General features: G+C 36.8%; 50 protein-coding genes and 2 pseudogenes (1 of these 52 running past the window's edge). 11 read left to right on the forward strand and 41 right to left on the reverse strand.

Annotated features, from left to right (window positions below):
- Positions 1–283 (forward strand): transposase (locus G3O09_RS04385; protein ID WP_205439604.1); only part of this gene is annotated, 283 nt, incomplete at its 5' end.
- Positions 284–431: 148 nt separating this feature from the next.
- Here G3O09_RS04385 and hflX read toward each other — a convergent pair.
- The 4 genes and pseudogenes from hflX to G3O09_RS04405 form a co-directional block, all read right to left on the reverse strand.
- Entirely contained in the window at positions 432–1,697 is a 1,266-nt protein-coding gene (gene hflX / locus G3O09_RS04390; protein ID WP_163100284.1) for a GTPase HflX, read from the reverse strand.
- Between the two features lie 418 nt (positions 1,698–2,115).
- Positions 2,116–2,775: pseudogene (locus G3O09_RS04395) on the reverse strand (HAD family hydrolase).
- A complete protein-coding gene (locus G3O09_RS04400; protein WP_163100285.1) occupies positions 2,768–3,322 on the reverse strand; it encodes a competence protein ComK in 555 nt (184 codons plus the stop codon). Before G3O09_RS04400 ends, G3O09_RS04395 begins: the two are co-directional and overlap by 8 nt.
- A gap of 361 nt (positions 3,323–3,683) precedes the next feature.
- Positions 3,684–4,277, reverse strand: coding sequence for a DedA family protein (locus tag G3O09_RS04405; RefSeq protein ID WP_163100286.1), 594 nt, complete (start codon positions 4,275–4,277; stop codon positions 3,684–3,686).
- Positions 4,278–4,506: 229 nt separating this feature from the next.
- Between G3O09_RS04405 and G3O09_RS04410 the strand changes: the two genes are divergently transcribed.
- On the forward strand, positions 4,507–5,061 hold the full coding sequence (locus tag G3O09_RS04410) for a TVP38/TMEM64 family protein (protein ID WP_163100287.1): 555 nt from the start codon (positions 4,507–4,509) through the stop codon (positions 5,059–5,061).
- 83 nt (positions 5,062–5,144) lie between these two features.
- Positions 5,145–6,101: a nucleoside hydrolase gene (locus tag G3O09_RS04415; RefSeq protein WP_163100288.1), complete on the forward strand. Its 957-nt coding sequence runs from the start codon at positions 5,145–5,147 to the stop codon at positions 6,099–6,101.
- 34 nt (positions 6,102–6,135) lie between these two features.
- Here G3O09_RS04415 and G3O09_RS04420 read toward each other — a convergent pair whose 3' ends face one another.
- The 15 genes and pseudogenes from G3O09_RS04420 to G3O09_RS04490 form a co-directional block, all read right to left on the reverse strand.
- Positions 6,136–7,248 carry a Ger(x)C family spore germination protein gene (locus G3O09_RS04420; protein ID WP_163100289.1) on the reverse strand — a complete coding sequence of 371 codons (1,113 nt, stop codon included), beginning with the start codon at positions 7,246–7,248 and terminating at the stop codon, positions 6,136–6,138.
- On the reverse strand, positions 7,245–8,720 hold the full coding sequence (locus G3O09_RS04425) for a spore germination protein (RefSeq protein ID WP_163100290.1): 1,476 nt from the start codon (positions 8,718–8,720) through the stop codon (positions 7,245–7,247). Before G3O09_RS04425 ends, G3O09_RS04420 begins: the two co-directional genes overlap by 4 nt.
- The gene (locus tag G3O09_RS04430; protein ID WP_163100291.1) at positions 8,701–9,792 is read right to left on the reverse strand and encodes an endospore germination permease; all 1,092 of its coding nucleotides are present in this window, start codon (positions 9,790–9,792) and stop codon (positions 8,701–8,703) included. The genes G3O09_RS04425 and G3O09_RS04430 overlap by 20 nt, the downstream gene beginning before the upstream one ends.
- A 181-nt stretch (positions 9,793–9,973) precedes the next feature.
- The gene (locus G3O09_RS04435; RefSeq protein WP_163100292.1) at positions 9,974–11,263 is read right to left on the reverse strand and encodes a hemolysin family protein; all 1,290 of its coding nucleotides are present in this window, start codon (positions 11,261–11,263) and stop codon (positions 9,974–9,976) included.
- Positions 11,264–11,329: 66 nt separating this feature from the next.
- Positions 11,330–11,524 (reverse strand): hypothetical protein, encoded by a 195-nt coding sequence (locus G3O09_RS22390; protein WP_240338334.1) that lies wholly within the window; start codon positions 11,522–11,524, stop codon positions 11,330–11,332.
- A 6-nt stretch (positions 11,525–11,530) separates the two neighbouring features.
- Positions 11,531–11,710, reverse strand: a pseudogene (locus G3O09_RS22710) (MerR family transcriptional regulator); the annotation flags it as partial.
- 333 nt (positions 11,711–12,043) lie between these two features.
- The gene (locus G3O09_RS04445; RefSeq protein WP_163100293.1) at positions 12,044–12,988 is read right to left on the reverse strand and encodes an L-threonine 3-dehydrogenase; all 945 of its coding nucleotides are present in this window, start codon (positions 12,986–12,988) and stop codon (positions 12,044–12,046) included.
- A 58-nt stretch (positions 12,989–13,046) separates the two neighbouring features.
- The gene (locus G3O09_RS04450) at positions 13,047–14,237 is read right to left on the reverse strand and encodes a glycine C-acetyltransferase (RefSeq protein WP_163100294.1); all 1,191 of its coding nucleotides are present in this window, start codon (positions 14,235–14,237) and stop codon (positions 13,047–13,049) included.
- A 360-nt stretch (positions 14,238–14,597) separates the two neighbouring features.
- The gene (locus G3O09_RS04455; RefSeq protein ID WP_163100295.1) at positions 14,598–15,086 is read right to left on the reverse strand and encodes a GNAT family N-acetyltransferase; all 489 of its coding nucleotides are present in this window, start codon (positions 15,084–15,086) and stop codon (positions 14,598–14,600) included.
- A gap of 406 nt (positions 15,087–15,492) precedes the next feature.
- Positions 15,493–17,790 (reverse strand): RNA polymerase recycling motor HelD, encoded by a 2,298-nt coding sequence (gene helD, locus G3O09_RS04465; protein ID WP_163100297.1) that lies wholly within the window; start codon positions 17,788–17,790, stop codon positions 15,493–15,495.
- A 311-nt stretch (positions 17,791–18,101) separates the two neighbouring features.
- Positions 18,102–19,187 carry a metallophosphoesterase gene (locus tag G3O09_RS04470; protein ID WP_163100298.1) on the reverse strand — a complete coding sequence of 362 codons (1,086 nt, stop codon included), beginning with the start codon at positions 19,185–19,187 and terminating at the stop codon, positions 18,102–18,104.
- Positions 19,188–19,336: 149 nt separating this feature from the next.
- Positions 19,337–19,612 carry a hypothetical protein gene (locus G3O09_RS04475; protein ID WP_163100299.1) on the reverse strand — a complete coding sequence of 92 codons (276 nt, stop codon included), beginning with the start codon at positions 19,610–19,612 and terminating at the stop codon, positions 19,337–19,339.
- A gap of 146 nt (positions 19,613–19,758) precedes the next feature.
- Complete coding sequence (locus tag G3O09_RS22970; RefSeq protein ID WP_420850328.1) at positions 19,759–19,857, reverse strand: CGNR zinc finger domain-containing protein; 99 nt, start codon at positions 19,855–19,857, stop codon at positions 19,759–19,761.
- Between the two features lie 169 nt (positions 19,858–20,026).
- Positions 20,027–21,094 (reverse strand): undecaprenyldiphospho-muramoylpentapeptide beta-N-acetylglucosaminyltransferase, encoded by a 1,068-nt coding sequence (locus G3O09_RS04485; RefSeq protein WP_163100301.1) that lies wholly within the window; start codon positions 21,092–21,094, stop codon positions 20,027–20,029.
- A gap of 142 nt (positions 21,095–21,236) precedes the next feature.
- A complete protein-coding gene (locus G3O09_RS04490; RefSeq protein ID WP_163100302.1) occupies positions 21,237–21,776 on the reverse strand; it encodes a GNAT family N-acetyltransferase in 540 nt (179 codons plus the stop codon).
- Between the two features lie 223 nt (positions 21,777–21,999).
- Between G3O09_RS04490 and G3O09_RS04495 the strand changes: the two genes are divergently transcribed.
- Positions 22,000–22,350 carry a glyoxalase superfamily protein gene (locus G3O09_RS04495; protein ID WP_163100303.1) on the forward strand — a complete coding sequence of 117 codons (351 nt, stop codon included), beginning with the start codon at positions 22,000–22,002 and terminating at the stop codon, positions 22,348–22,350.
- Positions 22,351–22,541: 191 nt separating this feature from the next.
- Here G3O09_RS04495 and pstA read toward each other — a convergent pair whose 3' ends face one another.
- From pstA to G3O09_RS04525, 6 genes are all read right to left on the reverse strand, one after another.
- Complete coding sequence (gene pstA / locus G3O09_RS04500; RefSeq protein ID WP_163100304.1) at positions 22,542–23,432, reverse strand: phosphate ABC transporter permease PstA; 891 nt, start codon at positions 23,430–23,432, stop codon at positions 22,542–22,544.
- Positions 23,429–24,364 carry a phosphate ABC transporter permease subunit PstC gene (pstC, locus tag G3O09_RS04505; protein ID WP_163100305.1) on the reverse strand — a complete coding sequence of 312 codons (936 nt, stop codon included), beginning with the start codon at positions 24,362–24,364 and terminating at the stop codon, positions 23,429–23,431. The genes pstA and pstC overlap by 4 nt, the downstream gene beginning before the upstream one ends.
- Positions 24,365–24,442: 78 nt before the next feature.
- Positions 24,443–25,309, reverse strand: coding sequence for a phosphate ABC transporter substrate-binding protein (locus G3O09_RS04510; protein ID WP_163100306.1), 867 nt, complete (start codon positions 25,307–25,309; stop codon positions 24,443–24,445).
- 23 nt (positions 25,310–25,332) lie between these two features.
- Positions 25,333–27,114 carry a stalk domain-containing protein gene (locus G3O09_RS04515; protein WP_163100307.1) on the reverse strand — a complete coding sequence of 594 codons (1,782 nt, stop codon included), beginning with the start codon at positions 27,112–27,114 and terminating at the stop codon, positions 25,333–25,335.
- A gap of 258 nt (positions 27,115–27,372) precedes the next feature.
- Entirely contained in the window at positions 27,373–27,843 is a 471-nt protein-coding gene (locus G3O09_RS04520) for a tetratricopeptide repeat protein (RefSeq protein WP_240338335.1), read from the reverse strand.
- Between the two features lie 287 nt (positions 27,844–28,130).
- Positions 28,131–29,459 carry a Na+/H+ antiporter NhaC family protein gene (locus G3O09_RS04525; RefSeq protein WP_163100308.1) on the reverse strand — a complete coding sequence of 443 codons (1,329 nt, stop codon included), beginning with the start codon at positions 29,457–29,459 and terminating at the stop codon, positions 28,131–28,133.
- Between the two features lie 444 nt (positions 29,460–29,903).
- Here G3O09_RS04525 and dptF point away from each other — a divergent pair, with 444 nt between their 5' ends.
- The 4 genes from dptF (at position 29,904) to G3O09_RS04545 (ending at position 42,235) form a co-directional block, all read left to right on the forward strand.
- Positions 29,904–32,192 carry a DNA phosphorothioation-dependent restriction protein DptF gene (gene dptF / locus G3O09_RS04530; RefSeq protein WP_163100309.1) on the forward strand — a complete coding sequence of 763 codons (2,289 nt, stop codon included), beginning with the start codon at positions 29,904–29,906 and terminating at the stop codon, positions 32,190–32,192.
- Between the two features lie 5 nt (positions 32,193–32,197).
- Entirely contained in the window at positions 32,198–33,565 is a 1,368-nt protein-coding gene (gene dptG, locus G3O09_RS04535) for a DNA phosphorothioation-dependent restriction protein DptG (protein ID WP_163100310.1), read from the forward strand.
- On the forward strand, positions 33,546–38,963 hold the full coding sequence (dptH, locus tag G3O09_RS22400; protein ID WP_240338336.1) for a DNA phosphorothioation-dependent restriction protein DptH: 5,418 nt from the start codon (positions 33,546–33,548) through the stop codon (positions 38,961–38,963). Before dptG ends, dptH begins: the two co-directional genes overlap by 20 nt.
- 119 nt (positions 38,964–39,082) lie before the next feature.
- Positions 39,083–42,235: a DUF3427 domain-containing protein gene (locus G3O09_RS04545; RefSeq protein ID WP_476742323.1), complete on the forward strand. Its 3,153-nt coding sequence runs from the start codon at positions 39,083–39,085 to the stop codon at positions 42,233–42,235.
- On the opposite strand, the gene G3O09_RS04550 is transcribed toward G3O09_RS04545, so the two are convergent.
- The 6 genes from G3O09_RS04550 to G3O09_RS04575 form a co-directional block, all read right to left on the reverse strand.
- Positions 42,212–42,616 (reverse strand): (deoxy)nucleoside triphosphate pyrophosphohydrolase, encoded by a 405-nt coding sequence (locus tag G3O09_RS04550; RefSeq protein WP_163100311.1) that lies wholly within the window; start codon positions 42,614–42,616, stop codon positions 42,212–42,214. The two genes, G3O09_RS04545 and G3O09_RS04550, sit on opposite strands and share 24 nt — an antisense overlap.
- Positions 42,617–42,765: 149 nt before the next feature.
- Complete coding sequence (locus G3O09_RS22405) at positions 42,766–42,993, reverse strand: N-acetyltransferase (RefSeq protein WP_240338337.1); 228 nt, start codon at positions 42,991–42,993, stop codon at positions 42,766–42,768.
- Between the two features lie 101 nt (positions 42,994–43,094).
- A complete protein-coding gene (locus G3O09_RS04560) occupies positions 43,095–43,634 on the reverse strand; it encodes a DUF3231 family protein (protein ID WP_163100312.1) in 540 nt (179 codons plus the stop codon).
- A gap of 185 nt (positions 43,635–43,819) precedes the next feature.
- Positions 43,820–44,434 carry a class I SAM-dependent methyltransferase gene (locus G3O09_RS04565; RefSeq protein ID WP_163100313.1) on the reverse strand — a complete coding sequence of 205 codons (615 nt, stop codon included), beginning with the start codon at positions 44,432–44,434 and terminating at the stop codon, positions 43,820–43,822.
- 268 nt (positions 44,435–44,702) lie between these two features.
- On the reverse strand, positions 44,703–46,814 hold the full coding sequence (locus tag G3O09_RS04570) for a heavy metal translocating P-type ATPase (protein ID WP_163100314.1): 2,112 nt from the start codon (positions 46,812–46,814) through the stop codon (positions 44,703–44,705).
- On the reverse strand, positions 46,807–47,175 hold the full coding sequence (locus G3O09_RS04575) for an ArsR/SmtB family transcription factor (RefSeq protein ID WP_163100315.1): 369 nt from the start codon (positions 47,173–47,175) through the stop codon (positions 46,807–46,809). The genes G3O09_RS04570 and G3O09_RS04575 overlap by 8 nt, the downstream gene beginning before the upstream one ends.
- A 146-nt stretch (positions 47,176–47,321) precedes the next feature.
- Between G3O09_RS04575 and G3O09_RS04580 the strand changes: the two genes are divergently transcribed.
- Positions 47,322–47,648: a YnfA family protein gene (locus tag G3O09_RS04580; protein ID WP_163100316.1), complete on the forward strand. Its 327-nt coding sequence runs from the start codon at positions 47,322–47,324 to the stop codon at positions 47,646–47,648.
- Between the two features lie 206 nt (positions 47,649–47,854).
- Here the strand turns inward: G3O09_RS04580 and G3O09_RS04585 are convergent, their stop codons facing one another.
- On the reverse strand, positions 47,855–48,031 hold the full coding sequence (locus tag G3O09_RS04585; protein WP_163100317.1) for a hypothetical protein: 177 nt from the start codon (positions 48,029–48,031) through the stop codon (positions 47,855–47,857).
- Positions 48,032–48,202: 171 nt separating this feature from the next.
- Here G3O09_RS04585 and G3O09_RS04590 point away from each other — a divergent pair, with 171 nt between their 5' ends.
- The gene (locus G3O09_RS04590; protein WP_163100318.1) at positions 48,203–48,496 is read left to right on the forward strand and encodes a hypothetical protein; all 294 of its coding nucleotides are present in this window, start codon (positions 48,203–48,205) and stop codon (positions 48,494–48,496) included.
- 40 nt (positions 48,497–48,536) lie between these two features.
- Here the strand turns inward: G3O09_RS04590 and G3O09_RS04595 are convergent, their stop codons facing one another.
- The 3 genes from G3O09_RS04595 to G3O09_RS04605 are packed head-to-tail and all read right to left on the reverse strand — an operon-like array spanning position 48,537 to position 52,238.
- A complete protein-coding gene (locus G3O09_RS04595) occupies positions 48,537–49,652 on the reverse strand; it encodes a Ger(x)C family spore germination protein (protein ID WP_163100319.1) in 1,116 nt (371 codons plus the stop codon).
- Entirely contained in the window at positions 49,649–50,740 is a 1,092-nt protein-coding gene (locus G3O09_RS04600) for a GerAB/ArcD/ProY family transporter (protein ID WP_163100320.1), read from the reverse strand. The genes G3O09_RS04595 and G3O09_RS04600 overlap by 4 nt, the downstream gene beginning before the upstream one ends.
- Complete coding sequence (locus tag G3O09_RS04605; RefSeq protein ID WP_163100321.1) at positions 50,733–52,238, reverse strand: spore germination protein; 1,506 nt, start codon at positions 52,236–52,238, stop codon at positions 50,733–50,735. Before G3O09_RS04605 ends, G3O09_RS04600 begins: the two co-directional genes overlap by 8 nt.
- 208 nt (positions 52,239–52,446) lie before the next feature.
- On the opposite strand from G3O09_RS04605, the gene G3O09_RS04610 reads away from it, so the two are divergent.
- Positions 52,447–53,274: an undecaprenyl-diphosphate phosphatase gene (locus G3O09_RS04610; protein ID WP_275898300.1), complete on the forward strand. Its 828-nt coding sequence runs from the start codon at positions 52,447–52,449 to the stop codon at positions 53,272–53,274.
- Positions 53,275–53,581: 307 nt separating this feature from the next.
- Here G3O09_RS04610 and G3O09_RS04615 read toward each other — a convergent pair whose 3' ends face one another.
- The 6 genes from G3O09_RS04615 to G3O09_RS04640 all read right to left on the reverse strand — a co-directional run.
- The gene (locus tag G3O09_RS04615; RefSeq protein WP_163100323.1) at positions 53,582–54,010 is read right to left on the reverse strand and encodes a protein-tyrosine phosphatase family protein; all 429 of its coding nucleotides are present in this window, start codon (positions 54,008–54,010) and stop codon (positions 53,582–53,584) included.
- An 11-nt stretch (positions 54,011–54,021) separates the two neighbouring features.
- Positions 54,022–54,441 carry an arsenate reductase (thioredoxin) gene (gene arsC, locus G3O09_RS04620; RefSeq protein ID WP_163100324.1) on the reverse strand — a complete coding sequence of 140 codons (420 nt, stop codon included), beginning with the start codon at positions 54,439–54,441 and terminating at the stop codon, positions 54,022–54,024.
- A gap of 15 nt (positions 54,442–54,456) precedes the next feature.
- Positions 54,457–55,755, reverse strand: coding sequence for an arsenic transporter (locus G3O09_RS04625; protein ID WP_163100325.1), 1,299 nt, complete (start codon positions 55,753–55,755; stop codon positions 54,457–54,459).
- Positions 55,756–55,773: 18 nt separating this feature from the next.
- Entirely contained in the window at positions 55,774–56,109 is a 336-nt protein-coding gene (locus G3O09_RS04630) for an ArsR/SmtB family transcription factor (RefSeq protein ID WP_420850330.1), read from the reverse strand.
- Positions 56,110–56,184: 75 nt separating this feature from the next.
- A complete protein-coding gene (locus G3O09_RS04635) occupies positions 56,185–56,427 on the reverse strand; it encodes a helix-turn-helix domain-containing protein (RefSeq protein WP_163100326.1) in 243 nt (80 codons plus the stop codon).
- Between the two features lie 453 nt (positions 56,428–56,880).
- Positions 56,881–57,671, reverse strand: the 3' portion of a protein-coding gene (locus G3O09_RS04640) for a DMT family transporter (RefSeq protein ID WP_163100327.1). The gene runs 163 nt beyond the window's last position; 791 of the gene's 954 nt are visible here — the last part of the coding sequence; its start codon lies off the right edge, out of view; its stop codon occupies positions 56,881–56,883.

Raw genomic sequence — 57,671 nt, forward strand, 5'->3', positions numbered from 1 at the left:
CCGTGAAGGATGTTATACAGAAGGGGCGAAGAGTAAAACATATTCGGTGACAATTAAATCGACCGAACATAAGGAACAAGAAACGTTTCAAAATAGTGAAGAGTTTAAGGAACAGGCTCGTTCACGCTATAAAATTGAAGCCAAGAATAGTGAATTAAAACATGGACACGGGTATGATACAGCATCATCTGCGGGTCTATTCGGCATGGGAATTCAGGGTGCCACGACAATATTCGCCGTCAATCTCAAGAGAATTCTCACGCTTCTGAAAGAAAAGGAATAAAGAAAAGGAATAAAGAAAAGGGATAAAAAAGAGCAATTTCTTGTTCTAAATCGAACGAGAAATTGCCCTTTTTTTTATCTCACCATGTTTACATTTTTAAAAACGCAAGTTTTTCAGTGCCCTCAATTCCTCCGGTCGGCACAAAAAACTATTTATTCACTATATACCTCTTAAATTTCTCAGCATCCGACGCCTTACATTCCACTTTCATTAATGTGCCTTCTTCTTCGTAGCTGACTTCTTTTACGTTCGCGACCTCGTTCAAATATGAAACGACGCCTCCTTGGTCATACGGGATGACCAATTCGCAGTTGACGTATTGAGCGAATAGGTGTGAACGAATCATACTTGTCAGCTCTTCGATTCCGATACCGTTTTTCGCTGAAAAATAAATGTCATCCTGGTGGACAACCGGTAAATCATCGCGAACTATCTCAGCCTTGTTGTAGGCATAGATAGTCGGGATTCCTTTTACTCCAATATCTTCAAGAGTTTGATTGGTTATGTCAATCAATTGACGGTAATTCGGATTCGAGTAATCAACCACGTGGATGAGCAAGTCTGCTTCTGCCACCTCTTCTAGCGTAGATCGGAATGCTTTGACAAGGTGATGGGGAAGTTTGCTTACAAAGCCAACTGTATCCGTCAAAAGGAAAGATTTATTGTCTGGTAGCGTAATGTTACGCACCGATGTTTCCAATGTTGCGAACAGCATATCCTTTTCAAATACCTTTTTTTCCACGTCTGGCATATAGGTTTGTAGCATGCTGTTCATGACTGTAGATTTCCCAGCATTCGTGTAACCGACTAATGCCACAACAGGAACCTCGAGCTTTTTGCGTTTTTTACGCTGGATTTGGCGTTGGGCTACCATGATTTCTAAATCTTTTTTCAGGACGGAAATCTTTTCTTCAATACGACGGCGGTCGAGTTCAATTTTCTTCTCCCCGGTACCTTTGTTCTTCGTACCTACCCCACCGCTTTGTCGGCCCAATGACTGGCCTAAGCCAACCAATCTTGGCAGCATATATTGAAGCTCTGCCACTTCTACCTGCAGCTGGGCTTCCTTCGTTTTGGCACGGTTCGCGAAAATATCCAGTATTAAAATCGTTCGATCAATGACTTTACAATCCAATTCCCTTTCCAGGTTACGGATTTGTGAGGGCGATAATTCATCATTAAAGATGACCAGGTTCGCATCTTTTTCTTCAACAAGGTGACGAACCTCCTCCACCTTCCCTTTACCGATATAATGCGACGGATTTACGCGTTGCAAACTTTGAGTGATGCGTCCTAATACTTCTACATCACATGCATGCGTCAAGTTTACAAGCTCTTCCATTGAATATTCAAAATCCTCGGTATGCCCGAGATTCACTCCTACTAGTATCGCTTTTTCCACTATAGCTTCCATTTGCTACCTCCAAAAAATATATTTGTATAAGTTCAACTAGCCGCAAATGAAAAGTGGTACAGCGGACATCAGGCGTTTCAAACCAAATAAAAAGCACAGATGAACTGTGCTTAATAAACGGAATATGAGAAAGAAGCCAAAACCGTTGGACGGTTTTGGAACAGCTTCTCAACACGTATGGAATTGACTATTTCCGCAAAATTCTAGACCTTGCGTTTGGTTTTCAAAAATAGACAGACCAATCCCGCTTACTCTGAACACGCACCAGAGTCCTTGAGCACTATTCAATTAGCGGCACAAAGCTTGTAGTCGGATTCTTCCAGATAGGAAGCAAGCAGTCTGAATCATTTCGAAAACCCTCCGTTCCTTAAGATTATGGTCATTTTAACATATGTATTTCAATGATACAATGTTCCTTCTATAAATTAACGGGAATTTTATCCAACAAATCTTCCAGGGTCATTTCCCCCATAGATGATATGCGGACTTGATAATCTTCGAATTCTAAATGTTTCGTTACCCCATTTGGTACAATCGCACAGTGAAGCCCAGCTTTTCGGGCAGCGATTAAGCCATTCAGTGAATCTTCAAATGCCAGCGCTTCATTTGGTTCGATCCCTAGAGCCTCCACTGCCTTCATATATTATTCTGGATCAGGCTTTACCTTGGACACATCATCACGTGTTTTGACTGTTTCGAAATACTTTAAAATTCCTAGCTGCCTTAAATAGCCTTCTACCCATTGACGAGAAGAACTCGACGCAAGTGCAATTCGTAAGCCTCTGTCCTGTGCGGATTTAAGGTAATTTTCTACTCCTTCCCGCAATTCTGGCTCACCCATTTTTTTGTGATAAATCTCATGTGCTGTCTTTTCAATTACGCCCCGATCAATTGGAGATGTAGCATGTTGCCTTATATGTTGATACAAGACCTCATCAGTTGTCCCAATTACCTTTGAAAAATCCTCTATTTTCAAATCCATACCATATTCCAACAGTACTTCGCGATACGAATCGTACCAAACGGATTCAGTATCTATGATTAATCCGTCAAAATCAAAAACAAGTGCTTTAATCATCTTTTTTCTCCTTATACTCTATCTTCAGCCTTTCCTTCACAATCATGAGTCCCTTCTTAGGTTCTAAATAGAATTGACACTTTTCTTCTACTTTTTGCTTTAAATCCCTTGCCAGGAATTTACGATTTTGAAATAATCGTTCCTTCATATTGATGGTTAATACATGTCCGTGCGTAAATGTTATCTCTGTATTGTAAATTTCAACAGCTCTATGTTTTATTATATGATGCAAAGCAAACCAACCACAATCGATATTGTTCGGAGAAGAGTGTGGAAACCAGTAAAGATTGTGAAGAGAACTGATCATGACAGGTTGACTATAACCATTTCCTAAATGGAATATTGCTGCTCTTCTTGCTCCTTCAAAATCGCTTCCATAGTGTAATAGACTGTCTTTTATGATCTGCATCGGGCTTTTATTAACCACATAGATTTGGACTCCCTCCAAAACTAAAGAAATCAAATTTCCATATTGGTCTAACTTAGGTAAAATAAGAATCGTATCTAAATTGATACAATATTCAACACGATATTTAGCATTTAACATTATTTAACCACCTTTCGAATTTGTTTATTTCCAATTCCTCTAAAAAGGGGTATACTAACCTTGGAGCAAGAGTTGGTATACCCCAGCTATTGCACGGCCTTAAGCAACGTCCTGCCAGACAATTGCTTAAGGCCATCTTATTTTCTCACCCACATATTTTTAACCTCCCATTCCCCGGGCAATGTTTGACAATGATACGACATCATTCATCAAATTCCCCTGCCATTAGACCCATTATCTAAATTTTGGTATTTGTTGTAAATATAAAATTCAGAATTTTCTTTACTATATTTATAAAAATTCATTTTTTTGACAAAAATAGCTACTAATACAAAAAACTGATTTCTTAAAGAAACCAGCACTATCTATTTATTCTTCTTTTGTTGTTTCGAAAGGTATGTACGAAAATAATAACAAATATGATTAAACCAACTATCAATCCATATTTAGTCGATAACTCCACGATTGCTTCTATATTCTCTCCAAACAGAGAACCAAGAGTGAAATACAGTACGGTCCAAACAAACCCTGTTGAATAGGAATAAATTGCATATGACCTGAAGGACATTTTATTGATCCCAACGATGTAAGGTACTATATGTCGTACAACAGGTATGAAATAGCTGATTACTAGAGCATATTCCCTGTACTTTTCAATCATTTGATGGGATTTGTCAATGTACATGACTTTTGATTTCTTCTTAATAGTATCTAATATTCTCACACCTACTGTTCTACCAAGGAAATATCCTAACGAAAGTCCAGACACGACCCCAAGGTAAGTCAGCAAAAAAGCGATAACAGGATTTAATATTCCAATGGATGATACAAAACCCCCACTCATTACAATCATCTCATCTGGTATCGGCATACCAATAATTCCGAGCCATAAACAAAAAAACAATGCTAAATATCCAAAATGATTGATATATTGTAACAAGTCCTGTAAATCCAACACATCCACCCTCATCCATTTCGATATGGATTAAAGCGTATCTAACATTTATTAAGAATTACTGAGATTAAATCTTAAGATTTATTAAAATTCGATAAAATAGTCCAATATTTACCATAAGATTTAGCTATTGGTTAATTAGAAAACTAGGTGTATATTTACATAGGGTCAATGAGATAATCCCACGCTATTAATGGACAAGGACACTTGAAAATTAGGAGATTAATAAATGCAGGAACTATTAGATTTTTTATTGGCTTTACCTTTAGAATTAGCAGCGATAATAAGCATCCTTTTAAATATTGGAATTAGCATTGTCGGGGTAGTTCCAAGTGCATTTCTAACCGTTATCAACATTCAATTATTCGGTTTAACTGTAGGAGTATTTGTTTCTTTTTTAGGGGAATTACTTGGAGGAATTGTTTCATTTTGGTTATATCGAAAGGGATTCCATAGATTCATCAGTCAAAAGTCCTTTAATTATCCAAGATTGCATCAATTATTGAATGTTAAAGGTAAGGATGCCTTCTTCCTTGTATTTACTTTCCGCCTATTGATTTTCGTACCATCCAGTGCAGTTACCTTCTTCGCTGCTGTGGGTAAGATGTCATTGGTGACCTTCTTAGTGGCGAGTACTCTTGGTAAAGCCCCGGCTTTAGCGATAGAAACTTATTCGACCTATCAAATATTACACTGGACCCTACAAGGGAAAATCATCTTGTTTCTATTATCTGCGTTACTTATTATCATTATTTTAAGAAAATGGAAAACTAGTTCCACATAAGCCCTTTGTTAAGGGTATTTTTTTTGTAATAAAACGTGACATTTAACCAAATAGGGTCATATTTTAAGAGGAGGTGATAACAATTGAAAAAAATCCTCTTGTTTTGTGATCCTGGCATTGATGACGCAATAGCGATTATGTACTGTCTGTTACATCCTGGGTTAGATTTAGTTGGTCTGGTCACAAGCTATGGCAATGTCACGGAAAAACAAGCGACAGACAATGCCGCTTACCTGCTATCGTTAGCTGGGCGTCAGGATATTCCCGTTATTCGAGGGGCAAAAGGGCCTTTTTCGGGTGAAATAGCAACATACTACCCAGAAATCCATGGTAGTGAAGGGTTGGGGCCGATTAAAACACCACAAGATTTCAATCCAACGGTTTATCCGTTTCAAAAAGCCCTTGATCTTATTTTAAAGCATGGTAACGAACTAACTATTGTCGACGTAGGGAGATCCACATCATTGGCGATGGCATTTTTATTACTTGGAGCAGAAACAATGAATAAAGTGGAACAAATCTTTATCATGGGGGGCGCCTTTCTGCATCCTGGTAATGTAACTGCAGTGGCAGAAGCGAATTTTCATGGAGATTCCATCGCAACTGATTTAGTATTGGGACAAGGTAGAAATGTGACGATCATCCCTTTGAATATCACCAATAAAGCAATCATTACATCTGAAATAATTGATAGAATCATTATAAAAGCTAATAATCCTTTTAAAGCATTATTGAAACCAACCATAGAGTACTATTCTGATGCGTACAAAAAATTAATCCCTGGTATCCAAGGCTCCCCTCTGCATGATGTTGTTACTTTATATGCGGTAGTTGCTCCAAATCAGTTCAACTATATAGAACGAAGGGTTAGGGTAGAGATATGGCAATCTAGGGGAATGGCCATCGCAGATTTTAGAGGAACCCCAAAAGAAGAACCTCCTGAAACAATAGACAAGGTAGCTTTTGATTTTAATTATGAGGCATTTAAAGAGGATTTCATCAAGATCATGATGAATCCGATTTATTACAGAAGAAATTAATGGCCGACATCCCTCCAATGTCGGCCTAACAAAGTCATTTTACATCTCCTTCATTTTGAATATGTACTTTCACTTGTACCTTTTGTAAAGACTCTTCATTTAAATTCTCCAACTGTTCAATGGACCATTTATCTGGTTTAAATCGAAAAGGCTTTTCAGCTAAACTGAATACATCGTGTTTTACTTTTATTCCTGCTAGATATGTTTCTTTGATTTCTTTTTTTACTTCTTCTTCTAAGATAGATATTAATTTTGATGTTTTAAAATTACCATCATTTTGCGTCACGTCGGCATTAAGATCCAACTTTATTTGAAATGTTGGACTTGGGTTAGAGATTGTTTTGATTTTAAATTTTGCATCTCTAATGTTAAAAGCCACTACATTTTCACCCTGTTTTGTCTCAATATGAAAGTTTTTATATTCTTTATTCATCCATCGAATACCCCGAAGACTATTTTTATCTAGGTATACTACATCCTTATCTTTTTCAACCACATATCCTCCGTCTATCTCAACGATCTTTTTAGGTTTCTTTTCCATCCAGTTTGATTCATTTATTGAAACCGAAGGTATAACTACAGTGGATACTGGGTCGGAAATACTAGATAAAAATTGATGATATCGAACCGTAGTGAAAGTGCTACTTGGTACCAATATATCTTCAGGGTAAAACATTAAGGTAAAGATAGTAGGTAAATTGAAAAAGCTTTCACCCTTTAAAACAGAAATGAAATCGCCCTTAGCTGAAAACACCCAAGAATTATAGCGAAAAAATGTACTCCTTCTTATTAGATCCTTAAAATTGTCTAGTTTTTGAGTCAACACAGATTCACTTAAAATAATCGAATGGATTTGCCCATATTGTATAGGAAGAGCAGTAGTCTCTTCCAAGTTTTTAAGTGCGGACTCAAATGAAATTCCTTTCCCTATTCCGATTAGGGGCGATGGAGCGTTTTCTGGAAGTCCAGCTTCTTGTTTTGCCACGTTTCCAAAACTAAGTGATTGAGTGTATACATAGTATTCATCATCTTTATAGTCAAAAGCAACGGAAACTAAATAATTGAAATTATGCGGTTCAACATTTCCCCAACAACCTTGAAGAGGAAGAATCATCACCATTATCAATAATAAATGAATTTTTCTCATGTTCCTTCCTCTTTACGATCCACATCTTTTGGCTGATAAGCAAGATTTCTTTTTTTGATCCATTTATCGGGAATTTTAATTAGCGTTTTAATTAGATCCCCTAAATTGGGATTTGCTAAAATCGAAATATAGGGTTGATTAAAACTTTTAAGAGATACAATATAGCCCGTTAAAAATAATACACATAAAAAGAAACCGTAGAACCCAATCATAATAGAAATTAAAAGTATGACAAACCTTAAAATAAGGATATTTCCAGACAAACTTTGATTCACAAGCGTATAGCTAGAAATTATTGTAATGGCTATTATCACTAACATAGTTGGTGATGTAAGTCCTGCACGGATTGCCGCATCCCCCACAATCAAACCGCCTAACACTGCAACGGTTTGTCCCACTGCTTTAGGAAGCCTGATACCAGCCTCTTTAAACAGCTCAAATAATAAAAGCATGATGATCATTTCAAGTCCTGTAGATAATGGAAGTCCTAAACGAGAGACTGAAACAGTCGCTAACATTGGAAAGGGCACTTGATCCAGATGGTGAGAAGTTAGGGCTCCAAAGAATCCTGGTAAAAACAGGGTAATAATTAATGCAGCTATTCTGAGTATTTTTTCGGTACTGACATAGAAAAAACTAAGCTGCCCATCTTCTGGTGAATTTAATAATGAATTTAAACTAGTCGGGCCAATGATACAGCTAGGGTTTCCATCTATCAATATGGCAAATCTTCCTTGGTTCAATGACTCGACTACATAATCTGAACGTCCCATATAGTCTGTTAATGGAAATAGTGACCAGGTTTTATCGTAAATATGTTCTTCAATTTGATGGACGGAGGTTAAAACATCCATTTTAATATTTATTAATTTTGAATTTACTAGCGAAAGTATTTCATCATTTAATACGTCATCCAAATACATGAGACAGACTTTCGTATGACTTCGCTCCCCAATTGTATAGACAATGCTTTTTAAAGATGTCGTTTTTAATCTTTTCCGAATTAATGCTAGATTGTCTCCAATATCTTCTACAAACCCATCGCGAGGACCACGAATAGATACCTCTGTATTGGATTCCTCAGGACTTCTTTTTGGAGAATCAGAGGCACTAACATAATGAAAAACTAATTCATTAGAAGGAATGATGATAATGATTGATCCTGAAAATAACCTCTCTTCAAATTCATTTTTAAAATTCTCGGTGTCATCACTTTGAAATGTAAAAGCATTATAGTCCAAAGTGGTATTCACAATTGAATCATAAAGGAACAATTCTCCTCTAATGCGGGGGATTATCGTTTCATTTAAATATTTACTATCAATTAACGAAATGTGGTAGATAAATGTAAATAAAACCTTATCACCATTTTTCATTTCAAAATTTTTATCAACTTTACTTACTTCAGATATGTTTTTTATCCATAGGTCAATTTGTTCATTCCAGTTATCGCTAGATTTCCTTACTAGCATGTTGCTCACCCCCTGGCTTTTTCCAAATTATCAGTACTAAAAATAGAGCCATAAACGTAAGTAAGAAAAACAAATTAAATGGGTAATAAAATTTTCTGAGCATATGATAATATTTAATCGAATTAATAGGAATGAAGGTAGCTCCCATAATAATTAGGTACATTAAGAATATTGGCCACTTCTTTTTTGAACCGAATAAAATGTGATTTCCTAAAAAAACATTTAAACTAATACGAATATAAGCCCCTGATAACCATTGAAAAATGGATAAAAAATCTAGACGATTAATATACTTCCCAAATGACAATAATCTCCACTGATCATAGGCAGGAACCCTCATTTCCCTCGCTGCATCTATATTAAATTCAGCAATGGCACCAGTAAGAGGTCCCAAAGTCATAATAAATAATAAAATCATAATTAAAATCAACCATTTTATCTTAATGGTTTTCTTACAAAAAGGGATAAAGAATAAGATGAGTAGTGTTTCAAATACCCCTATTGAGGAAAATAAAGTTCCTTTCAAAATGGAATATAACCCTTCTTGAAATACTGGAAATAACAGTGAATAGTTCTTATTAGGGTAATTTCCGATACCTACAAAGAATCCTAAAAAGACGACAAAAGGTAGAATAAATAGAGCCATCATGCTAATCGCTTGCATTCCTTTGATTGATCCATAAAGACAAACGATGGATAGACACACCATAATTGTAAACAATGGTAAATCGAATGTATAATTTTCCTTCGCCCAAAATACAGTCGATCGAAAGGTTACAAATGCATTTATTAATAAATAAATTGAAAATAAGATTGCTGTGAAGTAATAAATAAGTGGATGGATTTTAGTTTTTAAATAAGTTAATATATCAATTCCTTTTAGTTTTTTGATAAGGAAATATAATAGAAATATCCATATAATCGACGGAAGAAAACTGAATACGACACTGATCCACGAGTCCCTGTTTCCCATAAATAATAAAACAGGAATCAGCAAAACATGGACCATAAAGCCAGTAGACATGATGACTAAAGCAAAAATATGGATATTATAAAGGCTTTTACTGCTCATAGACTTCCCCTGACTTATCGGTTATTTGAATCTTATTATGAGCATATTTTCCATATAAATACGGTTTTTTGAGCTAAAGGTCATCAACCAGGAATAGATAGCATTTATTAATGGATTTTTTTCGGAGATTAAAATGCAAAAAATGCCGACTCACAATCTAAGTCGGCATTCAAAAAAACTATTATATTTTCTTCACTTCAATAAACTGAATTTGATGGCCGTCCATTTCGGTTACTTTAAAGACAAAACCTTCTTCCTCTAATGAATCCCCAAGTTCAAGGTCGTACTTTTGTGATAGAACCCAACCACCGATCGTGTCTACCTCTTCTTCAGATAACGTTGTACCAAGGAAATCATTCACTTCCTCGATGAGGACCATACTACTTAAGATAAAATGGTTGTCTGTAACTTTACGAATATCAGCTATTTCATCAGCATCATATTCATCACGGATTTCGCCTACAATTTCTTCCAAAATATCCTCAACCGTTACTAGACCTGATGTTCCACCATATTCATCGAATAAAACCGCCATATGGGAGCGTTCTTTTTGCATTTTTAATAATAAGTCATGGATGGGAATGGTCTCTATCACTCGAATGACAGGCTTGATTATATTCGTTACTGGTTTTTCTAATGAATTTTTATTGATGGCAGCACTTAAAATGTCTTTAATGTTAATGACACCTATGATATTGTCTTTATCACCATTCACAACTGGATAACGACTATATTTTTCTCTATTAATCACTTCAATGATTTCTTCCAATGTGTCTTCCATCGATAAAGAAACAATCGAAGTACGAGGAACCATGATTTCTTTAGCGATTCGGTTATCAAATTCAAAGATATTATTCACGTATGTCAGCTCGGACTGATTGATTTCCCCACTTTTATAACTCTCAGACAAAATAATTCTTAACTCTTCCTCTGAGTGAGATATTTCATGTTCTGAGGCTGGTTTTAGTCCAAACAAACCTACTAGAGCCCGGGCAGAACCATTTAAAACCCAAATAAAAGGAAACATGATTTTATAGAACAAAATGATTGGTTTTGCAAATCGTAAAGTGACTGTCTCCGCCTTTTGAATCGCTACCGTTTTAGGAGCCAATTCCCCAATTACAACGTGTAAAAACGTGATCAATGCAAAAGCAATACCAAATGAAAGGATATGGTTTACAGTACTACTTAATTCAAATCTTTCAAAAACAGGATGTAGTAATTTTTCTACAGTAGGCTCACCTAACCAACCTAATCCTAAAGCTGTGATGGTAATCCCTAGCTGACATGCCGATAAATATTCATCTAAGTGTGTGACAACATGCTTAGCAGCAATTGCCCCTGGTTTACCTTCTTCTATCAACTGATCAATTCTTGTGGATCTAACTTTAACAACAGCAAACTCTGTTGCTACGAAAAAAGCAGTCAAAGCAATTAGTACTACTATTAATAATATGTTAACTATGTCCAAATTCGCACCTTACAATTGTAAGGCGTACACCTCCTGGTATTCTCATCATTTATAAAGCCTTTTCTATTATATTAATAACAACAGCAACGATTGTATCAAAGATAAGCTTTCATTTGATAAATGCTTTTTCATTAAATCATCTTTACTGATCTGATTTTTTTGAAGCATTTCCACAATTTCAGAAACATCTTTTTCTAAGCTTTGTAATTTCCCCTTTAATTCATCTAGATCAACGGGATGTTTTTCAATTATAGTGAACATCTTTTTAATTTCATCTAAGGACATATTTTGCTTTTTATATGTCTCTATTAATCTGAGCCTTTCGACAGTATCACTAGTATAATAGCGATAATTCGAAGCAGAACGTTCCGCTTTTAGAAGACCAATAGAGGTGTAGTAATCAATCGTCCTCTTAGTGAAACCAGTAACTCTAGCTAATTCTCCGATTCTTAATCCACCGACCCCATGGTATCCCCCCTAAAACTGTAACGTTATAGTTTGAACCTAATCATACATGAAAAATTCGTTCCTGACTATTAATACGAGTATTGTTCATAAAAGTTTCAATAAGATTAAAAACACCGAATCTATCTCGACTGGGCAATGGTATTCACTATTTATCTTTGGCTTTGTTAAAATAGCCAGGTGATTTCCGCTCCAATCAACATAATAACAAATCAACAATGTGCTTTAATACAGCTTTATCTATCTAATTCTCCAAAGATTCTTCTACTTAATCAGCAAAAAACCGGATGACTTCATGTCATCCGGTCTTCCCTTTTATTTCAAGTCTTTTAATTTATCTAACATATCTACAGTCATTTTTGCTAAGTCATAATCTGCCTTAAAGCCCCACTCTTCTTTAGCTGCAGTTGGGTCAATCGAGTTTGGCCAGCTATCCGCAATACCTTGACGGATAGGATCGACATCATAAGAGATTTCAAAGCCAGGAATATGCTTGCGAATTTCAGCAGCAATTTCATCGGGTTCAAAGCTCATTGCCGTTACGTTAAAGGAATTACGGTGTTTCAATTTAGATGCATCTGCTTCCATTAAATCCACTATCGCATTCAATGCATCCGGCATATACATCATATCCATGTAAGTTCCTTTATCAATATATGAAGTATATTTTCCGTTCTTTATGGCTTCATAGTAAATTTCCACAGCATAGTCAGTCGTCCCGCCACCTGGAGGAGTTACATATGAAATCAAACCAGGGAAACGAAGTCCTCTTGCATCCACACCAAACTTATGGAAGTAGTAATCGGATAACAATTCGCCAGCTACCTTATTCACACCGTACATAGTAGTAGGTCGGCAAATTGTATCTTGTGGTGTGTTGTCCTTCGGAGTGGTTGGTCCGAACGCACCAATCGAACTTGGTGTGAAAAATTGACCATTGATTTCCCTTGCAGTCTCCAATGCATTCATTAATCCGCCCATGTTCAAATTCCAGGCAAAAACAGGTTTTGCCTCTGCAGTAGCAGATAATAGAGCCGCCATATGAATGATGGTATCAGCATTGTATTTCTTCGCCAACTCAACCATCAAATTGCCGTCGGTCACATCCAAAATTTCAAATGGACCTGATTGAGCTGCTTCTGTATCAGTTTTTCGTATATCTGTCGCAATGACATTGTCTGTACCGTAGATGTCTCGTAGCTTTAATGTTAATTCAGAACCAATTTGACCTAATGCTCCAGTAATTAATATACGCTTCATTCTAATCCCCCAAAAATTAATTCATGGAAGAACCAGCAAAAATGCTGGTTCTATCTCATTAAATAATGTCCAATTCTTTTCCTACTTTTTTGTAGACCTCAAGAGCCTGATCTAGCATTTCTTTTGTATGAGCAGCCGATGGCATATTACGAACTCGGCCTGTCCCACGTGGTACTGTCGGGAACACGATAGATTTTGCATACACACCTTCTTCATTCAATCTCTTGCTGAATTGTTGTGTTTTTACTTCATCACCGATGATACACGGAGTAATAGGCGTTTCGCTGTCACCGATGTCAAAACCTAAATCTTTAAGACCTTTTTTCAAGTAATTTGCATTTTCCCAAAGACGTTCATTTAATTCTGTGCTTTCCATTAAGATTTCAATGGAACGAATGCTCGCAGCAACATCTGCTGGAGTCAATGAAGTGGAGAATAAGAACGGTCTACTACGTACCTTTAACCAGTCGATGAGTTCCTGTTTTCCTGCCACATAGCCACCGACAACCCCAATTGCTTTGGAAAGTGTTCCAATTTGGAAATCAACCTTATCAGATAATCCAAAATGTTTTACCGTTCCAGCACCATCACCTAATACTCCAGAACCGTGTGCGTCATCAACATATGTAATAAGGTCAAATTCTTCTGCAATTTGTACGATTTCAGGAAGCTTGGCAACATCGCCATCCATCGAGAAAACGCCATCAGTGATGACCATAATTTTGTTATATAGACCAGATTCTTTTGCTTCCTTCGCTTTTGCACGTAAATCATCCATATCTGAGTGATTCACTCGAATGATTTTAGCTTTGGAAAGACGACAGCCATCAATAATTGATGCATGGTTTAGCTCATCAGAGAGAATTGCATCGTTCTTATCCATAACAGCTGAAATAGCCGCCATATTACAGTTAAATCCTGATTGATACGCAATTGCAGCTTCTGTATGTTTGAATTCTGCAAGCTTTTCTTCAAGCTTCACATGAAGTTCTAACGTACCGTTGATTGTTCTAACCGCACCAGCACCCACTCCATACTTGTTTATGGCTTCGAAAGCAGCATCCTTCAATCTTTGGTCTGTAGCTAATCCTAAATAGTTATTGGAAGACAAGTTAATGAGCTCTTTACCATTGATTGTAATCATCGGTCCATTTGGACTTTGAAGCGGATCAATGACATTGTATAACCCTTTGTCTCGTAAATCTTCTAGGTTTACTTTTAAAAACGCGTCTAATACTTTGCTCGACATATGTAAAGCCTCCTATCAAAATCGTTATATTGTATTTCTCAAAAAGACAATTATACTCCTGTAAAATACATGATATATTAAGCTTTATCCATAAATAATGTATCATACTTTTACAGTCTTGTGCACTCCTAGAGGACATAGTTTTATAATTATTTTTATAACTTACCTTTAGGTTTCCCATAGGGCGAAAGGATATTTGTAAAATAGAAAGAATGTGAATTTTGATTAAATCAATAATCGGTGATTCGGATATAACTGAAGACTGATTACCTAAAAAATGCCAAGAGCATAATATCTCTGGGCATTTTAGTTGAAATACTCTATTTTATTTTGATTATGAAATCATTACTATCTGTTGAATTAACTCCTCTTTAGCCCACTTCTGAATTTTTGAACCGATCTTCTTTTTTCATCATAGAATTCCTCATAGGCGTTATCCGTATATTCCTTGATGACCTTGCGCCAGAAGGTTTGGGCACGATAGTTCTTCTCCATCTGCACGACCATCCACTTCCCTTGGAACAAATTAAATGTTTCAATGGCTGCCTCCCTTGAAACACCTTTACCCATAAAACGATTCATCACAAAAAATTCATTCATGATAAAATCAAAATCGTCTCCTTCTTCGCCCCTACTTACAATCACAAACCCGGCAAGTTTCCCTTCTTTCTTGATAAAATAAGGAAAAATATTTGGGTTTAAAAAATAGGAATCTAAGCTTTCGAATCCATAGCGACCATTTTCATCCACATGAATATCGACAAATTTAGTGAATTCATACACATAAAACTCTAATAAATTCCCCAGTATTTCTTTTTGATCAATTGTTGCTTTTTCTAATAATGCCATTCATAATTCTCCTCTACCATCCAAATCCAAAATTCATTTTTCAAGAAGATCGATTACTATTTTAATGAATACTTACAAGTGCAAACATAAATAAAAACACAAAACTTAGTGTCAAAAAAGCTCCCCAAGATAAACGGTTATTAATAAATTCACCTTTATTTATTTTCTTTAGTAAAGTGATTAAGTTTAAGAACCAAATAAACGCGATTATTGGAAGTACAACTAACATAATAGTAACGTACATCGTAATGCCCACCCCTCTCCCTTTATGCGCACATAACTTGCTTAATGATTTTCGTTAATCATTATCATTATTGGTAAAAAAAGTATTTACAGAATAATTTTACACTTTAATTTTTAGATAGTATATATCTAAAAAAACAAAAAAACTAAGGATGTACCGCCCTTAGTTCATTGTATATAAAGGATTCATTTGATTTATTTGGTCTAGCAAAAAGTCAGATGATTCCTTCCCATAAAGCGTCAAGCGGTGCATCGGCCTTGTCATACCTACATATAGGAGTTTAATATCCATCTCTTGGTCTGAATACTTCTCATCGAGGCACACCATTAACACAGCATCAAACTCTAACCCTTTAGCTAAATGCGATGGAACGATTGAAACATAGCCTTTCTTCATATCGATCATTTCATCAAGAAGCTGCGTGCGGATATCGCTGGATTCGAATAGTGCAGCTATCGTTTTACATTCCTTCTCGGTCCTTCCAATGATGGCGATGGAGTGGAAGTTTCCTTCATTAAGAGTTTTAATATCTTCTTCTAATATCTTCAAAGCATCTTGATGACTAATTTCTTTAAAAACAGGTTTTGGACCATGCCTGACCACTGGGTCCACTTGTGGCAAATCTTCGGGCATGAGTGCCAATACCCCATTCGCCAATTCCATGATTTCCACCGTTGTCCGGTAGCTCTTCTGTAGAGAATGATAATTTGCGGTAGGAAAAATCTCGTTCACTAAAGGCTCCCAGCTGTTTAACCCACGGTAGGAATGAATTCCCTGGGCAAGATCTCCGACGATTGTAAACAAGTCTGTCTGTAAACCTTCTTTTAAAGCAGCAAATTGAAAATAGCTGTAATCCTGTGCTTCATCGATGAATACGCTTTTCATTTTTAATTCGCTGTCTATTCCGATGAGCTTCGCTTTCAAATAAAACAGGGGTGCCAAATCTTCAAGTTCATAATGGCCTTTTTTAAAAATTCTTTGGCAATAATCTGTCAAAATTGAAGCCTCTCTAGGAGTTAGGGAAGAATAAGACATAAGCAATTCCTCTGAAGTCATCAACTCTTTATATAACTGGAATATCGTGTTTTTCTGGAACTGCTTCATATATCGGTTTATAGCCGTTTTGAGTTCTAATTGGATTGCGCTTAATCGCTGTTCTTTTTGGTCTAACAAGCTTGTTACTTTTTCTCGTCTTTTTTCTGCATCCTTTATCCGATACAGCGCCCGGTCCAATGCATCATCGTATCTTTTCTCGATGGTTGAGATAATGGTTTTCCTCTTTGTCTTTAGATGACTGGAAAGGATTCCTTTAATTTTATCCAGCCTATTATAGATAGGAAGATACGTATATTCTCTTAGAAACAGTCTCTTTAACTTCGCTCCCCTTAATAATCGGAAATTCTCCACATTGAAATCTTCCAAAGGAGCCAAACTTTTTTCAATATCCCTTATGTATTTATCTATCAAGTTCTTAAAAGATAATGACCCTTTAAACGAAGATATCCACTTAATTTGATTTGAATTCTCGTTTCCCTCAACCAACGCCAAGAGTTTACTTGACGGTGAAACAACCTTGATTTTTCCTCCTAAACTTTCCTGCATATAATCAAGGAAAGTTGTCTGCTTAATCTTATTTACCCCAAGCTCTGGAAGGACATCTGAAATATAATCAATGAACAACCGGTTAGGTGCTAAAATCATTAATTTTTCCGGTTGGAATTGATCACCGGCGGTATACAAGAAATATGAAATACGATGGAGCGCTATGGTTGTTTTTCCGCTCCCTGCTGCCCCTTGTACAATGATGGGATGTCTGAGTGATGCACGGATTACATCATTTTGCTCCTTTTGGATGGTAGAAACAATTTCAGACAAACGGTTGTCGGCATTGCCAGCAAGGGACTCTTGAAGCAGTTCATCGTGAGTAGTGAGGTCGATATCACGGAAATCCTTTAATTTGCCATCTTCAATTTGATATTGTCGTTTTAAGGATAAATACCCTTCACGTTCTTCGCCGTTCACATCATAGGTTACTTCCCCTATCCGGCCATCATAATAGACGTTCGCGATTGGCGAGCGCCAGTCAACGATAATGGGCTGCTGATTCTCGCGATCAAATAGCGATGTTTTGCCGATATACAGGATTTCTTCTTTTCCATCTTTCACTTGAAAATTGATTCTTGAAAAATAAGGCTTGCTTAATACGCTTTCGAGGCTCTTCAATTGACTTTGAGCTAACTGAAGGAAATTGGCATTCGTTAATAGATTAATATAATGCAAGCTACTGTCCAAATGGTCTAAATCTGTAAAGGACTGCTTAATGCTTTCTTCAAAACTTTCTTTTCTTCCCCTTGAGGTTTCAAGAATGGCATTAATATAAAATTTTGTGAACTCCAAATACTCAATTTCTGACTGATAGTCTGGATGATTTAATAAAGAAGCTAGTTTTCCATTCGTCATAAATCCTCTTTCACATCCCTCTAGGCTTGAGAATCATTTATACTTTTGAAAAGACTAATTATGTAAGGTGCAACTTCGGGGATAAGCAGACAAAAATAAGGATCAGTCCTTATTTGTTCTGATCCAAACTTTTATATTCAAACTATATAGTTTAACAAATTTTTCTAATAGTAAATAGGATGATTATTATAACAACCGATAATATTTTAGTCAATGGGATTATGGGATTTTTTTCAATAAAATGAAGTTGTCAAATATGATTCTTTGAATGCCACCTTTTTGCATCGACGAGAGTGACTCTTCATTTCAACCTAGGACACACAGTCCCTCGGAATCCACCCTACTTCACCATTCTTTTTTATTAGTACATACCCGTCACAACTATTATCAATAATTGAAACTTCATCTCCAACATCTACTGACAACAAGGTAGTACTTAGATCATCTTTACAAAAGGTCCCATCCACTTTTTCAATTATGTACTCATTTTTAACCCACTGTTGTATCCCTAGATTAACATTTTCGCATAACGTAAAGTATTCTTCCTCGACTATCTGCTTAAGTTGATAGTTTGGGTAAGTGACGGTACCAGCAAAACCTCCTGAAGCAACATAGGATTTTTGAACAATTACTATTTCTTCTAAATGATCTACATATGTATAGGCAAAAAATCCGTTTTCAACGATTAACGCGTTAAGTTGACCATCCGACTTAATTTGATTTCCACCGTCTATACAAATCATTCTTTTATCAAGATCAATCAGGGGGTTATTATTACTAATGGCAGATGCCCGATAATTGATTACAGGCCAATGTCCAACGACCACCAGCTTACTAGCTTGATGACCTTTTTCATAGAAAGATGGTACCGATAAAGCGCACTCCAAGCTTGTTTCTTGCCAGTTTTCGATATTATCGATTCCGGCATGTATGATTATAAAATCTTCCGTTTCAAACGCAACAGGAAGGTCCAGAAGCCAATTAATTTCCTTCGAATAATGCTCCTGATAAAAGGCATGTAAATCCTTTATGGATAAAAAGTCATCTAGACATTTACCTTGTTCCTCAAGCATTTCATTCAAAATGCTATGCTTCTGTTTTCTCATATAATTGAGTATTCTTTCATCTTCGTTCAACACATATTGGATCAAAACATCGCAATTCCCTTGGGACACATGGACCTTAAGTGATTTTGACATCAGTTCCATGATATACCGAACAACCCCCATACTATTTGGACCTTTTTCACACATATCCCCATTTATAAAGAGGACATCTTGCTCGGTGTATTCTATTTTGCATAAATGCCTTTCAAGGAGTTGAAGGTCTCCGTGAATATCTGAAAGTATGATGGTTCTCTTTTCATGATTTATATTCACCTTTTCAATCTTAAGCATAACTCTCACCCTTTGTCCCGAACTACCTTTGATCAGCCATTTTTCTTCTTCCCCTAAATATTAAATATCTCCTTACCTTTCTCCTCTAAAAATTTAAAAATGGATGATATTTTAATAGTAAAAAGATAATTGAAATAGAGCTCCTTAATTTAAATATTTCTATCCTTATTTTGATTGCCCCCTAGTTTTTCTATAGGAATGGATATTCTTTTATCGGCACTTCTCTCCATATGTCTTATAACCTTCGATTCATTCATCATCTTTTTGTCTAAAAATGTACCACAGTGATTGCATACAATTTGGGAAGATCTAACCGTCTGTAAGCAGCTTTTACAACGGGTTTTCTTGTCACGTCCGAAATGCATCAGGAGACCTACTACACTACCCACCGCCAATAATAAAAAAATGAAAAAGCCAATTATCATAAACACAGAACCACCTCTTCCAGTATTTTTCCATCTATTTATATTTACGAGAGATATTATTATAAGTTTCGAAATTTTCTGTGATTAACACGAAAAATCAAGCTGTCAGATTGACATCTTATCCGGAAATTTATTTCTCTATATGTTTACATATTACCTTTCTTCTTTTTGTATAAACTAGACGCTGTAATCCGGTTACCACAGGTATCCATGTCACACCATTTCCGTTTTTCCCCTGAAAACATTAGGGAACGATTACTTAATTGCCGCACGATTAAATGGTTTCAATATAAAGTTGTTGAATCACCAAGATGAAATTGAATTAGATTAGCAATCTTGAATCTAGCTCCCAAAATAAAAGGTGGGCCGAGTTTAGTTTTCGGTCCACCTTTTTACAATTAATATGGGGGTGATTCAAATAGTCTCTTCAATCTCATTCAGAAGCGTTATTAATGCATCGTCTTTCTTAGAAATCCTCATATTGTTTTTGTATACTTCACGTTTTTCTTTCAAGATTTCTAAATGAGAAATCAATGAATCGTAAGTTAGGTTCTCTTCTTCTATTGTAAGTGCATATCCTTTCTCTTTAAAAGACTCGGCATTTAATATTTGATCGCCTCGACTTTGCTGTTTACTTAAAGGGATGATGAGCATCGGGATCCTTAATGCCAAGAATTCGAAAATAGCGTTTGAACCTCCACGTGTAATGACGAGATCTGTAGCAGCCAAAATATCTGCAAGCTCTTCATGGACATATTCGAATTGCTTATACCCAGGCAGCATTGTAAGCGAGCTATCCAAGTTATTTTTTCCACATAGATGTACTACTTGATAGCTCTTTAGAAGATGGTCCAAAGAAGCCCTTACAGTTTCATTAATTTTTTTAGCTCCCAGACTACCACCCATTATTGTTAGGATAGGTAGTCGATCATTAAATCCAAGAAACTTTTTTCCTTTGTCAGCTGTACCTTGGATTACCTCTCTTCTAATCGGAGAGCCAATGGCCTGTGTTTTGCTTTGAGGGAAGTAATTCTTGGTCTCATCAAAGGACGTAAATATTTTAGTGGCAAACCGCTGCGATATCTTATTTGCCAATCCTGGTGTCATATCACTCTCGTGTAGAAAGATTGGGATATTCAATGACTTCGCTGCAATCACCACTGGAACTGAAACGAATCCACCTTTCGAAAAAACCAAATCAGGCTTTAATTTTCTCAAAACTCCTCTAGCTTCAAAACACCCTTTCAGGACTCGAAACACATCCACTACATTTTCAAAATCGATATACCTTCTAAGCTTCCCACTGCTAATTCCATGATAGGGAATGTTAATTTTTTGAATCAGTTCCTTTTCAATCCCTTTTTTAGAACCGATATAATGAATATCCCAATCTTTACACCTGATTTCTTGGATTATGGCAATGTTTGGTGTCACATGACCAGCGGAACCTCCGCCTGTGAAAACAATGGTTTTTTCCGACATACGGCCTCCTAAAATGTTTCCTCCATATATTATATTTCCGTCTTCTTTTAGAACTTCATACTGATAACAATCGTCCCTATGTTCAAACTCATTCCAATAAAACAAAAACATACGATGCATTTCAAGTGTATCGTTCAAATTATTAGTCGTTAGGATTAATTATAGCCAAAACCTGATGGTCTTCCCATTTCCCGTTTATTTTCACGTTCTTGATGGCAATGCCCTCTTTATGGAACCCAGCTTTTTCAAGGACGCGAATAGAACCAATATTATGGGGCATTACACCGGCTTCTATCCTATGTAAATTTAATTCATTAAAAGCATAATCAACAATTAACTGTGCAGCCTCAGTAGTGTACCCTTTACCATTAAGGCTATTATCCAAAAAGTATCCAATGAAGGCACTTTGCAAGGAACCTCGAATGACCTGGAAAAGATTGATGGTACCAATCAATTCATCAGTTTCATTAAGGAAAATACCGAAGAAATAATCCTCATCTCTTTTCATTCGGTCTGCATAAGTTTGGATTCTCTCTAATTGTCCTTCTATTGTATAGTAGTCAGAGTTGCGTCCCATGGAAAACTTTTCAAAGAATTCCCTGTTCTCCATTTGTAGAGCTAAACTAGCTGATGCATCTTCAGCAAGTAATTGTCTTATATGTATGTTCCTACCTTTTTTCATGGTTAAAATTCCCCCTTCTCATTTCTTTTTACTCATAAACTCTCTTTTTCAACTCGGTAATTTCATCCTCTAATTTTTCTATCCTCCGATTAATCATATAAAATGTAGACACAAATGCAACCACTATGATAATTATTTAACCTAACCCAATATCTCCCTTTCTTTACTCCAACCTATAATTATCAGATAATTAAAGCAAAGACCAAACGAAAGGGTGATACTAATGATTACTCCTATCTTCCGGATATTTGATGTTGATAAAGCTATTTCATTTTATTGTGAGTTTCTTGGATTTAATCAGGATTGGGTCCATCAGTTTGAAGAGAATATGCCGAAATATATTCAGGTTACATTTAATGATGCAATCATTCACTTATCTGAACATCACGGTGATGCTTCCCCTGGAAGTGCGATTCGTTTTAAAATGGCTAACTTGAAAGACTATAATGCTTCACTACTAAATAAGGACTACCCTTATGCAAAACCTGGATTACAAAAGACTCCCTGGAACACTCTTGAAATGACATTAACTGATCCTTTTTCCAATAGAATTATCTTTTACGAAAATATATAAAACTCTTTTTCATTTAAGCATGATCTCTTTCAATTTTAAGGAATATTGTAGTTCCCTTGTATTTCAAGTGCATAATGGACTACCTCCATTCAAAATTGCTCTTTTACATTATTTTACCATCCTTTCCTGATTTTGAATAAAAAAGAGAGTGACCTGTATTTACAAATTACAGGTCACTCTCAAAAGCTTCTTTAACCTTTTAACTTAAATTTTTTGATCCATAGCGGAATTCTCAATGAAGAGCTAATCAATAATATGATTAAAACCAATACTGCCGCTGATTTATCAGCAATCTCCTTGGCATCTTCAACCAACGCTTCTGATTGTACATACCATAAATGAACTGGTAATGTCGCACCTTGTGAAAAAAGATTGAAATCCCACATTTTATCTGATGCACTTGTTCCTCCGGCTAACAGGATAACAGCTGATTCACCGAATGCTCGACATGCGGCAAGACTAACACCCGTTAGAATTCCAGATAATGCGGCAGGAATGACGATTTTAATAATCGTTTTTGATTTGGTAGCCCCTAGTGCATAAGATGCTTCCCTTAAGTCATTGGGCACTGCCTGTATGGCTTCCTCTGTCACACGAGTAATAATTGGTAGATTCAAAAGAGATAGAGTAACTGCTGCGCCTATTATCGTCAGTCCTACCTCAAAGACATCCACGAATAATACGTACCCAAATAGTCCAAACACAATGGATGGCACGGATGCCAAGCCTTCCACGCAAGTACGGATGAATTCGGTCATGCGATTGTTCGGTGCATATTCGGCTAAATATATTCCCGATCCAATACCAATAGGCAGAGAAATGACCATTGCGATGATCAATACATAAAAGGAACTAAATAAAAAAGGACCGATTCCTCCACCTGCCTCTAGCTCACTTGGTAAACCTATTAGGAAATCAAAAGAAATGTGAGACAAGCCTTTTGATAATATTCTAATCAATAATAACAGGATGATGGCTACAACGAATAGTGAAATGAACCAAAGAACAAAGGTAAATAATTTATCCGCAATTCGATTGGCAACCCCATTTTTTGCATTATTTCTGAAGCTCATATCCTTCATCGCATATCACCTTTTGTTCGAATTCTTCTCACAATTAAAATCATGCTAATTGAAATTAACAATAATAAAAACGCCATCATGTACAGTGCATAACTCCAAGTGCTGTCAAACTGGACATCTAAGATTTGCATCACAATATTACTCGTTAAGACTGAGGTTGGAGTCAATAATGTTTCTGGTAATTGAGCCGTGTTACCAATCACCATGACTACTGCCATAGTTTCTCCGAGTGCACGTCCCATCCCTAAAATAATGGCAGTCATGATACCTGGTTTTGCAGCCGGGATCACAACCTTTGCAATCGTTTGAAAGCGAGAGCTGCCTAATGCATAGCTTGCTTCCCTAAGTTCAACCGGAACTGCAGTAATTGCATCATCGCTGATTCTGGCGATGGTAGGTAAAACCATTAACGTAAGTACAAGAGCTGCCGCAAGCAAGCCATCACCCATAATAGCTCCCGTAATTTTTATCAAGAATGGAATCAAGATGGTCAGACCTAAGTATCCGTATATAATGGAGGGGATTCCAACCAAAAGATCAAGAATAGGTCGAATGATTCGTTTCAGCCAATCTGGCGCAACTTCCACGATAAAAATAGCAACTCCCAAAGACAGCGGAATCGCGAATACCATCGTCACAGCGGTCAATGACAAAGTACCAAGGATGAAGATGGCAGCACCATACTTCTCTGAATATGGATCCCAAGTAGTCGAGAAAAAATATTCTTTTAAAGACACGTCTTTAAAAACGATTAAGCCTGTTTTACCTATAAATACGACGATGGATAATAAGACCACACCAAGTAATAGAGCGCTAACCAGACACATTATCTTAAAGGCAGTATTAGAAAAATACTTCATGCTTGTTTTTTTACGAAGTAAGCTATTTATTGATAAATGATGATTCTTGATTTCGTGTTCAAGTTTAGCCATAAAACCTCCGAAAATTAACTGAATGCCAGCCCAATATGGACTGGCATCTTTTATTGAGAGAGAGGGGAAAAACAGAGATTATTTTACTTTACTGATTGGAACGAACTTTAATGTTTTTAATGAACCATTTTGGAATTTGCTGCTTTGCATATATTTGATAAATGCTGCTGCAGCACCTTTAGGCTCGCCTTTTGTTAAAAGGTAACCATAACCCCAAACCGTATATTTACCATTGATTACGTTATCAACTGTTGCAGGGACACCATTGTAAGCCAAAGCCTTAATATTCCCTTTTACATAAGCTAGGTCTGTGAAGCCAATTGCATTTGGATTGGATTCTACGGCTGAAGCCATTTCACCACTTTTACCAACTTCTTTATAATTGCCACCAGACATAAAGCTAGACCCTTTTAAAGCCTTCATCTGATAGTTTACACGCGTACCAGAACCACTTTTTCTGTTAACAACGACGATTTCTTCATCCTTGCCACCGACTTGCTTCCAGTTCTTGATTTTTCCTGAAAAGATTTCTTGTAATTGTTTTGTAGTCAAGCTTTTAACTGGGTTTTCTTTATTGACAATTGTAGCAAATGGGATTACCGCAATTTTATGAGCCTTTAATCCGCTGAATGCTTTAAACCCAGGAACTGATTGAGTCGCATCCCAGTCACATGCACCTAGAGTTGCAGACCCTTTCAAAACGGATTGTGGACCAGCAATGGATGAAGAACCTGAAACGGAAATTGATACTCTTGGATTTAGCTTTGTGAATTCTTTTTTAGCCTGGTTAGTCAACGGAAGAAGAGCTGTTGATCCAGCAATGACTACCTTACCAGAAACAGATGCTGCTTCTGCTTTTTCAGTGAAGCCACCAAAAGTTAAACCAACTGTAGCCACAACCGCCATAGTTGCAACTGAAAAGCGTTTTAAAAGATTGAACTTCATGTTTGAAAACTCCTTTTGTTAAATTATTTAGTTAATGTTTCAAAGGAACCATTCTTATAAACTAGTACTCTCTCACCAGTGTCACTTGCAACTGTGACAGCTAGTTTTCCATCATTTGAGACATTAAAAGAAGTAAGGTCTAATGATGTTGAAACTACCTTAGTTAAGCTTTTGTTTGTTGGATTCACTTGGTAAATGGTTGATCCATTACTCTCTGCTACTAAAATCATAAGTTTTCCTAGTGAAGTTACTACTGTAGACAGAATGTCCTTGTTTGTTACAAGAGCTGTCAATTTCTGATTTTTGCCGACCATGTATAGAATTGGTGTGTTTTCACCTTCAACATCATAGCTCGTATAGACTACTGAACCATCAAGCATGAAGGCTGAATTCGCTTTGTTGTCGATTGTATTAGATAAAATGACAGGCTTGATTTCCTTTGCAGTTAAATCTAATAGGTTTATTTGAGGCTCAGTATCTTTTAAATCGATATTATCGACATCCGTATTTCCTTCTGAATCAGGTGGTGTATAATTGGTTTTGCCTTCTTTTCCTACAGTGTAAATCACGTTCTTTTCATCTGCAGAAAGTTTAAGGTCTGTCTTATAGGTTAAAGAATCTGTGTATACCGTTTTAATCGCTCCGTCAGCTACACTAACTGTCGCGATGTCTTTTGTTTCTTTGCCTTTGAAGAAGTAAATTTTTTGACCATCTTTCGCCCATACAAATTCAAACTTTTCGTTATCGTCTTTTTCATTTAAAGGAGAAACCTGCTTAGATGTTAGATCCATAAGATAGATAAAGCCTGATTCATTCGTGAATACTGCTTTTTTTCCATCAGGTGAAACTGATACTTCAGTTCCGTTAATATCTACCAAAGCTTTTTTACTGACCGTATCTAATATGTAAGAACGAGAATCCGATTCCGTTTCATTCGTTACTAGAACCGTAGAGCCACTCACCCAATTAGGATTATAGGAGTCACCACTTAACAAAGGCCCTTTGGCAATAAATTCACCATTTTCAGCTATTGTCTCTCCACCTAGAGCAGATACGATATCCTTTAATTCTGTGTAGACAGTCCCTTTTGATAACAATGGGTATCCGCTAACCTTGACAGATTTTCCATTTTTCACTATGATATTTTGGTTCAAATTCATTGTGATTGTTGTACCTGTCTTAGAAATTTTTACACTATTGTTTTTTTCTAATTTCACAGCCGCTCCGAACAATTTAGCGATATCTTGAACGGAATAAAGCTTTTTCCCGCTTAAATTGACTGCCTTTACTGATGTTGATGTACCTTCTACGTTAAGTTTTGCCGTTTCAAATTTAATCGGACCATTTGTTGATATTAGTAAACTATTGTCTATTAATAAATCCCCGCCTAACGCTTGCAAGAAAGTTTTCGCATCCCCAAATAGCGACTTTCCAACTAACTTAGGTGGAACCGTTAATTTAACTTTATTGCCGTTTACTACGGCAGAAGTTGAGTCTGCTTTCAAAATGATTGAATGCTTTTTACTTCCAAATGTTTTTATAGCAGTTAATGTTTTTGACTTTACGTCATATGTAACGTTTGCAGCCATAAAGCTTGCTAATTGATTTAAGGAATAAAGCTTTTGCTTCTTCGACATAGAATATTGAATTTCTTTAGCAATACCTGTAACAATGATTTTTTCTTTAAGCACTGCTTGTGCTTGCTGCACAGATGCTGCTTCTACACTTCCTAGTAAACTAGGTGTATAAGCGCTTCCAACTAACACTGCAGAAGCAATAACCAGACTTGATATCGGACGCTTCATTCATATTCCCCCGTATTTTTCTTGACTTAAGACATTTCCGTGACTTTTTACCTCTTGAAAGCTAAGTGTCCACCTCCAAATTGACTAATCTGAGAGTATTATATTTCCAATTTATTAAGGGAATATGAATTTAACATGAAAAGTGTAAATTTAAATTGTTTAAATTTGTAAAACAATGTAAATAATTTGTGTATTTATAACTAAAAAAAAGTCCAGTTTCCACTAAAACTGGACTTTTTGTATCCTATTATCAAAACATCAGCTTATTAGTTCCTCTTTAACGGCCTTTAGCTTTCTAAAACCTTTATCATAACTTTGCCTTTCTAACAATTGGTCCACTAATGCGATGGCGTCTTCTTTTCTCCCCGCTTGGACATATGCATCAATGACTCTTTCGTATTGCTTATCGTAGGGGTATTTTTCCGTTTTAGCCAAGTCAAAGGCCATATCGAAATAAGATGCAGCTTTTCCGTAGTCTCCTAACGTAAGATAGGTTCCACCAATATTGAAGTTCAAATCCGCTCTCTCAAGATTAGAAAGAGTGTTTAGCTGCAAGGCTTGCTGCTTCACTTCAATCGCTTCGTGATAATTCTTCTTCATCTCCAAATCAAAAGCACGATCACGGAAATGCTTATATTTGGTGAGAGGCCTTTTCTTTTTATAAACGCTTTGAACCAACAAAATACCTACTACTATTAATGCCATCCACAGATAAACATTGCCTACCATCGATTCACCTACTATTAGAAAACTTGGATATTGTATAAATAAATCTAGTATCGCCATATTTACATTAAAGTAAGCAAAATAATTCAATTTACCTGTTTGTCAAAAAACAACAATCTTTTAGAAACGAGCCAAAATAAAAAACAGACAAGTATTTTTGCCTGTCTGTTTTCGGTTATATATACTCACTTTTTGGTCAAGATTCCAATCGGGGTACAAAATTAAAGTCAGCTTTGGTCGTATTTCTAATTGAATGCTGGTTTAGCATTCATCGGTATTCCCCTTACACCTTACCCAACTTGAACCCTTCTTTTGAAATACCATTCTTTACTATAAGCGTATAAGATGGTAATGAGTGGTGATATCCAGATAAATACAGCAAATGGTACATAGGCAATTACATCAACCTTAACAATGGATGCAGAAACAACAGCAAGTAAGCTCCATGGCACAATCCCTGCAAATAACAGGACTGTATCACTAATGATTCGGCTTAGGTTACCTAAACCATGTTCCCTCCACTCTTCCTTCAACGTGTTGCCTGCAATGATGATGGGAAATGATTGATTAGGTGAAACGATAGATAGAAGTGCCCCAAACTTTACGGATTGGATTGTATGTCTACCAAGCGAACTTCGTTTTCCTTCACTCTGCAATTTCAATTGGTCTAGGAGATGATAATCCTCTAACCACTGTGTAAAAATCGCTGTTAAGGCGACGAACAGGATAAAATTCAACGATCCTCCCAGACCTCCTACCGGCTTGATTCCACCCCAAATATTCTTCAATAATTCAAGAAGATCTATATGGTAAAGCAGCGTATTTAATAAAAAAGACACGACAAGACTACATATAAAACTATGAATCAATTTCATCCTGAATAATAAACACCCTATCAAAATCACAATTGGTAAGAGTGAAATCATGTTATTGAGTGTGAATTTCTCGACAAATATTGTCGTGAATAACATCGTTTTTTCTACTGATAAGTCCAATCCTATGAATAGCATCATACAGGTCCCGACACTTAACAACGTACTTGGTAGAATGGCAAAAAAATGTGTTTTTCTAGAGATACCAAGAGTAGTCAGTACCAAATTGAATGCTCCCGATAAAGGAGAGGTTCGATCTCCTACAAAAGCTCCAGAAAGTAAAGCTCCTGCCACAATCTCAAGCGGCAAATCAAATTCCATACCCAAATTCATAATTGGAATACCAATGATACTTAACGTTCCTATCGTAGAACCTAATAACATGGAAACAAACATGGCTATGAAAAAAGCAGTCATGAAAAAGTATTTTATTGATATTACGTGAACCGCGATATTCGTCAAACTATCCGTTGCTCCTCCAGTTACTAATGAAGGTAGTAATATTGCCAAAAATAATAACAAAAACAACACTTCTTTATTCTTATCCAATCCCCTGATTCCCGAGTTCAAAATCTCTTTCCATGAAGCCTTCTTTCTTTTCACAATCCAAAGAAGATACCCCAATCCAGGTAAGATTCCAATCACCAAAGGGATGCTGAATAATACCGATAAAATCAGGAATGGAATGGTACAAAGTATAAGAAAACTAATATTCCCTTCTATAAATGCACGTCTAGTAAAATTCATCAGCTAGTTAACACTTCCTAAAAATATGGATATATGTACTAAATATAAAAAACTTATCTTCCCTGATACTACCATAAATCATTCTGTATGAGATATCGCAATCTCACTATCTATTAATGAAAAAACAAAGATATTAATACCACTACGCCTACATATATAGCAGCCATTACCACATTATTCTCAGCATGTACAAAATCATGAACAAATTTCATAGATTTTCCCTCCAGCATGGATTCATTTTCTATTTGATTCCATATTATGCTGAATGAAAATGTGATTAAACGTATAATGGATGTAAGTTTCGCAAGACCTTTGGTGTAGGAATAAAATCAGCATTGTCAACTAACTGGGTAATACTACTAGTAATTCCTACCATAAGACTCATTTCTGTAATTATGTGGGTTTTTTATTCTATAATATTGATAGATATGCGGAGGTGAATGTATGCACAAGCAAGATTCTGCTTTTGCCTTTATTCAACAATATAATGAAGAATGGGCTGTATTAGCCAAGGAGTTTGAAAAATTATTATTCAAGGATAGGGATGCTTCCTTTTTTAAAGCGAGGAAGCTCGCAGAACTACTTATAAAAGATGTATATAAAAAAGAAGGAATTGAATATCCCAATTTTGCAACCCAAGCAGAAAAAATTACTATTCTAAAGAATGAAGGGGTACTGGACGAGGAATTGTTCAGCCCATTTGATAGAATTCGCAGGATGGGTAACCTGGCTGTCCATGAGCACAAGGTCATTCCAATCTCGGATGGTTTGAAGATTCATTCAAATGTATACACCATCTTGAAATGGTTTGTGGAGTCTTATGTGAGTTATGACTTTAAGGTACCAGATTACCAGGAGCCAAAGCCTGAGAACCTAGATGAGGTGCTAGGTGATAAAGTACGAGATTTGTTGAAAGAATACTTGCCAAGCTTTATCCCAGCACCATCTCCTACCCCAACACTTCCAGAAGGTGCACCTACTTCATTGGAGGTAACTGTTGAAGAAGAGGTACTTCCCGAGCTGAATGGTTCCCATCTTCTCTATGAATTAAGTAAACTAAGAGAATCTTCACAGGATGCAGTAGAAGGCTATAAGGGTCTTAGTGATTTTAAGAGATATATGCACGTCAAACGTCCTATCGAGAGTAAGCTTGAGAAGATTTTAGAGGAAAGTGTCCATGCCTCCAGCGGACAATTGATTTTCCTTTGCGGTAGTGTCGGGGATGGGAAGTCGCATCTTCTTAGTCACATGAACTCGACAAAGAAAGATATCATGAGTCATTTCAATATCCATAATGATGCGACAGAGAGCTTTGATCCAAAGAAAAATTCATTGGATACCTTGTCTGAAGTGTTGGATTCCTTCTCGGATGAAAAGCTTGGTCAATCTGGAGATAAATTGATTTTAGCCATCAACCTTGGTGTATTGAATAATTTCATAGAATCAGAGTATGCCTCTGAAAAATACCAAAAGCTAAGAGAATTCATCGCGAATGCCAATGTTTTTGAATCGAATGTGATCACGACACCTGAAGAACACTCGAACTTCAAGCTAGTGAATTTCTCAGATTACAATGCGTTTGAATTAACGGTGGAGGGACCTGTGTCCTCTTACATCTCAGAATTATTTGACCGGATTTCCTCAGCTGAACCAAATAATCCGTATTATAAGGCTTATTTAAAGGACAAGGAGAAGTTCTCTGTCAATCCGCTTCTTATCAACTATGAGATGTTCTCATCAAAATCGGTTCAAAAGCAAATCATCCAATTGATCATCAAGACAATCATGAAAGACAAGGTCATCCTGTCTTCCAGGGCACTTTTGAACTTCATCTATGACATCTTAGTCCCTGTTGATTCTTCGGATGTTAACACTAGTGACTTCATTGACATGCTACCTAGTCTTTTGCCGAACCTATTATTTGAAGGCATAGAGAAGTCACATTTCTTAAAGATGATGTCCAATCATGATCCAATCCATCATCGTGCCAAGGAATTGGATGAGAAATTAATCAGCCTACATAATTCAGGTAGCTATTACGTCTTTTTCAGGGATGTCATTTTTGACTCAAGCGCCCAGGAATGGATCAATGGGCTAGAAACGATTGAAGACATCGCCTACCTGGATAAAGATACGAAGCGCGAATTAAGTGAGTTATTCATACGTTCGACTTACCTATACGAATCACATTTACAGGCATGCTTCCAGGATATCGTGTATGCGAATTACATGAAGTTTCTGTATGCCTACAATACTAACAAAAAACCAATGCTTCAGAACTTATATTATGAAATAGAGAAATCGATTTATCTTTGGAAAGGGAGCCCCTCCAGTGGTTACCTATTCATTGATGATGAAAGCAACGCCATCCGGATTGCTGAGCCGCTGCAGTTAAGAAAGGTACCTTTGACGATTGAAAATGAAAAGATTGATTTCGTTGAACGCTTTACCCCTACCCTTTATTTGGGCTTTAAATGTGAACCGGACCAAACCGTCCATGAGGTGGAAATAGACTTGCCACTATACGATATGGTGACGAGGGTATTGAATGGCTACAAGCTGAATAAAAAAGATCGGGAAGACTCCATCCAGTTCATCGATTTCATTGAAAGATTACTTCCTTATGGAAAACAGCAGGAAGAGATTCTGATCAGCGACATGGATAAACGGATGACCTTCCGTCTTCAATTCGATGCAGATTTCGGAGTTTACTCGTTTAGTAGGGAGCAGTGATAGGTTTGAGTGCACTAGAAGAATTAAGAAAATCATTACACGTTAAAGAAAAGAACGGGAAGACCACTTTGAAGCACACCATAAATAAAAAGGCTGTGTTTCTTCCCTTCCAGACACGTAATCCTGAACGTGCCAAGTTCCAGACCGGATTCACTCCTGTTCTCGGACAATTCTTCCGTAATATTGAAGAGGTTACTTCAGATTTTAAAATAGACAGTGAGGAAATCATTTCTAATATCACTCAAAATGTAGATATGGTAGAAGCTGATCGTCCACATTTTGAGCGGATTATCCAGGAATTCCTATTCAATTCGAATACAATCCGTCTATTCCATCCGATGATGTATAAATTCGTCCCTCTTTCCGAATCGAAGGAATCCGATGGAGAGACGGATATTGCCAGCTACCTGTTTGACGCTTTATTAAAGAGGAAAAATGAAGCGATGAAAGAAATCCTGACGCTAAAAGACAATGAACACGTCATGGCTCGTTTGGTCCAGCAATTCATGCCTGGTCTTGAAAAAAATGTGGACAAAGAAAAATTTGCCCAAGCCTTGCCATTTGTACAGAACCAATTCATGCATGACCTGGAAACGCTTTTGACAAACAGAGACTTTTTCATGAATCATGCGAGCTTATTCTTGGCCTATTATTATTTTTACTCAACCACGCAATTGACGTTGAAGTTGAACCAATATGAAAAAATGGATGTCCAATCCCCTACCCCGGTATATTTCAACTTGGACTGGGAATCATCCAACCGGAATAGGATGGCAGTTTCCCATGGATTTAAGAGGATTTCAGACGCGGGGAAACAGTTGCTGGTCCATATCAATGAATTAGAGCATTTGAATTTCATCTTAGGTACTCAAAATTTACATTATGCTGGACTGAATAAGCACTTTGAGGGGCTTTCCCCTGATGAGCAGGAGCGCATCCTCTCTGATATTTATTCCTGGACAGTGGAGTATGCCCAAATTGTCTCTGGAAAAATCGAAGACATCGAGCGTAAATCAACCCTTGATGATGCACTAAGACAACTTCACCTTCCTTTGTCCATTGGAGTATCCAAGGAGACGATCTCTCGTTATGCGCTTGCCATCACTGAGGTGGGAAGGCTGTATTTCCTGAAAACAAGAGGTTCCCTTGGACATACCTTGAACGTGTCACAGGATTTCTTGATGTTACTTACGGCTGTTTCCGTCAAACACGAGAAGATTTCATTGAAGCAGCTTTTCGTAGAATTCGAGAAACGTGGGGTTTATTTCGACCGATATTCACGTGATGCGATAGTAGAGTTATTCAATAAATTGAATTTAATAGAAAAAAAGAGCGATAGCGGTGATGCACAGTATGTTAAACCAATTTTATAAGTATATGGCTGAAAAGCTACGTATCTTCCTCGAGAAAGAAAAACTGAAAGGTGGAGAACGCTTCTACCTTCAGTTTGATCATATCGAAAACGTCAGAGACTTTTATCAAATCTTGAAATCGATGGAACTATCCGAGGAATTCATTTATCAGCATGAGCAAGGAACTCCCTATATAACGTTTTGTATCAACATTAACGATATAAAAGTGGTTGTGGCTGCCACCCTTGATGGGGTCACACCTGATTTCTTGGTTACATTAAGGAACCAAGTCAGCGAACAAGTGGGACAATGGGATAAAACGGGTTTGATTAGCATCTCACATCTTTCCTTGGATAGTATCCAGGGTGGAAGCAAGGATTTACAAAACAAGGGGATGCCTTTCAATACCCAGCAAATCACCCATTATATAAAAGAAGAGTTGAAAAACAACCATGACTTTTCCCTGGCTGAAAAGGAATTGTTTAAGTTCCATCTTGATCGAAAACTAGAAGACATCGTCGTGCAAACCTCCCTTTGGGATTATGCCGAAGTCATTGGGCTAATCAATAAAGGGAAAATTGAAGACAGTGACTTCCGTTCCCTATCCCTCTTCCCTGACAAGGAGCTGGGCAAGGATTCTAACTTGAAGCCTAAGGATATCGAATACCGACTGCAGGAAAATGCCCGGCTTTTTGAACTGGTGCAGAGAATCCATGACTATGAAACATTGGATACCGAGCTAGAGAAATTCTTTGAAGACAAGATGATCACCAAGTTGAAAAGGGATACATGGTTCGAAAATGACTTCCCTCAAGTCAGGAATGCCTTTGGTACTGGTAAGTCCATACAATATGTTGACTCACTGACCAAAAAGCTGAATAAGCACCTCTCTTTTTGGGAGCGTCCACACCTCGAGACGAAGGTCGGACATAGAAAACGACATATCATCATCTTCAATGAATCCAAACTTCCATCGGTGGAAATGCAGTTTGAATTCGATGATTTCTTGAAAAAGCAATTCATTAATAAAAAAAGTGCACCTTTTGCGGATACCAGTGGTAAAAAGCTGAAGGTGATCCTACCTGCACATGATGACCGGAACAACTTTTATCAAATCAAATACAAGCACAATAACGAAAATTCATCAGGTTTTGAATTCAACATTTGTATCGTTCCTTTTTCAGCTGACCAGCTAGAAGGCATTGAGACGATGTTCGAGATCAAGGTTAATGGTTCAGATTCAAGGCTTTTCCTTAAATACCATGGTGAAATCACCCAGCTTGGCAGGGGCGAAAATGTGGTGGAGCATGTTCTCACCGAAGCTTATGAAACGATTGATAAAAACATCGACGATAAGCTATTGATCGATATGGACGCATCCGCATGGGAGGACGATTCTCTAGTCTGTAACATCCATGTTTCCGGTACTTTTCTACAATTTGAATTCAAGGATACAGATACCCGTTCCACTCCGATTGGAGCCAGCAGGGTCTGGAAGCTGAAACGGGAAAGACGAGAGCATTTCCATTTGGAAAATGAGAGGCTTAAACAAGGAACGTATACCTATTATCCTTTTGATGATTTCAAGGAAAAGCTTCATTTAGAGAAAGAATGGATTACGAACCATCATTTATATTTAGTCGACGGAATCGAGCCTGAGCACTTCCATGTTTCTAATGAAATCCGATCCGTGTACTACGCATATCTCGAATACTTTGAAAAGAACGGTTTGTTGCCAAGTCTTGCCTATATGGATGACGATTTGAAAGTATTAGCAATGGATTATGTTCGTAGAGTAACGGAAGCTATAAATGGGATAGAAGAACACTCATTATTAAATGCAGAACAGAAGAATTTATTTAGGCTTGGAATGGTTTCTGAAAACGGAAAGATATGGATGACGCCTCTACACCCTATAAATGTGGCTTATCAACTGAAGCTACAGGATGAAGTAGGAGATGAAGAGCTTGAGAATACGATACTTGAACGCTTACATCCTAACAATCTCGTTCCATTCATATATTCAGAGAAGGATGAATTGTATCGGCCAACTCTTGAAGGCGACTTTTCTGAATGGCACGAATACGAACCAGAGAAATTGATTTCCGTCGGAACCGCCAATGAATTCCTGGCAACTGTGGTTGAAGAGAAAATGAATCAATTTGTCCATCATTTTGATTATCTGTTTCTAGAAAGTGCGAGGTCTCCCCTCCTCTTGAATGTCATTGAAATCCATAATGATAAAGAAGTAGTTCGAGGGATCAGCACATTCTTGAAAAAGCAGTTGGAAACATATGGACCGAATGGAATGCTTCCTATTGAAATTGCCCTTTACCGCGATGTGGAAGCTGCAAGTGCATTTGAGATTTTCTCCACTCTTCAAACACCAGCAGAGGTGGAAGCAGAGTTCGACCTGAATTTGAAATCAAAGGAATTCGATTCAGTAGATGTACTGCGTTTGATACGTGAGCATATCAAGTATTTCAAGATCACCATGACTTCAAACTTGGAATTCCAATATGCGCATATTTCCTTCTTCAAATTACCTACTCAGGACATTGACGCGTCCCATCAGGTAGACAAAATGGAGACAGGTATCGCATTGAACGGCTTGATTTCTTCCGTTGTAGCCATTTCGAGTGAATCCGATTATCGATCTGGATATGGGATCCTTCATGCGCCAAAAGAAACGAATCCATTGATTGACATGGCGACTAGCTATAATGAACTTTCCTTCAATATGCAAAATGAAGGGAAAAATTCGTACAGTAAAAATAAATCGATTGTGATGAGTACATCGACGGAAGGCAAATCATTATTGGAAAAACTGTACAAGGCATCCGCTTGGGTCACATTCATTGATCCAGGGGTTGATTTGGATTTCTTCCAAAAGTCGAGTCCGAACCTTCTAGTTATCCATTACAATGACCAGCACACTTCTTCGGATCGATATGATGCCATCACTGTTACTGATAAATCGTCACAGTATAAAAAGGTCATTGCCGATTACATTGGAGATAAAATACGACTCACTGACAACAACATCGATATGGCCATCAAATCCTTTAACTCAATCAACGGCCAATGGCTGCTAAGTATCATTGGAAGCAAAGGTCATTTTGCGCGAGAAAAGGTCAGTATCGTATCTGCAATGAAATACCTGGAAGGATATTTTAACCATTCGAACATCACTTGGATCCCTATTTCCTTAGAGGAAATTTTAAGGGTCTCCTCTGCGGTCAAGCTGAATAAAGTGGATGGCATCTTCTCCGCCAAAAACTTGAATTCAGGTGGCAAGCATAGCGATGATATCCTCATGATGGGACTTGAGCAGAAGGATGGCTCCCTCTACCTACATATTTATCCGGTAGAGGTGAAAATCGGTAGATTACAAACGTCCAAGGCAGCTACTCAAATTGCGAAAACGACGAAGCTTTTCAAACAGTATTTAATGGACCGCCCTGGGGAAACCAGCTTCAAAAAGAAGTTCTTCCGTAATTTCTTTACCCAAATGCTGTTATCCAATGCGAAAAAACTACATGCCAATGGCTTATGGTCGGTAGAAAAATACGAGCACATCCATGAGTTGAAACCGGAGCTAATGAACGATGAATTCAAGATTAGCACTCATTTGGAAACTTACATCGGGGAAGGCGCAGTCCTGACCTTCCGAAAGGACCACGGATTCCGATCCGCACTTTTAGAGGATGGCGTCCTGAAGCTTACCTTCATTGAAGAGGATGCGTTTGCAGGCTTGGCCTATGACATGGATAAAATTTTAGATAAGATGCGTACGGGTTATATGGATTTTGATCCTGAAAAAATGCTCTATGCCTTATATAATCCAGAAGATGTTGACGTGACTCCATTCATTTATCCGGTTCTTGAAGAAGAACAAGCATCTGACTTGTTAGTGGCCGAGGATTCATCTGACTATGAAGATGAATCGGGAGTACTTGAAGTGCAAGACGATGATGTTGTGACAATTGATGATAGGTCGGTAGCTTTAGAAGTCGATGTAATCGAAGACGGGCCTGAGATTATTGAAGATCAAGAAGCTGACGTTTTAACGGAGGGAGAGTCTGATGTAACTGTAAACCAAGTTAATGATGACGCTACCGAAGTCACTGAAAATCCAAGCGATGATGGTCTAGTTGATGACACGACTGAAATCACTGAAAACCCAATAGATAATAATCGGGATGAGTCAGTTATAGGTTCATCTGTTGAAGACAAGACATCAGAAAAGTTAGAGGATGTAGAAGAAAGTTTACCGGAACCAAGTCGAGTCTATTCCCTATCAGACATAAGGATTCCACTTGGAACAGCTAGTGGTTCCAATCAAGTCATCCATTGGGAATTCGGTCATCCTGGCTTGGCAAACCGTCATTTGTTCATCACTGGACGCTCTGGTCAAGGAAAGACGTACTTCATTCAATGCTTGTTGTTAGAGCTAGCCAATAAAGGCATTTCAAGCATTATCATTGATTATACGGACGGCTTCAAATCTTCCCAGCTAGAAGATGAATTCAAAGAAACCTTAGGCAGTAAACTGGAGCAGTTCATTGTGCTGGCGAAGAAATTCCCAGTCAATCCTTTCAAACGCAATCATAAAGAACTGGATGAAGGCATCACCATCCTAGAAGATGATTCAGATGTAGCTGAGCGTATGAAGAATGTGATTGGTTCCATCTATCCAACACTTGGAATTCAACAATTGAATTCCATCTATCAAGCTGTCATGAAAGGCATGTCCATCCATGATGAGAAGATGAACCTGATGTTACTTCGTGAGCTCTTAGAAGAAGACGGATCTGGGCCTGCAAAAACAGCCCTTTCCCAAATGAATCTATTAATCGATAAAAATCCATTCGATTATAACCAAGATTTCGATTGGTCCTTCCTTGAGAAACAGAAAGGAAAGGTATTCGTGATTCAGTTGACGGGATACTCCCCTGACGTACAAAAAATGATCACAGAATTCATCCTATGGGACCTATGGTATTACAAATTACAGCACGGAAACAAAAACCTGCCATTCCCTGTAATTCTTGATGAATCGCAGCGTCTTGATTTCAGCAGCGATTCACCAAGTGCGAAAATCCTGGTTGAAGGAAGAAAATTCGGTTGGTCAGGCTGGTTTGCTACCCAGTTCCTAAAAGGTGGCTTCTCAACTGACCAAGTGAGCAGACTACAGAATTCATCTGTGAAGATATTCTTCGCACCGATGGAAAACGAAGTCAACTCCATTGCCTCCTCCATCACCCAAGATCCTGCACAGAGGAAGGAATGGGAATCAAGACTAACAAACCTTCGTAAAGGACAATGTATCGTTTACGGACCAGTACAGGATCGTGAAGGCAACCTAATGCCTGTACGACCTTATTTGGTGGATATATTGGCTTTGGATAAGAGATAAACCTTAACCCGACACTGCTATTCAAGCGGCGTCGGGTTTTTACATATTTTTACTATTACTAAATTACGAAATAAAGATATAATTAGAAAGTAATAGAAAAAAACTAGCAGGTGAATATCTTGTCCAATAATACTAATGGATTCTACGAAGAATTATTACTAGAATCAAAAAACTATCCCGAAACAAAGCTTATTAAAAAACTATCTCCTAAAGAATATGTGGAGGTACTGATTTTACATGCAGCTAAAAAGTTAAGTGATAAATTTAGAAATCTAGCAGAAGCAGAAAATTATGAAGAAATTATTTCTCTCACGAAACAACTATCTCATGTTTTAACAGACAATGAAGAGGAATTCTCTCTTCCATTATCAATGGTTACATACAATAACATCTCTCCTGTTCCATTAAGTGAAGACCTTTATTTATCACGTTTAGCGTTACTACATAATGAAAAACATACGATTAAGAATTTCTTTAAAACATTAAACTTTGAAATGCGTACAGCAGATTCAGTTGATTTTATGGTGAGTTTTACTAGAATGTCAGGCTTACAATTAATCATTCGAACTTTAAAAGAACTCGAAGAAAGAAATGTACCAGTTCGAATCATTACTTCTACCTACATGGGGATCACACAGGCTAAGGCATTAAGAAAGCTAAAAGAATTCTCTAATGTAAAAATAAGAGTGATTAATAATCAAAAAGAATCATTCCATACAAAAGCCTATCTCTTCCATCGTACATCAGATTTAAATACTGTAATTATCGGGTCATCTAACCTATCTCATTCCGCCTTAATAAACGGACATGAATTAAATGTTAAAATTCCTGATACTTCCTATCTACCAATTTATGAAGAAGCAAAGAAGGTATTTGAAAATACATGGAATAGCCCTGAAGCTTATGAACCAACTGATGATTTCATCTTAAATTATGAAAGGTTCTTAGAACAAAAGAAACAAATCTCTCAGACTCCAGCCTCTTTAGTAGCTGAATCAAAATTGGACTATTCAACTAAAACAATTACACCAAACGAAATGCAGATTGATGCATTACAAAATTTGCGAAATACTCGAGATCTTGGAAATAAAAAAGGTGTTGTCATTGCAGCTACAGGTACAGGAAAAACATATCTTGCAGCTTTTGATGTTCAAGCTTTCGCACCAAAAAAACTTCTATATATAGCTCATAGAGAAGAGCTTCTTGATAATGCGATCGAAACCTTTAATACAGTATTAAATAAACCAGAATTATTCGGCAAAATAACAGGTAATTCAAAAGATTTTTCTAATCCCTATATTTTCAGTACAGTACAAAGTCTTCATAAGGATGGAACTTTAGAACGATTTTCTCCTGACGAGTTTGACTATATGATCATTGATGAATTTCATCATGCTGAAGCACCAACCTATAAAAAAATACTAAATTACTTTACACCAAATTTCTTACTTGGTCTTACAGCTACTCCTGAAAGAATGGATGGTAGAAATGTTTTAGCTTTATGCGATCACAACATTGTTTATGAAATCCGCTTACGAGATGCATTAGAGGCCAAATTATTAGCTCCTTTCCACTACTTTGGTGTAAGTGATGAAACAGTAGATTATAATTTGATTCCATTACGAAATGGTTTGTTGGATGAAGACCTATTAGTAAAAGCATTGAACACGAATGAAAGAACGGATTTTATCATCGAAATGATAAACACTTATGGATACAATGGTGATCGTATGATAGCTTTGGGCTTTTGTTCGAATATCGAGCATGCCCAATACATGAGTGATGAATTTAATAAACGTGGCATCAATGCGACCTATCTCACTGGGGAACATAGTATCTCATATAGAGAAGAAGTCATGGCAAGATTAGAAAATCATAATGATTCACTGGAGATTATCTTTACAGTAAATATCTTCAATGAAGGAATTGATATTCCTAAGGTGAATTTAATTTTATTCCTGCGTCCAACTGAATCCTCTACTATTTTCATCCAACAATTAGGACGTGGACTAAGAAAGATTGAAGGAAAAGAATTTGTAACGATCTTAGATTTTATAGGTAACTATCAAAAATCATTTATAGTTCCATTAGCTTTGTCTGGACAAATCAATCATAAAGCATTTGATAAAGATTCTCTTAGAGTAGCCGTTAAGCATGAGTTTGCGGATTTACCTGGTGGTTCATATGTAGATTTAGATCCAATTTCACAAAGACAAATCCTTCAAAAACTAGATTCTATTAAAATGAATTCTTCTGATATGCTGAAATCTTTATACAATCAATTTAAAAATGAGTTAGGAAGGTCACCTGAAATTATGGACTTCCTATATGCTGAGCAATCTCCAAGCTTTACTTATTTTATTTATAAATATAAATCATGGATTAAAACGAAAGAAAAAATGAATGATACCAATGATTTAGATGAAGATCTCTTAAAAAACAAATTGCTAACTGAAATTATTGAAAGGCTAGAACAACAATTTCCTATTAAATGGCCTTATGAAATGATCATTCTTGAATTAGCACTCAAAAAATTTGTAGTTTCAATTCCTGATATTCTTCATCGACTAGAAGAAAGATTTACAACGAAAGTCTCATATGAGCAGCATGAAAGCTTCATTAAAAGATCAATGGTAAAGCTCTCTAATCCTTCGAAGAAAAACAAATGGTCTTTTGGAAGAATTGAAGATAACACATTTACTTTAGATCATCAGATTAAGCAATTGATCTCAAACAGAGATTATTTAGATTACTTATTAGAAAGACTAGAGTACGGAATAATCGAATATAGGAGAACGTTTAAATCAAAATTATTAGATAAGAACGAAAAACTTACACTTTATCAAAATTACTCAAGAAATGACATTATTTTCTTATCTGGATCAACAGCATCTGAAGGATCATGGCAAGATGGTTTAAGTAGAGTTGGAAATGAATACTTTATTTTTGTTAATCTAAATAAAGAAGAATCTATATCAGAACATTTAAAATTTAAAGATTATTTCATAGATCTATTGACATTCCATTGGCAAAGTCAAACAAAAACAAGTCATGAATCACCTACTGGACAGAATATTGTCCATCATAAAGAAAAAGGATATTATTTTCATTTATTTGTAAGAAAGTTCGTTAAAATGCATGACATGACCTTACCTTTTACATACCTTGGTGAAGTCGATTATGTATCCAGTCATGGAGACAAACCGATGAATGTTAAATGGCGTCTCCATAACCCTGTACCTGAAGATTTATTTATTGATCTGATTCGATAATAGGACGTTGTTTGTTGGAATATCTGCGGGTGCCCATTCAAGGTTTTCTAATTCTTGTAGAGGCACCCACTTTAGTTCTGCATGTTCTTTTGCTTCCGGGATACCTTCAACAATTTTCGCTTTATATGTAAGTAGATTTACAATAATTGCATCATATTCATGATGTACATTTTCTACTAAGTCAAAAACTTCAATCGTACAACCCAACTCTTCCTTAATTTCACGAATTAAACATTGAGCTGGACTTTCACCTTCTTCAATCTTACCACCAGGATACTCCCATAGATTAGGCAAACTCATTTCAGGTGATCTCAATGCACATAATATTTCTTGTTTACCATTTTCTATCACTGCACCAACTACTCTTACTGTTTTCTTCATAGTAACTCTCCTTCAGTTATTAAACTCGAGTCTCATCATACCAAAAAATCCATCAATTTTCTAAAATTAGGAATGGTCTATTTTTATAGATACAAAACGTGAAAAAGGAGCTGCTATTTGCAACTCCCTTCTTCACTCAATCATTCAAATCACACCACTTGCTTCACCTTCATATGATATACATGCTCGTCATGATGACCTTTGAAAATTTCACCTGTAGGTTCAAAGCCTAATTTTTCGTAGAGACGGATGGCTGCTTTGTTGAATGGAATCACCGTTTGATTCATGCATTCTATCGACTTTTCATAGTCTCTATTCTGGTGAAGCTGGACTCCTTTCAAGGCTAATGTTAGAAAAATAGAAACGGACTTTTTCATAAAGAAATTGCTCCTAAATGATTGACTTACCCAAATTTCACCACTTTTTATGGGAATTGTCGTAAAAAAATTACCCTTTAAAACATAGAAAAAACCAACCGTCATAAAAGTTGGTTTTGGTTATAATAGGGAGGGATCAAGATCCAGTCCTTTCTAATCATTAATTCCTTTAATGTCAAGGCAAAGGTAACTTTCATCATTTGATATTTCATAAACATATACCCTACATCGGTCCGCACAGCTTCAGTTATTCCACGAGTTGCTGCATTGATTCCCACTACTAAATTATAAGCCAAGAAATTCGCGATTTCTTCATCCGTCATTTTTGCTCCCTCAGGAACAGAGCGATAATCCCCAATCGTTTTTTCCGGAGTTGTTTCTGGTAAAGGAACTCCTTCTTTTCGGAGAAATTCCTTCAGTTCTTCAATCATCGGCCGATGTACGTTTTCAATGACATCCTTTAACTTTTCTTTTAATTCCTCATCTTGTACTAGATTATAGGATATTTGGTCGCCTCTTAACGTCTGTTCCGTACCAGTCAAATAAAACCAAAGATTCATTACTTCCCCAACATGTAATGGCTTTTTTTCACCATCCAACAATGGTAGGAATGCATCTTTCAAAACTTCAAATGGATTCATAACAACACTCTCTTTATAGGTTATATTCCCTATAATTTTCCCCATAAAATAGAAATTATCCGCTTAAACATGTTTAAATTTTGTTTACTTTGGTGAAAATAACCCTATTCTGCATTTCATCAACCTATTAATAGTCCAACGATTAAAAATCAACACTGTAAAGAAAAAGTATAAATAAAAGTCACTCATTTCTTCAAAACGATTTTTCTATACATCCCGTTAAACAAAACTGGTTGGTCTTCAACTTTATGTAATTTATAAGCACAGTTACGTAGTAATCTTTCAAAGGAGATGCCAATATCCGTTCCCAGCACACCAATTATGGGTCGAATGATTGTTTTTGATAAAGATAGTCTTTCTCCTGGAGACAGGAATTTATCAAACACTATAATTTTCCCTTCTTCCTTTGTTACCCTAGCCATTTCTTGAAAAGCCCTGTCAGAATCGGGTACGACACTAAGCAATAAACTTGCGACCACATAATTAAACGATTGTTCTTCAAATTGAAGGTTTTGTGCGTCCATTTGTATGAATCTAATAGATGAATTCGGAAATTTCTTTTTGGCTTGTTCTAGCATATCTTCGGAGTAATCGATCGCGGTGATATCAAGTTCATTGGATGGAATCTGTAATAAATCAACACCCGTTCCCACTCCTACGAATAGGATTTTATCTTCATGTTTAAAAGGGATATCCGAAAAAACGGCCTCCCTTGCCTTTCGAAACGGTCCAGCATTGAAAAAATAATCATAGATAGGTGACCACATCTTGTAAATCACCTTGTTCCAGGAATTGTTCATGGAGATTCTCCTCTTTTTTCGTAATTCGGTAATATGTATGGGTGATTCGGTAATATCTCGTTGAGCTACGGGTATAGCCAAATTCCGTTAATTTGATAATATATGATCCCTTTTGGTAATGAGAGTCCTCTATTTGATAAAATATGGGTCCGGTTTGATAATAAACATTGTAGATTTGATAAAATACTCACTCCAGACCACAATTTACTCTCCTTACAGAAGAAAAAAAGCCCAAAAAGTCATAGATTCCGACCTTTTGGGCTTTTTTCTAGCGTTCTTTCACACGTAATAGTCGTAAACTATTAAGCGTGACAAGCAAAGTGGCACCCATATCGGCAAAAATGGCGATCCATAATGTAAGCCAACCTGGGATGACAAGAATCAGTGCAAGTAGTTTGATGGCTATAGAAAATATAATGTTTTGTTTGATGATCCAAAGTGCTTTTCGACTTAGTTTTATGGTAAAAGGTAGTTTTCTTAAATCGTCACCCATCAGGGCAATATCTGCTGTTTCAAGGGCAGTGTCCGTTCCTGCTCCTCCCATTGCAATGCCAACTGTTGCAGATGCCAATGCAGGTGCATCATTGACTCCATCTCCAACCATGGCAACTTTCCCATATTGGTTTCGTAACTTTTTAATGAAAGATAGCTTTTCCTCTGGCATCAGCTCTGCTTGAATATCCGAAACTCCGATTTGTTTTCCAATTTCATTTGCTGTTCCTTGATTGTCTCCTGTCAGCATAACCGTCTTTTTCAAACCGAGCTCATGCAATTGACGAATGACTTCCCTACTGCTATCGCGAACTACATCAGCGACAGCTACTAAAGCCAGCAATTGATTTTTAACCCCGATAAGCATCACAGTTTTTCCTTGGTTTTGAAGCTGGGTGATTTCATTTTGATATTCACCAGTGTCAAACATTTTTGGGCTACCTATCCTATAAGTGACCCCATTGATGTTCCCTTGAATTCCTCTACCCGTAATAGATGTAAAATCCTCTACCTCAGTATTTTTGTACTGAATGGCATCCTCTTTAGCTTTTTTCATAATGGCTGAAGCTAGTGGATGCTGGGAACGAGATTCCAGAGCAGCGATGATTGCAAGAAGTTCGTCAGGTTCACCACTCCGAACAATGTAATCGGTCACAACGGGTATCCCTTTTGTTAAAGTACCAGTTTTGTCAAAGGCGATCGCATTCAATGCACCTGCTTCTTCAAGATGAATGCCACCCTTGATTAAAACGCCGTTACTCGCGGCATTACCGATGGCTGTCACGATTGATACAGGAGTCGATACAACCAGCGCACAAGGGCAACCCACCACCAATACTGCAAGACCTTGATAAATCCATTCGCTCCAATTTCCGTTTAAAAATAACGGAGGATATATCGCCACAAGTGCGGCAATTATCATAATTACCGGCGTATAATACTTGGCGAAGCGATCCACAAATGCCTGAGAAGGTGCTCGTTCTGCCTGTGCCTCCTCGACCAAATGAATAATTTTGGCTATCGCCGTGTCATAGACAAGTTTCGTTACCATGACCTCCAATAATCCTTCACTATTCAGAGTTCCTGCAAACACTTCATCATCGATGGTTTTTTCAACGGGCACAGATTCACCTGTTATGGCAGCCTGATTAATCGCAGATGATCCTTTAACCACCCTTCCATCCATCGCAACCTTTTGTCCTGGCTTGACGATCATGACGTCACCAATTCGAATTTCATCCACTGGTATGGGAGTTTCAACTCCATTGCGTCGAACAACCGCTTCCTGAGGTGCAATGTCCATTAACGAGCGGATTGACTGGCGCGCTTTGTCCATTGAATATCGCTCAAGTGCCTCACTGATAGCGAACAAAATCACAACCACCGCTCCTTCGCTCCATTCTCCGATAAACACCGCACCAATAATAGCGATAGTCATTAAAGATTTCATATCAAATTGAAGACGAAGTAGATTATTTAGTCCCGCTTTAAATAAGGAATATCCTCCAGTTAGTATCGTCAATAAAAATAATACTATGGAAGAAACATGGTCTTCCCCGAACGAATATTGAAATGCATAGCCAATGGTTAATAATAGCGCCGACAATAATACAACGGCATTCCTTTTCAAAAAAGGCTCATTTGTTGCTAAATCTTTCGCTTTTTCAGGGAGAATTCGTAATTTCTCGAAAGCCCCTGCTTTTTCAATTTCGTCAACGGTGGTGTTCCCAAATACCGTAATTTTCGAAGCTCCAAAATTCACTTGCGCGTCCAAAACACCCTCCAGGTGCTTCACGTTCTTTTCGAACGTCTTCGCACAGCCTGCTCAAGACAAGCCTTGAATACGGTAAATGGTACTTTGCTCTGATAACGGTTTAGCATCACTCATTGTTGATCACCTCCCGCTGATGTTCAAAAGCCAATTGGATGATATTCTTAAAGTGCTCATTATTTATAGAATAATAAACGAGCTTTCCTTCTTTTCGGATAGCCGCAAGACCTAAATTTTTTAACAGTCTAAGGTGATGGGAGGCAGTTGCTGTAGTCGATTTGATGATAGTCGCCACATCACATACACAAAGCTCCTCTTCTACCGTGAGTGCATAAGCGATTTTAAGACGGTTCTCATCCGACAGTGCTTTAAATAAGGAAGAAACGTTAGCTGTATCTTCCTTATGCAATCTATTCTGAACCCTTTCCACTTGCTCCTCATGGATACAATTCAATTCACAAACATCCTGATGCTTCATTGACTATCCCTCACATTCAAACCATCTTTTGATTGAATTATATTCAAGTATATGTTTGAACGTCAATATTTAGATGCAACCTTTATTTTATTTTCTATAAACAAAGATGATAAAATGTAACCAATTTAGTTTTCACGGAGGATTATATGATTTCTACATTACTACTATTTATTTTTGCTGGGATAGCTGAAATTGGCGGTGGCTACTTAATCTGGCAATGGTTACGAGAGGGTAAGCCTTTTTATTTCGGAGTTCTGGGTGGGATAAGTTTAGCCTTATATGGAGTGATCGCCACTTTTCAGTCCTTCCCTACATTTGGGCGAGTCTATGCAGCATATGGCGGAGTCTTCATCGTCCTCTCCGTTCTTTGGGGTTGGGGAGTGGATAAAAAAACACCTGATTTTTATGATTGGGTGGGCGCTTTAGTATGTATTGTTGGAGTATCAATTATGTTGTGGGGTCCTAGGAACTAATGGCATCATTGCGAACATATGATTACCTTTTTCTATGGTTATTGATGAAAACGGGCATCATTGAGCTTCTATGATTACCTTTTTTCATGATTTGAATAGCAAAACTGGCAACTTAGAAAATGTTTGATGGCCGTGATTGGTAAGGAAACAAAAAAAGGGAACCAACTGTACCATGGTTCCTGTCGGCGATATCGCACCGCTTCAGCTTATATGATAAAAGCACCGTTCAACATCAACATTAAAGATATCGCAAGAATCAGTACTATGCATGATACTCCAATGAACAACCATTTTTTACTTTGCCTTCTTCTTAGTATCTTATATCCAGCGATTGGACAGATGAATGCAATAATCAATAAAATCACGGCAATTGCTTCATTCATGTTTACCTCCTCCTTTTCACCACAACTAATTTTGTTTACCTAGCGCAACATTTATTTATATTCTATGCTTACAAGGGCAAACTGACATCATATTTTAAAAAATAATGTTTATCCTCCTACTCGAAAGGGAAACTAAAAAGTAAATAAAAAACTAATTTGGAGGTAATAAATATGACTCACCATGATGTACACAAAACAAATGAGACAGTCAAAGAATCAGGTAGCTATATTTGTGCAGCGGGCACAAAACAAGAATTCCAACAAGGTGATTCCTTCACTGTTTGTCCAGTCACAGGCGAAGAAACAACCTGGCGCCATGCAAACCATACCCACAATACCGGTGATGAGGTTACTGAATCAGGTGGTTATGTAGATAAAGATGGTGAACAAATCGAACTTAAAATAGGTGATACATTCCCGAATTGTCCAAAATCAGGACAACCTACGGAATGGAAGCATGCATAATAAAAATGGCCAATCCATCTATGTGGATTGGCCATTTTTGCTAAAATAAAGTTCCTGTATTTACAATCTCAGCCTTAATCTTCGGTTCGATTTTGATTTTCTGATATTCTTCATTCCAATTCATTTCTTTCCAAAGATCAGGATATTTAGTAGAAATATCTCTTCCGATTCCCAGAACGTCTGAATTAGCCTCTTGAATGATATCAATAACCTCTTTTGCATCTTTTGTTAATTGAATAGAAATTTTTTTGTTTAGATCTTTTATATCAATTTCCTTTATAGATTTTTGTGGGTAATTTTGTATTCTTACTTTTATTCTAATATCCATTGAATAAGTGATTTGCTTACTTTGATCATCCACTTTAATATCAGTTTGTTTTTTTATTTTGTCTACAACCTTACTAACAGATTTTTCCTTTCCATTATTTTTAGGAATTTTTATGCTAATAATATTAGCAGTGGTTAGTTCATCCATTAATAGCAAAAGCATTGTGGATTCATTTAGATTTAAATGGGACCCTGAATATTTAGTCCCATTAAATAAAGCTATGCCCGCTAATTTTAATTGGTCTTTTGGATCCTTCTCGATATAAGGAATCATCATATCTTTTCCTGGATCAATCATTTTTGACCAAATTGAAAATAAATTAGTATCAGGAATTACACTTCCATCTTCTCCACTCTCAATCATTTCTAATAAATCAAACGCGATTGGGCTGACCTCTTGCTCTATAGAAAGAATATTATAGGCTTGTCCTTTTGTAACCATTATTTTTGCTCCAAGAAAACTTCCCTTATTCCGAAATACAGGATCTATAATTGGATAAATATTTTGTTTGGCTAGCTCTTCCCCAATCATAAGGATATATGCTTTATTTGCATCAATTTTACCAGGCATCATCATATTCAATTTTTGAGAGAGTTCAATAAGAGAAGATCCTTCTGCCTCTAACAGCTCGTCCTTAGCCTCAAATTGCCCTCCACCTTTATTTTTCAAACGTAAGAAGCGGACTGCTCCAAAAATTTCATCTTCCTTCCCTTGATCTAAACCTATTGCATCGATTAATGCCTTATCCACTAATGCTTGTTGATCCCAGCAACCGGTTAACAAAATAACAAATACTCCTATATTTAAACCAACTGACAACCTTTTCATAGATTTTCATCCATTTCTTTTTTTCTTAATATATAGGCAAATAATAATAAAACGGTTGGTAAAATAAAAACAAAACAGTAGGCGCCATACATAATCATTTTACTGAATTGATTAACTAATTTTTCATTTATTGGAATGAGTGAAATCAAAAAAATAACAATGCTATTTACTATTACCATTTTCCGATAGGTTTTTTTGTGTTTACTAATACTTTTACTAGCCATAAATAGATAGGCCACTATTGAGGTAGTCATTGGAACAATCCAAATCGAAACAAAAACCAAATCTAGACGATCAATGACTTTAAAAGCTAAACCTCTGAAAATAAACAGGATAGGTTCCCTAATATTTTTTAAGATTTCTGGGCTGAAACTGAGTAGAGTTACAAATGTAGAATAGGTATATAAGGTAGTTACACATAGGCTGGCAAACGTAAAGGTTTTAAAAACCCCCTTTTTTTTATTCAATATAAAAGGGAAGGAGAACAATAACATTTCTATACCTAACATTGAAATAATGGCATCATTAGAACCGAGAATGATATTTTTAATACCTGATTTACCAATTGGTAACACATAGCGAATATCTAATTCCTGTGTAAAATTCAAAAAGGATAATAAAATCAATAGGATTAATAGCGAAGTGGCTAAAGTAAAGAATCTAGCAATAATCTTCAAATCATCTATTGCTAAATAAACACTTGCTACTATAAGTAATAATGAAATAACCCAAGTTGGGGTTCCAGGTAATAGCCAAAGTTTTATTAACCTAACAACTATGATGACCACAAAACCGGCTGTTGAGAGGAAATAGATATAATAGAAAATATTGAGCATTCTACCAAGGAATTTCCCTGTGATTTTTACAGTAATCTCTGGAAGGATATACTTTGGAAATCTTTTTAGTAGTAACCAATAAATAACCAACATGATTTCGATTCCAATTCCGGCCAAAATGGTCGAAATCCAAGCATCACCATCAGCTGTTTTTTGGATAACGGACGGTAAGGATAATAATCCAATTCCGATTTGAGTTTGGACTAGTAAGAAAAATAACTGTAATTTTGAAATGGATTTATTGTCATTCATTCTTCTTCCACACCCTAGAATTCCATTGTTGTTTAACAAATTTCGGCTTTGAATCCGTTGGCCTATTTTTAAACATCCAAAACGGGAGTCTTATTACGGAATCCTTTAATTCACTTAATTTTAATGGAGATAAAGGAGCGAAATATGGTGTCCCAAAGGTCTCTAGTTTGCTGAGATGAATAAAAATCACCATATACGTAAATACGATTCCAAAAAAACCAAATAAAGCGGCAGCAACCATCATAGGAAAACCTAATAATCTTACACTCGTCCCCATCTCCTCTATAGGTACCACGAAGGATGCAATAGCTGTAAAACCTATGACGACTATCATGGTATTGGAAACAATATTGGCTTGTACAACAGCTGTCCCGATTACCAACCCACCGACAATCCCAATCGTCTGAGCAACTGAAGATGGTAGACGAATAGAGGCTTCTTTTAGTAATTCAAGAATGATCTGCATGACTACTGCTTCTAGAAAAGGAGGGAAAGGTACATATTGAACCCCAACTTTTACAGAATAGAGAATTCCAAGAGGAAGGACCTCAGAATGAAACGAAACTATAGCAATATAGATTGCTGGAAAACTAATAGCTATAAGAAAGCTCATCATCCTAATCAATCTAAAAAAGGATGCTATCATCCACCTGCTCTCATAGTCATCGGGTGATTGATAAAAAGCAAAAAAAGTGATGGGTAGAATTAACACCCTTGGGTCCCCATCGACCACAATAATTACTTTTCCTTCATTTAGATAAGATGTGACCCTGTCAGGTCTCTCTGTTAATAAAATCTGTGGAAAAGGAGAGAATGTATTATCCTCTATCAGCTCTTGAAAGGCACCTGATGATGCTAACTTATCAACCTTTATGCTAGAAATTCGTTTCTCAATTTCCATAATGATGTTCTGATTAGTAAGTGAATCTAAATAGGTTAGGGCAAGTCTTCTATTGGAAATACTCCCTATGGTAAAATATTTTACTTTTATTAGTTGGTTTTTCATCCTTTTTCTGATTAAATATAAATTTGTTTGCAAGCTCTCAGTAAAACCTTCATGTGAACCTTTTATCGTTTTTTCATTGACAGGTTCCTCAATTGAACGACCTTCTGTTTTGGAAACTGGTGCCATATAAATGACTGCTTTATTTCCCTCTAAAATTAAGCAATGTCCTGTAATCAAACCATCAATTACTTCAAACATTACTGAAGCCTTTAATAATTGTATGGAACTTACAATCTGTTCAATGGAGCCAGTTACTTCTTTTAAAATCGGTCCTATTATTTTTTCGTTTATTTGCTCCTCTTCTACCATCGTTTCTAAATACATCAAACAGCATAGTTGCCCATTGAAAATAAGCTCTTTTATGATTAGGTCTTCTGTATCACTCATGAGCTCTCTAATGCGTGTTATATTTTTTTGAAAATGATGAGATGTTAATTCAATTGATGGTTCGGTTTTTTCAGTTGTAGAATCATTTTTTCCCCAGAATTTCATCCTTATCTTCACCCTAAAAAGTATTTCTCCTATTTTTTCACAAGTTGGAAGAAAATATTCTTCTTGGTAGGTAATAGTAAACATTTCATTGAATCTTCATTTTTCAAAATTAATCTTAAGAGTTGTTTAAGAAACTCTTCATTTTTATATGATATAATCAATCTCGTGCTGTTAATTAATTGGAAAGCTTATTTATGTAAGGAGGAACATTGATTTGTGGGAAATTTTTGTTGCATTTATTTTAGGGCTTGTTGAAGGATTGACTGAATTCGCTCCAGTTTCGTCAACTGGGCATATGATTATCGTGGATGACCTTCTATTTAAATCAAAAGAAATATTCTCTCCTGAAGTGGCAAATACATTCAAGATTGTCATTCAATTGGGTTCAATATTAGCTGTTGTCATTGTGTTCAGAGATCGTTTTATGCAATTACTAGGTTTGAAGAAGAGTGAAACGAAAGATCGCAAGAATACATTAAAATTATCACAAGTGATTGTTGGTTTATTACCTGCGACCGTTCTTGGGTTTTTGTTTGATGATTACATTGATGAGCATCTATTCTCAATTAATACGGTTTTAATCGGATTAGTTGTTGGTGCCATTTTGATGATAGTCGCAGATTGGTTAAGACCTAAGCAAGCAAAAGTGGAAAGTGTGGATGGCATTTCCTATAAACAGGCTATTGCGATTGGTCTATTTCAATGTTTAGCTCTTTGGCCTGGGTTTTCAAGATCGGGGTCTACCATTTCGGGTGGGGTCTTGCTAGGCTTGAACCACAGAGCGGCTTCTGACTTTACCTTCATTATGGCTGTTCCAATCATGGCTGGCGCTAGTGGACTTTCCCTCCTAAAGAACTGGGAGTACTTCACAATTGATGCACTACCATTCTTCATCGCAGGATTCATTAGTGCGTTCGTCTTTGCACTTTTATCGATTAAATTCTTCTTGAAGCTAATCAACCGAATCAAGCTTGTCCCGTTCGCGATTTACAGACTTGTATTGGCTGCATTGATTTATGTAGTGTTCGTTATGTAAGTGAAAAAAAATCGTGCCAGTGTACTGATTACTGGCACGATTTTTTTTGATATTCTTACAATTAAACCTTAAACCTAGCAAATGGTTTTTTTAGGAAAATAAAAGAAGTTAACTAAGAACTAGAGGCGTTGATTGCAGCGAAGGGCGAACGCCCCCCGGAAAGCAAGCGCCAGGAGCGGAAATCAACCTTTTCGCCTACCATATATATCAAAAATGACAAAAGGTATCGAGAGAGCGTACTCTCGATACCTTTTGTCGACAATCTGAGAGCAACGAATATATATTTCGTTGCTCTTTAACAGTTCTTTTATTTATTGGGAAATATCTTTTGCAAAGCCTCTTTTAACTCTGGTTTCACTTTTATTCTTGGACGAATAGCTTTAGCCATTTCTTCTGCTTCATCAACTGAAGCAGCTTGTCCTAAAGATAAAAGCGTACCAATTGCAACCGTACCAGCCCTGTTACCCCCACCCCCACAGTGGAAATAAATCTTTTTACCACTTTTGTATGCATCCATCACTTCATTAATGGCTTTTTTCACCGATTCTTCTTGCTGGTCCGCATCATCAACAATTGGAACATGATAACGATTGTACGTCACATCGTTCTTAGGTGCTTCAGCTCTCAAATCAAATACTGTATCTACCTTTTCATTTTCTAGCACATCTTCAACGTCATTCACGCCGCCTATAAAGATTCTGTCTTTAATTAGCTCTTGATAATTTTTATTAGTCATTGTTTTTCTCCTTATTTTCCAGTTTTTGCGAAGCGCTCGATTCTTTCTCCGATTTCATCGCGTACACGTTGGAAGAATGCCCATTTCTCTTCTTCTGTACCTTCCGCCTTCGCAGGATCATCAAAGCCCCAATGCTCTCTTTTAACATTAGGTGGTGTAACAGGGCAATGGTCTGCTGCATGTCCACATAATGTCACGACTAAATCTGCATGATTTAGAATTTCTGGATCAATGGTATCTGATGTTTGATTTGAGATATCAATACCCGCTTCATTCATTACCTTTACTGCATTAGGATTTAAACCGTGAGCCTCAAGACCAGCGCTCTTTATGTACCACTCGTCACTTAGATGTTTTTTTGCCCATCCCTCAGCCATTTGGCTTCTGCAAGAATTCCCTGTACATAAAAAGTATATCGTTTTTTTTGCCAAATTGAACTCCCCTTTTTATGAAATAATAAGCAACCAAATATATAGACCAACCAGTGTGATAAATAAAGTAGGAATCGTTAAAATGATACCAGTTTTAAAATAAGTGCCCCATGAGATTTTTACACCTTTTAAGCTTAAAACGTGAAGCCATAACAAAGTGGCAAGAGAGCCAATTGGAGTGATTTTCGGTCCTAGGTCTGAACCAATCACATTTGCATAGACAAGCGCTTCTCTTACTAATGCAGTAGTGTCCGTATCTGCAATCGCCAATGCATCTATCATGACAGTCGGCATATTATTCATAACGGAGGATAAAATTGCTGCTATAAATCCCATGCCAATAGTGGCAGCGAACAAACCTTGGTCTGCAGTCACTTGAATTAAGTCTGATAGAACCGATGTTAGACCTGCATTTCTTAATCCATATACTACAACATACATTCCGACGGAGAAAAATACGACTGCCCATGGGGCACCTTTTATTACTTGTCTCGTATGAACTGCTGAACTTTTTCTAGCCATGAATAAAAAGAAAATTGCAACGATCCCAGCTACTAATGAAACCGGAATCTTTAATAGTTCACTAATAAAATAACCTGCTAACAGGATAGCTAATACTCCCCAAGACAACCTAAACATTTTATGATCTTTTATGGCTTCAGCTGGTTCCTTTAGATTTGAAAGCTTATAATCCTTTGGAATGCTTTTTCTGAAAAACAAATAAAGCACCAGGATGCTGGCACCTAGAGAAAACAAATTCGGAACAATCATCCTTGATGCATACTCGATAAAGCCAATGTTGAAATAACCGGCAGAAACGATGTTGACCAAGTTACTAACTATTAATGGCAATGAAGTTGTATCTGCGATGAATCCACTTGCCATGATAAACGGAAAGACCATTTTCTCTTCAAATTTTAAATTCCGAACCATCGCAAGAACGATCGGTGTTAAGATCAAGGCTGCACCATCATTGGAAAAAAATGCGGAAACGATCGCTCCTAAAAATGCTACATAAATGAACATGCCTATGCCTTTTCCTTTTGCTGCCCTCGCCATATGTAGAGCCGACCATTCAAAAAATCCAATTTCATCTAGAATTAATGAGATAATAATAATTGCGATAAACGTTAACGTTGCATTCCATACAATAGATGTCACATCCAATACGTCACCGAAATCAACAACTCTAGCTATTAATGATAGAACTGCTCCCCCCATGGCTGACCATCCAATCGAAAGCCCTTTTGGCTGCCAGATAACGAGGACTATTGTAATAAGAAAAATCAGTGATGCCAAAATTACAGAAGTCATGTACTCCTATGCTCCCCTTTACTCACAAGAAATGCGTAAACCTTGGACTTCCAACTCCGTCAATAAATGATTCTGATCCGTTAGTTGTCCCAATAAATTCGATACAAACGGGTAATGTTCATGGTCTTTGTTAATGGCATAGAAAATCCATTGCCCTCTGCGATTTTCTTTGACCAGGCCCGCATCACGAAGTTTACGAAGATGTTGGCTAATCGCAGGCTGACTTGTTTTAAAAATCTCTACAAATTCACACACACAGCAATCATTACTTGCTAACATTTTCATCATCGTCAAACGAGTCTTATCGCTAAGCAATTTCAATACTTGAGACGCATCTTGAATATCAACCGTCATTTTCACGTCCACGATGTCACCCCCTATTTCGCAAATCATTATATAATGATTTGCTTATATATTCAAACTAAAATGTTATCTATCCCTTTGAGTAGGTTCACTCCAGATAATAGTCTTTAACACTTGAAAAGGAATATCCAGTACCTTTGATAAGTTTTCTATTAAGGAATCCGTCGGATATACCTCTCCCTTTTCTAAGCGGTCCACCATATATAAATTAGTCCTAATCAGAACAGAGAATTTCTCACGAGTAAGTTTTTTGCGTTCTCTCTCAAGCTGGATAAACGCACCGTATTCTTTGCATGGTTTCTTTAACATCGCCATCCACCTCAAATATATTGTTAGTTATATGATAAACGGATTATGTGAAGGGATTATTAATTCGATATTAATATTTGTAAAAGGAGTAATAAATATTTGGATGGATTAGAGGCATGGTACCCTAGTAAGGGCCCTGCTGAGGTGAAGTTATTTTGACTTAGTTTATTATAGTGATTAATAGATTCGATTGTATTTTTGTGTTTTCGAATGTATTTTTGGGTTTTCGAATGTATTTTTGAGGTTTCGTTTGTATTTATACGATGTTCCATTGAATTTGGATTTTGAATGGTTGAGCAGATCCATTTACTAAGCTCCTGGGCATAATGATGAAAGAAATCCTCAATTTTTCATTGAAATAGACTTTTTGATGACCTTTTCACAGTTCTTCCCGCTATAAAAGGCAATATAAATTCAAACAAAAAAAGATGCCTATGATTGGGCACCTTATCATCAACGTTGAACTTCTTTTTTACTTGTACCTACACTCTCAATTCCCTTTTTGATTACTTTCCATAGAAATAATTTAGGAATTTCGCGGCCTTTAAAATATGTAAATAAATAGCACCCCAGAATGACGATACCGCTTCCGATTGCTTGGATCCTTGTCATTTGTTCCCCTAAAAAGATATACGCCAAAATAGCAGTAAAAATCGGATTGAAGTTTAAGAAAATCCCTGATGTTGTCGCCCCTAGTTTCTGAACACCGATATTCCAAAATAACATACACAATACGGTCGATACGACTCCTGTATAGAGAATGGATGTGAGGAATGAAGAGTTCAAATTGGTTACTGTAAAATTGGTTACGTTGAACGGGAGTAGTACCATAAGTCCAAATATTCCTGAGTAAAAAGTGGACATTAGTGGAGATGTCACTCTAGATGCCCATTTACTCGAAACAGAATAGATTCCCCAGATGCAAACCGCGATGATCATCCATACATCACCTGTATTGAAATCTAATGAACATAACAAATTTAATTCACCTTTTAATAGAAAAAGAATAACTCCAAAGAGCGATAGAATCATTGAGAAAATTTGTAGTGGATTCATTTTTTCCTTTAGAACGAGAAACGAAAAAACAGCGATGGAAATGGCATTCAGGGTAGAAATTAAACCCACATTAGTTGCAGATGTTTTTTCTAATGCCCAAAACTGAAAAAGGTTAAAAAGAGCTACTCCTGATATTCCCATGATCAATAAAGGCAGGAACGCGGCTTTAGGTGGGAATAGCTTCTTTT

It is taken from the genome of Peribacillus alkalitolerans (assembly GCF_010882125.1).
Taxonomy (GTDB): Bacteria; Bacillota; Bacilli; order Bacillales; family DSM-1321; genus Bacillus_BN; species Bacillus_BN alkalitolerans.

What these genes read in the sequence shown, in the direction of transcription:
- G3O09_RS04630 (WP_420850330.1), bottom strand. Translation starts at nt 56,109, where the DNA reads ATGACGGTTGATATTCAAGATGCGTCTCAAGTATTGAAATTGCTTAGC.
- G3O09_RS04580 (WP_163100316.1), top strand. Translation starts at nt 47,322, where the DNA reads ATGATTTCTACATTACTACTATTTATTTTTGCTGGGATAGCTGAAATT.
- G3O09_RS04560 (WP_163100312.1), bottom strand. Translation starts at nt 43,634, where the DNA reads ATGAATCCATTTGAAGTTTTGAAAGATGCATTCCTACCATTGTTGGAT.
- G3O09_RS04455 (WP_163100295.1), bottom strand. Translation starts at nt 15,086, where the DNA reads ATGGCATTATTAGAAAAAGCAACAATTGATCAAAAAGAAATACTGGGG.
- G3O09_RS04515 (WP_163100307.1), bottom strand. Translation starts at nt 27,114, where the DNA reads ATGAAGCGTCCGATATCAAGTCTGGTTATTGCTTCTGCAGTGTTAGTT.
- dptH (WP_240338336.1), top strand. Translation starts at nt 33,546, where the DNA reads ATGTTAAACCAATTTTATAAGTATATGGCTGAAAAGCTACGTATCTTC.
- G3O09_RS04565 (WP_163100313.1), bottom strand. Translation starts at nt 44,434, where the DNA reads ATGAACAATTCCTGGAACAAGGTGATTTACAAGATGTGGTCACCTATC.
- G3O09_RS04525 (WP_163100308.1), bottom strand. Translation starts at nt 29,459, where the DNA reads ATGAATTTTACTAGACGTGCATTTATAGAAGGGAATATTAGTTTTCTT.
- G3O09_RS04635 (WP_163100326.1), bottom strand. Translation starts at nt 56,427, where the DNA reads ATGTTAAAGAAACCATGCAAAGAATACGGTGCGTTTATCCAGCTTGAG.
- G3O09_RS04475 (WP_163100299.1), bottom strand. Translation starts at nt 19,612, where the DNA reads ATGATAATTGGCTTTTTCATTTTTTTATTATTGGCGGTGGGTAGTGTA.
- G3O09_RS04450 (WP_163100294.1), bottom strand. Translation starts at nt 14,237, where the DNA reads ATGTCGAGCAAAGTATTAGACGCGTTTTTAAAAGTAAACCTAGAAGAT.
- G3O09_RS04615 (WP_163100323.1), bottom strand. Translation starts at nt 54,010, where the DNA reads ATGACTAATAAAAATTATCAAGAGCTAATTAAAGACAGAATCTTTATA.
- G3O09_RS04430 (WP_163100291.1), bottom strand. Translation starts at nt 9,792, where the DNA reads ATGAGCAGTAAAAGCCTTTATAATATCCATATTTTTGCTTTAGTCATC.
- dptF (WP_163100309.1), top strand. Translation starts at nt 29,904, where the DNA reads ATGCACAAGCAAGATTCTGCTTTTGCCTTTATTCAACAATATAATGAA.
- G3O09_RS04550 (WP_163100311.1), bottom strand. Translation starts at nt 42,616, where the DNA reads ATGAAGAAAACAGTAAGAGTAGTTGGTGCAGTGATAGAAAATGGTAAA.
- G3O09_RS04590 (WP_163100318.1), top strand. Translation starts at nt 48,203, where the DNA reads ATGACTCACCATGATGTACACAAAACAAATGAGACAGTCAAAGAATCA.
- pstA (WP_163100304.1), bottom strand. Translation starts at nt 23,432, where the DNA reads ATGAAGGATATGAGCTTCAGAAATAATGCAAAAAATGGGGTTGCCAAT.
- G3O09_RS04495 (WP_163100303.1), top strand. Translation starts at nt 22,000, where the DNA reads ATGATTACTCCTATCTTCCGGATATTTGATGTTGATAAAGCTATTTCA.
- G3O09_RS04575 (WP_163100315.1), bottom strand. Translation starts at nt 47,175, where the DNA reads ATGAAGCATCAGGATGTTTGTGAATTGAATTGTATCCATGAGGAGCAA.
- G3O09_RS22390 (WP_240338334.1), bottom strand. Translation starts at nt 11,524, where the DNA reads ATGTTCACTATAATTGAAAAACATCCCGTTGATCTAGATGAATTAAAG.
- G3O09_RS04600 (WP_163100320.1), bottom strand. Translation starts at nt 50,740, where the DNA reads ATGAATGACAATAAATCCATTTCAAAATTACAGTTATTTTTCTTACTA.
- G3O09_RS04410 (WP_163100287.1), top strand. Translation starts at nt 4,507, where the DNA reads ATGCAGGAACTATTAGATTTTTTATTGGCTTTACCTTTAGAATTAGCA.
- G3O09_RS22970 (WP_420850328.1), bottom strand. Translation starts at nt 19,857, where the DNA reads ATGTTTTCAGGGGAAAAACGGAAATGGTGTGACATGGATACCTGTGGT.
- G3O09_RS04400 (WP_163100285.1), bottom strand. Translation starts at nt 3,322, where the DNA reads ATGTTAAATGCTAAATATCGTGTTGAATATTGTATCAATTTAGATACG.
- G3O09_RS04585 (WP_163100317.1), bottom strand. Translation starts at nt 48,031, where the DNA reads ATGAATGAAGCAATTGCCGTGATTTTATTGATTATTGCATTCATCTGT.
- G3O09_RS04595 (WP_163100319.1), bottom strand. Translation starts at nt 49,652, where the DNA reads ATGAAAAGGTTGTCAGTTGGTTTAAATATAGGAGTATTTGTTATTTTG.
- G3O09_RS04470 (WP_163100298.1), bottom strand. Translation starts at nt 19,187, where the DNA reads ATGCTTAAGATTGAAAAGGTGAATATAAATCATGAAAAGAGAACCATC.
- G3O09_RS04510 (WP_163100306.1), bottom strand. Translation starts at nt 25,309, where the DNA reads ATGAAGTTCAATCTTTTAAAACGCTTTTCAGTTGCAACTATGGCGGTT.
- hflX (WP_163100284.1), bottom strand. Translation starts at nt 1,697, where the DNA reads ATGGAAGCTATAGTGGAAAAAGCGATACTAGTAGGAGTGAATCTCGGG.
- G3O09_RS04490 (WP_163100302.1), bottom strand. Translation starts at nt 21,776, where the DNA reads ATGAAAAAAGGTAGGAACATACATATAAGACAATTACTTGCTGAAGAT.
- G3O09_RS04485 (WP_163100301.1), bottom strand. Translation starts at nt 21,094, where the DNA reads ATGTCGGAAAAAACCATTGTTTTCACAGGCGGAGGTTCCGCTGGTCAT.
- G3O09_RS22405 (WP_240338337.1), bottom strand. Translation starts at nt 42,993, where the DNA reads ATGAAAAAGTCCGTTTCTATTTTTCTAACATTAGCCTTGAAAGGAGTC.
- pstC (WP_163100305.1), bottom strand. Translation starts at nt 24,364, where the DNA reads ATGGCTAAACTTGAACACGAAATCAAGAATCATCATTTATCAATAAAT.
- helD (WP_163100297.1), bottom strand. Translation starts at nt 17,790, where the DNA reads ATGACGAATGGAAAACTAGCTTCTTTATTAAATCATCCAGACTATCAG.
- G3O09_RS04625 (WP_163100325.1), bottom strand. Translation starts at nt 55,755, where the DNA reads ATGACTTCTGTAATTTTGGCATCACTGATTTTTCTTATTACAATAGTC.
- G3O09_RS04445 (WP_163100293.1), bottom strand. Translation starts at nt 12,988, where the DNA reads ATGAAGCGTATATTAATTACTGGAGCATTAGGTCAAATTGGTTCTGAA.
- G3O09_RS04425 (WP_163100290.1), bottom strand. Translation starts at nt 8,720, where the DNA reads ATGCTAGTAAGGAAATCTAGCGATAACTGGAATGAACAAATTGACCTA.
- G3O09_RS04420 (WP_163100289.1), bottom strand. Translation starts at nt 7,248, where the DNA reads ATGAGAAAAATTCATTTATTATTGATAATGGTGATGATTCTTCCTCTT.
- G3O09_RS04605 (WP_163100321.1), bottom strand. Translation starts at nt 52,238, where the DNA reads ATGAAATTCTGGGGAAAAAATGATTCTACAACTGAAAAAACCGAACCA.
- G3O09_RS04520 (WP_240338335.1), bottom strand. Translation starts at nt 27,843, where the DNA reads ATGGTAGGCAATGTTTATCTGTGGATGGCATTAATAGTAGTAGGTATT.